Origin of the sequence: Massilia aurea (assembly GCF_040790145.1) — a bacterium.
Classification (GTDB): domain Bacteria; phylum Pseudomonadota; class Gammaproteobacteria; order Burkholderiales; family Burkholderiaceae_D; genus Telluria; species Telluria aurea_C.
Genome location: NZ_JBFMMP010000011.1, coordinates 1 through 56,863 on the forward strand (window position 1 = coordinate 1; position 56,863 = coordinate 56,863).

General features: G+C 63.7%; 53 protein-coding genes and 1 tRNA gene (1 of these 54 cut by a window edge). 31 read left to right on the forward strand and 23 right to left on the reverse strand.

The annotated features are described in order from the left end of the window. Positions 1–117: 117 nt before the first annotated feature. On the reverse strand, positions 118–2,118 hold the full coding sequence (gene acs, locus AB2N08_RS15395) for an acetate--CoA ligase (protein ID WP_367611539.1): 2,001 nt from the start codon (positions 2,116–2,118) through the stop codon (positions 118–120). A 215-nt stretch (positions 2,119–2,333) separates the two neighbouring features. Between acs and AB2N08_RS15400 the strand changes: the two genes are divergently transcribed. The 4 genes from AB2N08_RS15400 (at position 2,334) to AB2N08_RS15415 (ending at position 5,556) form a co-directional block, all read left to right on the forward strand. After that, positions 2,334–2,942 (forward strand): TIGR00645 family protein, encoded by a 609-nt coding sequence (locus AB2N08_RS15400; RefSeq protein ID WP_367611541.1) that lies wholly within the window; start codon positions 2,334–2,336, stop codon positions 2,940–2,942. 36 nt (positions 2,943–2,978) lie between these two features. Beyond that, the gene (locus tag AB2N08_RS15405) at positions 2,979–4,514 is read left to right on the forward strand and encodes a fumarate hydratase (RefSeq protein WP_367611542.1); all 1,536 of its coding nucleotides are present in this window, start codon (positions 2,979–2,981) and stop codon (positions 4,512–4,514) included. 17 nt (positions 4,515–4,531) lie between these two features. Beyond that, positions 4,532–5,407 carry a glutamate racemase gene (gene murI / locus AB2N08_RS15410; RefSeq protein WP_367611543.1) on the forward strand — a complete coding sequence of 292 codons (876 nt, stop codon included), beginning with the start codon at positions 4,532–4,534 and terminating at the stop codon, positions 5,405–5,407. Between the two features lie 73 nt (positions 5,408–5,480). Further along, positions 5,481–5,556 (forward strand) — tRNA-His (locus AB2N08_RS15415). A gap of 438 nt (positions 5,557–5,994) precedes the next feature. On the opposite strand, the gene AB2N08_RS15420 is transcribed toward AB2N08_RS15415, so the two are convergent. Continuing rightward, positions 5,995–7,782 carry a DUF262 domain-containing protein gene (locus tag AB2N08_RS15420; protein ID WP_367611544.1) on the reverse strand — a complete coding sequence of 596 codons (1,788 nt, stop codon included), beginning with the start codon at positions 7,780–7,782 and terminating at the stop codon, positions 5,995–5,997. 223 nt (positions 7,783–8,005) lie between these two features. Further along, a complete protein-coding gene (locus AB2N08_RS15425; RefSeq protein WP_367611545.1) occupies positions 8,006–10,300 on the reverse strand; it encodes an AAA family ATPase in 2,295 nt (764 codons plus the stop codon). 402 nt (positions 10,301–10,702) lie between these two features. Between AB2N08_RS15425 and AB2N08_RS15430 the strand changes: the two genes are divergently transcribed. Next, a complete protein-coding gene (locus AB2N08_RS15430; RefSeq protein ID WP_367611546.1) occupies positions 10,703–11,110 on the forward strand; it encodes a hypothetical protein in 408 nt (135 codons plus the stop codon). 75 nt (positions 11,111–11,185) lie between these two features. Here the strand turns inward: AB2N08_RS15430 and AB2N08_RS15435 are convergent, their stop codons facing one another. The 6 genes from AB2N08_RS15435 to AB2N08_RS15460 all read right to left on the reverse strand — a co-directional run bounded on the left by AB2N08_RS15435 (position 11,186) and on the right by AB2N08_RS15460 (position 20,329). Further along, positions 11,186–11,896: a hypothetical protein gene (locus tag AB2N08_RS15435; RefSeq protein ID WP_367611547.1), complete on the reverse strand. Its 711-nt coding sequence runs from the start codon at positions 11,894–11,896 to the stop codon at positions 11,186–11,188. A gap of 35 nt (positions 11,897–11,931) precedes the next feature. Beyond that, on the reverse strand, positions 11,932–13,011 hold the full coding sequence (locus AB2N08_RS15440; protein ID WP_367611548.1) for a hypothetical protein: 1,080 nt from the start codon (positions 13,009–13,011) through the stop codon (positions 11,932–11,934). Between the two features lie 127 nt (positions 13,012–13,138). Beyond that, a complete protein-coding gene (locus tag AB2N08_RS15445; protein WP_367611549.1) occupies positions 13,139–16,870 on the reverse strand; it encodes a tubulin-like doman-containing protein in 3,732 nt (1,243 codons plus the stop codon). Positions 16,871–16,897: 27 nt separating this feature from the next. Next, positions 16,898–17,332, reverse strand: coding sequence for a hypothetical protein (locus tag AB2N08_RS15450; RefSeq protein ID WP_367611550.1), 435 nt, complete (start codon positions 17,330–17,332; stop codon positions 16,898–16,900). A gap of 40 nt (positions 17,333–17,372) precedes the next feature. Beyond that, positions 17,373–18,851: a hypothetical protein gene (locus AB2N08_RS15455; RefSeq protein ID WP_367611551.1), complete on the reverse strand. Its 1,479-nt coding sequence runs from the start codon at positions 18,849–18,851 to the stop codon at positions 17,373–17,375. Further along, positions 18,848–20,329 (reverse strand): hypothetical protein, encoded by a 1,482-nt coding sequence (locus tag AB2N08_RS15460; RefSeq protein ID WP_367611552.1) that lies wholly within the window; start codon positions 20,327–20,329, stop codon positions 18,848–18,850. The genes AB2N08_RS15455 and AB2N08_RS15460 overlap by 4 nt, the downstream gene beginning before the upstream one ends. A gap of 310 nt (positions 20,330–20,639) precedes the next feature. Here AB2N08_RS15460 and AB2N08_RS15465 point away from each other — a divergent pair, with 310 nt between their 5' ends. Then, entirely contained in the window at positions 20,640–21,308 is a 669-nt protein-coding gene (locus AB2N08_RS15465) for a pentapeptide repeat-containing protein (protein ID WP_367611553.1), read from the forward strand. Between the two features lie 146 nt (positions 21,309–21,454). Next, positions 21,455–23,035, forward strand: coding sequence for a GGDEF domain-containing protein (locus tag AB2N08_RS15470; RefSeq protein ID WP_367611554.1), 1,581 nt, complete (start codon positions 21,455–21,457; stop codon positions 23,033–23,035). 32 nt (positions 23,036–23,067) lie between these two features. On the opposite strand, the gene AB2N08_RS15475 is transcribed toward AB2N08_RS15470, so the two are convergent. The 6 genes from AB2N08_RS15475 to AB2N08_RS15500 all read right to left on the reverse strand — a co-directional run bounded on the left by AB2N08_RS15475 (position 23,068) and on the right by AB2N08_RS15500 (position 29,722). Next, on the reverse strand, positions 23,068–23,502 hold the full coding sequence (locus AB2N08_RS15475; protein WP_367611555.1) for a hypothetical protein: 435 nt from the start codon (positions 23,500–23,502) through the stop codon (positions 23,068–23,070). Positions 23,503–23,739: 237 nt separating this feature from the next. Next, a complete protein-coding gene (locus tag AB2N08_RS15480; RefSeq protein ID WP_367611556.1) occupies positions 23,740–24,084 on the reverse strand; it encodes an energy transducer TonB in 345 nt (114 codons plus the stop codon). Between the two features lie 89 nt (positions 24,085–24,173). Next, positions 24,174–25,946, reverse strand: a complete 1,773-nt coding sequence (locus AB2N08_RS15485) for a methyl-accepting chemotaxis protein (protein WP_367611557.1) — start codon at positions 25,944–25,946, stop codon at positions 24,174–24,176. A gap of 357 nt (positions 25,947–26,303) precedes the next feature. Continuing rightward, positions 26,304–27,329 carry a tRNA dihydrouridine(20/20a) synthase DusA gene (gene dusA / locus AB2N08_RS15490; protein ID WP_367611558.1) on the reverse strand — a complete coding sequence of 342 codons (1,026 nt, stop codon included), beginning with the start codon at positions 27,327–27,329 and terminating at the stop codon, positions 26,304–26,306. Between the two features lie 97 nt (positions 27,330–27,426). Continuing rightward, the gene (locus tag AB2N08_RS15495) at positions 27,427–28,587 is read right to left on the reverse strand and encodes an acyltransferase family protein (RefSeq protein WP_367611559.1); all 1,161 of its coding nucleotides are present in this window, start codon (positions 28,585–28,587) and stop codon (positions 27,427–27,429) included. A 307-nt stretch (positions 28,588–28,894) separates the two neighbouring features. After that, on the reverse strand, positions 28,895–29,722 hold the full coding sequence (locus tag AB2N08_RS15500) for a hypothetical protein (RefSeq protein WP_367611560.1): 828 nt from the start codon (positions 29,720–29,722) through the stop codon (positions 28,895–28,897). Positions 29,723–30,039: 317 nt separating this feature from the next. Between AB2N08_RS15500 and AB2N08_RS15505 the strand changes: the two genes are divergently transcribed. The 3 genes from AB2N08_RS15505 to AB2N08_RS15515 all read left to right on the forward strand — a co-directional run bounded on the left by AB2N08_RS15505 (position 30,040) and on the right by AB2N08_RS15515 (position 33,875). Further along, a complete protein-coding gene (locus tag AB2N08_RS15505; protein WP_367611561.1) occupies positions 30,040–31,185 on the forward strand; it encodes a flagellin N-terminal helical domain-containing protein in 1,146 nt (381 codons plus the stop codon). A gap of 87 nt (positions 31,186–31,272) precedes the next feature. Beyond that, positions 31,273–32,115 (forward strand): hypothetical protein, encoded by an 843-nt coding sequence (locus tag AB2N08_RS15510; protein WP_367611562.1) that lies wholly within the window; start codon positions 31,273–31,275, stop codon positions 32,113–32,115. A gap of 128 nt (positions 32,116–32,243) precedes the next feature. Beyond that, positions 32,244–33,875, forward strand: coding sequence for an MFS transporter (locus AB2N08_RS15515; RefSeq protein WP_370662428.1), 1,632 nt, complete (start codon positions 32,244–32,246; stop codon positions 33,873–33,875). 138 nt (positions 33,876–34,013) lie between these two features. Here AB2N08_RS15515 and AB2N08_RS15520 read toward each other — a convergent pair whose 3' ends face one another. Genes AB2N08_RS15520 through AB2N08_RS15550 form a run of 7 tightly spaced genes read right to left on the reverse strand, consistent with a single transcriptional unit; the run spans position 34,014 to position 40,425 of the window. Next, positions 34,014–36,116: a flagellar biosynthesis protein FlhA gene (locus AB2N08_RS15520; RefSeq protein ID WP_367611564.1), complete on the reverse strand. Its 2,103-nt coding sequence runs from the start codon at positions 36,114–36,116 to the stop codon at positions 34,014–34,016. A gap of 5 nt (positions 36,117–36,121) precedes the next feature. Beyond that, complete coding sequence (locus tag AB2N08_RS15525) at positions 36,122–37,258, reverse strand: EscU/YscU/HrcU family type III secretion system export apparatus switch protein (RefSeq protein ID WP_367611565.1); 1,137 nt, start codon at positions 37,256–37,258, stop codon at positions 36,122–36,124. Then, positions 37,248–38,027 carry a flagellar biosynthetic protein FliR gene (fliR, locus tag AB2N08_RS15530; protein ID WP_367611566.1) on the reverse strand — a complete coding sequence of 260 codons (780 nt, stop codon included), beginning with the start codon at positions 38,025–38,027 and terminating at the stop codon, positions 37,248–37,250. Before fliR ends, AB2N08_RS15525 begins: the two co-directional genes overlap by 11 nt. A gap of 12 nt (positions 38,028–38,039) precedes the next feature. After that, the gene (gene fliQ, locus AB2N08_RS15535) at positions 38,040–38,309 is read right to left on the reverse strand and encodes a flagellar biosynthesis protein FliQ (protein WP_367611567.1); all 270 of its coding nucleotides are present in this window, start codon (positions 38,307–38,309) and stop codon (positions 38,040–38,042) included. Positions 38,310–38,324: 15 nt separating this feature from the next. Then, the gene (fliP, locus tag AB2N08_RS15540; protein WP_367611568.1) at positions 38,325–39,128 is read right to left on the reverse strand and encodes a flagellar type III secretion system pore protein FliP; all 804 of its coding nucleotides are present in this window, start codon (positions 39,126–39,128) and stop codon (positions 38,325–38,327) included. Beyond that, positions 39,125–39,481, reverse strand: coding sequence for a FliM/FliN family flagellar motor switch protein (locus tag AB2N08_RS15545; RefSeq protein WP_370662426.1), 357 nt, complete (start codon positions 39,479–39,481; stop codon positions 39,125–39,127). Before AB2N08_RS15545 ends, fliP begins: the two co-directional genes overlap by 4 nt. Then, positions 39,481–40,425, reverse strand: coding sequence for a FliM/FliN family flagellar motor switch protein (locus tag AB2N08_RS15550; protein ID WP_367611569.1), 945 nt, complete (start codon positions 40,423–40,425; stop codon positions 39,481–39,483). Before AB2N08_RS15550 ends, AB2N08_RS15545 begins: the two co-directional genes overlap by 1 nt. A gap of 315 nt (positions 40,426–40,740) precedes the next feature. Here AB2N08_RS15550 and AB2N08_RS15555 point away from each other — a divergent pair, with 315 nt between their 5' ends. Genes AB2N08_RS15555 through AB2N08_RS15635 form a run of 17 tightly spaced genes read left to right on the forward strand, consistent with a single transcriptional unit; the run spans position 40,741 to position 54,258 of the window. Further along, a complete protein-coding gene (locus tag AB2N08_RS15555; RefSeq protein ID WP_367611570.1) occupies positions 40,741–41,088 on the forward strand; it encodes a flagellar hook-basal body complex protein FliE in 348 nt (115 codons plus the stop codon). Positions 41,089–41,111: 23 nt separating this feature from the next. Further along, positions 41,112–42,797 carry a flagellar basal-body MS-ring/collar protein FliF gene (fliF, locus tag AB2N08_RS15560; protein WP_367611571.1) on the forward strand — a complete coding sequence of 562 codons (1,686 nt, stop codon included), beginning with the start codon at positions 41,112–41,114 and terminating at the stop codon, positions 42,795–42,797. Then, positions 42,781–43,809 (forward strand): flagellar motor switch protein FliG, encoded by a 1,029-nt coding sequence (locus AB2N08_RS15565; RefSeq protein WP_367611572.1) that lies wholly within the window; start codon positions 42,781–42,783, stop codon positions 43,807–43,809. Before fliF ends, AB2N08_RS15565 begins: the two co-directional genes overlap by 17 nt. A 5-nt stretch (positions 43,810–43,814) precedes the next feature. Then, complete coding sequence (gene fliH, locus AB2N08_RS15570; RefSeq protein ID WP_367611573.1) at positions 43,815–44,501, forward strand: flagellar assembly protein FliH; 687 nt, start codon at positions 43,815–43,817, stop codon at positions 44,499–44,501. Further along, complete coding sequence (fliI, locus tag AB2N08_RS15575) at positions 44,498–45,826, forward strand: flagellar protein export ATPase FliI (protein ID WP_367611574.1); 1,329 nt, start codon at positions 44,498–44,500, stop codon at positions 45,824–45,826. The genes fliH and fliI overlap by 4 nt, the downstream gene beginning before the upstream one ends. Next, on the forward strand, positions 45,823–46,269 hold the full coding sequence (locus AB2N08_RS15580) for a flagellar export protein FliJ (protein WP_367611575.1): 447 nt from the start codon (positions 45,823–45,825) through the stop codon (positions 46,267–46,269). The genes fliI and AB2N08_RS15580 overlap by 4 nt, the downstream gene beginning before the upstream one ends. A gap of 28 nt (positions 46,270–46,297) precedes the next feature. Continuing rightward, positions 46,298–47,689 carry a flagellar filament capping protein FliD gene (fliD, locus tag AB2N08_RS15585; protein WP_367611576.1) on the forward strand — a complete coding sequence of 464 codons (1,392 nt, stop codon included), beginning with the start codon at positions 46,298–46,300 and terminating at the stop codon, positions 47,687–47,689. Positions 47,690–47,714: 25 nt separating this feature from the next. Continuing rightward, positions 47,715–48,104 (forward strand): flagellar export chaperone FliS, encoded by a 390-nt coding sequence (gene fliS, locus AB2N08_RS15590; protein ID WP_367611577.1) that lies wholly within the window; start codon positions 47,715–47,717, stop codon positions 48,102–48,104. Then, a complete protein-coding gene (locus AB2N08_RS15595; protein ID WP_367611578.1) occupies positions 48,097–48,414 on the forward strand; it encodes a hypothetical protein in 318 nt (105 codons plus the stop codon). The genes fliS and AB2N08_RS15595 overlap by 8 nt, the downstream gene beginning before the upstream one ends. Positions 48,415–48,422: 8 nt before the next feature. Further along, a complete protein-coding gene (locus AB2N08_RS15600) occupies positions 48,423–49,658 on the forward strand; it encodes a flagellar hook-length control protein FliK (RefSeq protein WP_367611579.1) in 1,236 nt (411 codons plus the stop codon). A gap of 10 nt (positions 49,659–49,668) precedes the next feature. Further along, complete coding sequence (locus AB2N08_RS15605; protein ID WP_367611581.1) at positions 49,669–50,118, forward strand: flagellar basal body-associated FliL family protein; 450 nt, start codon at positions 49,669–49,671, stop codon at positions 50,116–50,118. A gap of 16 nt (positions 50,119–50,134) precedes the next feature. Then, positions 50,135–50,872, forward strand: coding sequence for a FliA/WhiG family RNA polymerase sigma factor (locus AB2N08_RS15610; protein WP_367611582.1), 738 nt, complete (start codon positions 50,135–50,137; stop codon positions 50,870–50,872). A 36-nt stretch (positions 50,873–50,908) separates the two neighbouring features. Beyond that, positions 50,909–51,820 (forward strand): flagellar motor stator protein MotA, encoded by a 912-nt coding sequence (gene motA, locus AB2N08_RS15615; protein ID WP_367611583.1) that lies wholly within the window; start codon positions 50,909–50,911, stop codon positions 51,818–51,820. Between the two features lie 3 nt (positions 51,821–51,823). Beyond that, positions 51,824–52,789, forward strand: a complete 966-nt coding sequence (locus AB2N08_RS15620) for a flagellar motor protein MotB (RefSeq protein ID WP_367611585.1) — start codon at positions 51,824–51,826, stop codon at positions 52,787–52,789. Positions 52,790–52,818: 29 nt separating this feature from the next. Beyond that, complete coding sequence (gene flgM, locus AB2N08_RS15625; protein ID WP_367611586.1) at positions 52,819–53,094, forward strand: flagellar biosynthesis anti-sigma factor FlgM; 276 nt, start codon at positions 52,819–52,821, stop codon at positions 53,092–53,094. 2 nt (positions 53,095–53,096) lie between these two features. Then, a complete protein-coding gene (flgN, locus tag AB2N08_RS15630; protein ID WP_367611587.1) occupies positions 53,097–53,525 on the forward strand; it encodes a flagellar export chaperone FlgN in 429 nt (142 codons plus the stop codon). Next, positions 53,512–54,258: a glycoside hydrolase family 73 protein gene (locus AB2N08_RS15635; protein WP_367611588.1), complete on the forward strand. Its 747-nt coding sequence runs from the start codon at positions 53,512–53,514 to the stop codon at positions 54,256–54,258. The genes flgN and AB2N08_RS15635 overlap by 14 nt, the downstream gene beginning before the upstream one ends. Before the next feature lie 22 nt (positions 54,259–54,280). Here AB2N08_RS15635 and flgA read toward each other — a convergent pair whose 3' ends face one another. Then, positions 54,281–54,829 carry a flagellar basal body P-ring formation chaperone FlgA gene (gene flgA, locus AB2N08_RS15640; protein WP_367611589.1) on the reverse strand — a complete coding sequence of 183 codons (549 nt, stop codon included), beginning with the start codon at positions 54,827–54,829 and terminating at the stop codon, positions 54,281–54,283. Positions 54,830–55,056: 227 nt separating this feature from the next. Between flgA and flgB the strand changes: the two genes are divergently transcribed. The 4 genes in view from flgB to AB2N08_RS15660 are tightly spaced (at most 12 nt apart) and all read left to right on the forward strand, a layout consistent with a single transcriptional unit that may run on beyond the window. Continuing rightward, on the forward strand, positions 55,057–55,416 hold the full coding sequence (gene flgB / locus AB2N08_RS15645) for a flagellar basal body rod protein FlgB (RefSeq protein ID WP_367611590.1): 360 nt from the start codon (positions 55,057–55,059) through the stop codon (positions 55,414–55,416). Between the two features lie 10 nt (positions 55,417–55,426). Next, entirely contained in the window at positions 55,427–55,831 is a 405-nt protein-coding gene (gene flgC, locus AB2N08_RS15650; protein WP_367611591.1) for a flagellar basal body rod protein FlgC, read from the forward strand. 2 nt (positions 55,832–55,833) lie between these two features. After that, positions 55,834–56,544: a flagellar hook capping FlgD N-terminal domain-containing protein gene (locus tag AB2N08_RS15655; RefSeq protein ID WP_367611592.1), complete on the forward strand. Its 711-nt coding sequence runs from the start codon at positions 55,834–55,836 to the stop codon at positions 56,542–56,544. Positions 56,545–56,556: 12 nt separating this feature from the next. Then, a protein-coding gene (locus tag AB2N08_RS15660) for a flagellar hook protein FlgE (protein ID WP_367611593.1) crosses the window boundary here: on the forward strand, positions 56,557–56,863 show its 5' portion. Its footprint extends 884 nt past the window's final position; 307 of the gene's 1,191 nt are visible here — the first part of the coding sequence; the start codon lies at positions 56,557–56,559; its stop codon lies beyond the right edge, outside the window.

Below are 56,863 nucleotides of genomic sequence, written 5' to 3' on the forward strand. Positions count from 1 at the left end.
GATCAAAAATCAGGGATGTCTATTCTGATGCGACAGTCAACAAGATTATTCCGGACAGCAGTGCGCCTGCGCGGGAATGACGGTTTTGAGGGTGGTGGCTAGCGTCGATTTTGCGGCTTACGCCGACTCTTTCAATTGCTCCAGAATCGCTGGATTTTCCAGCGTCGACACATCCTGCGTAATGTTCTCGCCCTTGGCCAGCACACGCAGCAAACGGCGCATGATCTTGCCCGAGCGGGTTTTCGGCAGGTTGTCGCCGAAGCGGATTTCTTTCGGCTTGGCGATCGGACCGATTTCCTTGCCCACCCACGCACGCAGCTCGTTCGCGATCTTTTTGGCTTCTTCACCCGTTGGCCGCGCGCCCTTGAGCACGACGAAGGCGCAGATCGATTCACCCGTGGTGTCATCCGGCCGCCCTACCACCGCCGCTTCGGCCACCAGCGAATTGGCCACCAGCGCCGATTCGATTTCCATCGTGCCCATGCGGTGGCCCGACACGTTCAGCACGTCGTCGATGCGGCCCGTGATCGTGAAGTTGCCGGTGTCCTTGTTGCGGATCGCGCCATCGCCCGCCAGGTAATATTTGCCGCCCAGCTCATCCGGGAAGTAACTGGTGCGGAAACGGTCCGGGTTGTTCCAGATGGTGCGGATCATCGACGGCCATGGGCGCTTGACGACCAGGATGCCGCCCTGCCCGTTCGGCACATCCGCGCCGGCTTCATCGACAATGGCAGCCATGATGCCCGGCAGCGGCAGCGTGCACGAACCCGGCACCATGGGCGTGGCGCCCGGCAGCGGCGTGATCATGTGGCCGCCCGTTTCGGTCTGCCAGAAGGTGTCGACGATCGGGCAGCGTTCGCCGCCCACGTTCTTGTAGTACCACATCCAGGCTTCCGGATTGATCGGCTCGCCGACTGAACCCAGCAGGCGCAGGCTCGACAGATCCGAATTTTTCGGATGGACTTTCTCGTCCACGTCCGACGCCTTGATCAGCGAGCGGATCGCTGTCGGTGCGGTATAGAAAATGCTGACCTTGTGCTTCTCGATCGTCTTCCAGAAACGGCCAGCGTTCGGGAAGGTGGGCACGCCCTCGAACACGATCTGCGTGCCGCCGACGGCCAGCGGGCCATAAGCGATATACGTGTGGCCGGTGATCCAGCCGATATCGGCGGTGCACCAGAAGACGTCGTCCGGCTTCAGGTCGAACGTCCACTTCATGGTCAGCGCGGCCCACAGCAAATAGCCGCCGGTGGAATGCTGCACGCCTTTCGGGGTGCCGGTCGAGCCGGACGTGTAGAGGATGAACAGCGGGTGCTCGGCGTCCACCCATTCCGGTTCGCATTCGGCCGACTGGCCTTCGACCAGCTCGTGCAGCCACAGGTCGCGGCCCTCTTTGAAGGCGACGTCGCCGCCGGTGCGCTTGTAGACGATGACGTCCTTCACGGTATCGCAGCCGCCCAGGCCAAGCGCTTCGTCGACGATGGCTTTCAGGGGCAGCGATTTGCCGCCGCGCTGCTGCTCGTCGGCCGTGATGACCGCGACCGCGCCGGCGTCTATGATGCGCTCTTGCAGCGACTTGGCCGAAAAGCCGCCGAACACCACCGAGTGGGTGGCGCCGATGCGCGCGCAGGCCTGCATGGCGCTCACGCCTTCGACCGACATCGACATGTAGATGATGACGCGGTCGCCCTTCTTGATGCCACGCGATTTGAGCGCGTTGGCGAATTTGCAGACGCGCTCGTGCAGCTCGCGGTAGGTCACCCGGTTGACGGCGCCGTCGTCGGCTTCGAAGATGATCGCGGTCTTGTCGGCGTTGCCGTTGGTCAGATTGCGGTCAAGGCAGTTGTACGATGCATTGAGCTGGCCGTCGCCGAACCATTTGTAGAATGGCGCGTCGGACTCGTCGAGCGTGCTGGTAAATGGCTTGTGCCAGTCGAGGTTCTCGCGCGCCAGGCGCGCCCAGAAACCTTCGTAGTCGCTGGCGGCTTCGGCGCACAGCTTGTCGTAGGCGGCCATGCCGCTGATCGCCGCTTTGTCGGTGAATTCGCGCGGCGGCTGGAATACGCGGTGTTCTTGCCGGCCTTGGGATTGATCTTGCGTCGTCTCGTTTTCGGACATGCTGGTCTCCATTTTAGTTAGGTTATGCCGATACCATAGGGGCGCACGCTTACGACGCCCTTACATGGCAACCCTGCGGCATGGCATCGCCGCCCGACTCATTCTAACGCCGTCCGTTGTAAAGCGTGCAAGTGCGCGCCGTACGACACCGCAACGCTGGCGCCGGTGTAAAATGCCGTGCTGAATTTTCTCGCACCTCCTGGAGTTGTATCCCGATGTCGTCTCTGCCCCCGAACCAGCCGTTTCGCAAGCTGTCGCCCCTCAATTCCCTGATTTTCTCGAGCCGCTGGCTGCAACTGCCGCTGTACCTTGGCCTGATTCTGGCCCAGTGCGTCTACGTCTTCCACTTCTGGGTCGAACTCGTCGACCTGATCGGCGCCGCCATGGGCAATGCCGACTCGCTCAAACACATCATCGATGCCGTCAGCGTCCCGGGCGCCGTACGCCCGACGCGGCTCAATGAAACCATCATCATGCTGGTCGTGCTCGGCCTGATCGATGTGGTGATGATCTCGAACCTGCTGATCATGGTGATCATCGGGGGTTATGAGACGTTCGTGTCGCGCATGCACCTGGATGGTCACCCGGACCAGCCAGAGTGGCTGTCGCACGTGAACGCGTCGGTCCTCAAGACCAAGCTGGCAATGGCGATTATCGGCATTTCGTCGATTCATCTGCTCAAGACCTTCATCAACGCGTCGTCGTACGACGTGAAGACGCTGTTCTTCCAAACCCTGATCCACTTCGCGTTCCTGCTTTCGGCCATGGCGATCGCCTATACCGACCGCATCGTGATGAGCACGCACAACGACAAGCACGCCTAAAACCAAAACATTCCTGGTACTCCTGAAAGAGCGAACATGGCAACCGTGATTACCCAAGACGACCTGATCGAATCGGTCGCGGCAGCACTGCAGTACATCAGCTACTACCACCCTGCGGATTACATCCAGCACCTGGCGCGCGCCTACGAGGCCGAGCAGAGCCCGGCCGCCAAGGATGCGATCGCCCAGATCCTGACGAACTCGCGCATGTGCGCCGAGGGCAAGCGCCCGATCTGCCAGGACACCGGCATCGTCAACGTGTTCCTGAAAATCGGCATGGGCGTGCGCTTCGAGGGCATCACGGGCACCGTCACCGATGCCGTCAACGAAGGCGTGCGCCGCGCCTACAACTTCGCCGACAACAAGCTGCGCGCCTCGATCGTGGCCGACCCGCACTTCGAGCGCAAGAACACCAAGGACAACACCCCGGCCGTGGTCCATATGGAACTGGTGGAGGGCGAGACCGTCGACGTGAAAGTGGCGGCCAAGGGCGGCGGCTCCGAGAACAAGACCAAGTTCGTCATGCTCAACCCGTCCGACTCGCTGGTCGACTGGGTGCTGAAAACCGTGCCGCTGATGGGCGCGGGCTGGTGCCCGCCGGGCATGCTCGGCATCGGCATCGGCGGCACCGCTGAAAAGGCGATGCTGATGGCCAAAGAGTCGCTGATGGAAGACATCGACATGTACGAGCTGCGCCAGCGCGGCCCGAACAACAAGCTCGAAGAGCTGCGCATCGAACTGTGCGACAAGATCAATGCGCTGGGCATCGGCGCGCAGGGCCTGGGCGGCCTGACCACGGTGCTGGACGTGAAGATCAATATGTACCCGACCCACGCGGCCTCGAAGCCGGTGGCGATGATCCCGAACTGCGCCGCCACGCGCCACGCGCACTTCGTGCTCGATGGCTCGGGCCCGGTGTACATCGAACCGCCTGCGCTGTCGAGCTGGCCTGATGTGAACTGGACGCCGGACACCCAGAAATCGAAACGCGTCGACCTGAACACGCTGACGAAAGAAGAAGTCGCTTCGTGGCAGCCGGGCCAGACCCTGCTGCTCAACGGCAAGATGCTCACCGGCCGCGACGCCGCGCACAAGCGCATCCAGGACATGCTGGCCAAGGGCGAATCGCTGCCGGTGGACTTCACCAACCGCGTGATCTATTACGTCGGCCCGGTCGATCCGGTGGGCAGCGAAGTGGTCGGCCCGGCTGGCCCGACGACCGCGACGCGCATGGACAAGTTTACCGACATGATGCTCGAGCAGACCGGCCTGATCTCGATGATCGGCAAGGCCGAGCGCGGCCCGGTGGCGATCGAATCGATCAAGAAGCACCAGTCGGCGTACCTGATGGCGGTGGGCGGCTCGGCGTATCTGGTCTCGAAGGCGATCAAGTCGGCCACCGTCGTCGGCTTTGCCGATCTGGGCATGGAAGCGATCTACGAGTTCGACGTGACCGACATGCCGGTGACCGTCGCCGTCGATTCGACCGGCACCTCGGTCCACAACACCGGGCCGAAGGAATGGTCGGCCAAGATTGAATCGCTGCGCGGTGTGCCGATCAACGTCGCATAAACACACTCCTTACTTGCATGGTTCCTGCCACGCTTCCCCACGACGCCCCGGTCGGCATCTTTGATTCGGGCGTCGGCGGTCTTTCGGTGCTGCGCCACATCCAGGCGCAGCTGCCGCATGAACACCTGCTGTATGTTGCCGACACCGGCTATGCCCCATATGGCGACAAGCCGGAAGCGCTGGTCATCGCGCGCGTGCTGGCGATTGCCGATTTTTTGATTGCACAAGGCGCGAAGGCGATCGTGGTGGCGTGCAATACGGCCACCGTGGCGGCCGTGCGCGTGCTGCGCGAGGCACATCCGGGCATGCCGATTGTCGGGGTGGAGCCAGGACTGAAACCCGCTGCTGCCCTCACGCGCAGCAAAAAGGTCGGCGTGCTGGCGACCGAGCGCACGCTGCGCGGGGCCAAGTTCCTGCAACTGCGCGACCAGATCCATCGCGATACCGGCGTCGAATTTCTACTGCAGCCGTGCGTGGGGCTGGTCGATCAGATCGAGTTCGGTGAACTGGCGTCGCATGCCACGACATCGATGCTGGAGCGCTTCATCGCCCCGCTGCTGGCCCAGGATGCCGATACGCTGGTGCTGGGCTGCACGCACTATCCGCTGGTGCGTGGCGCGATCGAGCGCCTGCTGCTGGACGCCGGGCGTGGCGACGTGGCGCTGGTCGATACCGGTGACGCGGTGGCGCGGCAGTTGGCGCGCTTGCTTGCCGCGAGTGGGCTTCTTCGCGTTACCGATGCGGGTTCGATTCCTGCCGCGCTGACTGGCTATACAACGGCCAGTGCGACGGTGTTCGGGGCCGCTTTTCGCAGCTTGCTGGGGATCGATCCTCCCGTCTGCGCGGTGGATATTGCTGAGCCACAACCGTTGCCAGACGCGCCATACAATTAAATTTGCAAGCATGGCCTAAAGTTTATATAATCTTGTTCTGTCGCGGAAACAACGAGACAGATGTAGTTCAGTGGTGGCTGTAGCTCAGTTGGTAGAGTCCAGGATTGTGATTCCTGTTGTCGTGGGTTCGAGCCCCATCAGCCACCCCACAGAATTCGTAGGAAAAAAAGGGTTACATGCTTCGGCGTGTGACCCTTTTTTCATTACAACCTTCCGTCAATTTTGCAGCTGGCGCTTGTAGCGCTACTTGTAATTCCTAACTGATCGGCACTTCGCCACTAGACTAGCCCCTGCATTCGCGAAACTGTAGAAATATAGCGAAGAAAAAAGTGCGCCCCCTAAACCGCCATCGCAAACATAAGGCGTCACCCATCAGCAGACGCTAACTTAAGGCTAAAAGATTACGGCATTGCCTCCACTCTCAGGCCTAGGCTTCCTTATAAATGGCGCACCCAGATGTGTGCGCCGTTGCATAATAGCAACTTAGCTCGCTGACCAGCAAACATACCGCGTAGAGCAACCAGTCGCCCTCCCCCCAGGAAGCTGAGATTGCCGCCTCCTGTTAAGGCGAATTCAAACACGACTAATTAAACCCTCCACAGCATCACGGCCTGCTTGGCAAAAGCCTTGGAACGATCCTCTACCTGTCTGAATTTAAAATGGGGAAGGCTAACAAGATCCTTGGTGAGCTGAATGTTGGACTGAGCGTACTCCTTGCGCTTAGCCAAAAACGGGTTGTTCGATGCCACCACGTTCAGTTCATCGGCCAGCAAGGTCATGTTGCCGATGCGATGCAACATCTTGGTATGCTTGGCCTTCCAGCCTTCGCCCAAGTAACTTGGCCAGTCGCCGAATTCCTTCTTGGTGGTGGCCTTGTCAGCGGCCTTCGGGATAATGTGCTCAAGCTCCAGCTCGTCAGGTTCGGCAAGGTAGTATTCGTTCTTGTGCCCGATGGCTTGGTACTCGAACATTTCCAGCGCATAGCGGGCACGGTTGATCACTGCAGGGACGAACGGGAACGAAGCGAAGGCGGACTCGAACTCGTCATCGTCTGGCGTATGATCCCTCAGTATCTCTAGGACTGCTTTCTCGTAGCCCTCTTCGGCAATGCCCGTCAGACCTGCGAAGATGGTCTCTAACTCGTTGGAGCGCTTCTCGCAGATATGCCGACGCATCATGAAGGCCTCTAATGCCCGCAGCAATCGAACCTGGGCCTTCTCGTCCAGGCTCTGACGTCCGAACATGTCTAGCAGCCAAGTGAATGCCTGAAACGCCTTGATACGCCACAGGTTTGCGATATGCCGGTTCACCTTGGCAGATGTGGTCTGGTGCCATAGCAATTCAGCGTACAGTTCGGCCGAACGCCGCAGCGCCTTGGCAAACATCGTGAGCTTGATCTTCTTGATCTTGACGGGTGTTTCGGTGGTTTCGTCCGGCTCATAGGTGATAGCCACATCCTCGGACTCGTCCTCGTCCTCGTCGTCCTTGATGGTGGACGATATGAACTCGGCCATGCTCTCGGCTTCCTGCACATGGCGCAGGTAGTATGCTTTGAAGTCGGCCACGAGTTTGGTCTTGGTGACCTTTCGGTGTAATTTACCCCCCAGCCATTGGCGAAAGAAGTCATCACTGTCCAGCCCATCCAGCAAGACAGTCAACTTGCGCCAGTCGTCTTTCACCTTGTCCAATGTGCCGGCAGGCAGCGACGATGCGTGCCCGAGCAGGAAGTTCTTGATAATGTCCGTTGGCTTCAGTCGTAACCCACGATTGTTGATCGTCTCGAACAGCTTGTATGCATCCTTGGCTGCCCCTACATCCAACCGAATGATCGACGCACTGTTCATGAGCTTGTGGAAGAATGCATTAAGGTCATCCACGGACAACTGTCCCACCCAAAGGGTAAAGTTCTGGTAAGCACCAGACAGGTAACCGTTTTGAGTCTCCGAGATATCGCCGCCGTCCATGATACGCACATAGTCACTATGGTCGAGGTCGCCGAGCTGAAGCTTCGGCATCACTTGCTCATCCACGCCCTCACACTGCAGCAGCTCCGCGATCTTCTGCGCGGTCTTTTCCTTCTTCTCATGCTCAAATCGACGCGCCAGTACGCGCATCAGGATCGTGATGGTTGTGACACGTTGCTGGCCATCCACTAGTTCAAGTTGGTTAATTCCAGGCCTGTGGGTTTCCGAGAGGAAGAGCACCGTGCCCAATAGGTGGGTGTCGCCTGACGCAAGCAGGCGAAGGTCGTCGAACAATTCACGCTGCTGGCGTTGACCCCATGCATAGCGGCGTTGGTATGGCGGAATCAGGAACTGCTCGTTGCCGACTGAGAAGAACTGTTGGAGTGTGAGCGTCGTTGGAGTTATCTTCATAAAGGTCGTGGCTAATTAAATATGCGTTCTAGGTTTGTTTAATGCCTTCAATAATAGCGAGGCCTCGGGTACACGTTAGGTTCAAATTCGAATCTTGGAGGGTCTGAACTGGACAATCATGAGCTACGGGCTTTGGCACCTTGCTGATGGTTAACGCATTTTATCTCCATGCGCTCTCAGAAAAATAGCCTACTGGGGGCTGGGCAGATCTAATCGATTAACTCTATGCTCTCGCCTGCCCGCTGTACGCAAGATGGAGAGCACGTTCACAATGCGCGCGAAGCTCCTCTGCTATTACAGGTACGCCGTCTGCATTTCCTTGGTTCGTGTCGTGGTGGAATTGGCTGGCATAAGCATTTAACTCGCTCAACTCGTCAACCAGAGCGTGCGCGAATGCTAACGGGCTTGGTGATTGGGCCGCCTTAATGATTCCAATTGCGCTGCCAAACATAACCTCTTCCGGAACCAATAACGGGAAGCGTCGATGGATATACCCTTCCAAGAATGGCCGCAACGCCATGGCCACATTTCGTTCCTCCTGGCGGGTGCCAGAACAAAATTCTTTAAGCATACGGTGGTTTCGATAATATTTTGATTCACATGCTTGACTCACATCGAATTTACTTATTTTGGTATAACCGTTTTCGGCGTGACATAATTGCAGAATCTGTACCTGAGATTGCCCATCTTTCGACAACAACTCGTCACGCAGGTCTCGAATAAAGAATGGGTCATGAGCTAGAAGAATAAGCTGGTCAGCTTTGGCATGCAGCGAACGCAGGACGGTCTTAGTATGATGCTTTCGATTTGCGTCAAGACTGCACATAGGGTCGTCGATGACGATAATCCTACTTTGAATCTTCGGGTCTGCTGCGCTTGATGCAACAAAAAAAGCAAATGCCAAGGTCCGTTTATCACCATCACTAAGAGCGGTCGCAAATCGTGGTACACCGCCGTCTAAAACCACTGACTTCCCACGCATCTTGATTCCATAATCTGTGCGCGGCGCGCCACCCCTAAAGTTAGCGTCCATCTTCTCAATCCGAAACGTAGCGCCAAACTTCTGCAACAGGACGTTTATCGATTTTTCGTATACGCCTAACGTAGTTGACATAATCGCATCAAGTTCTTCACGTGCTTTTTTCTTCGCTGCTTGACATGTCGCCTCTGTGACCTTGCTTGCCTTTAAGCTCGTGAGTAATGCAACAACTACCGGCTCAGCCCGGCGCTTGGCTGCGATCAGCGTATTTATTTTCACCTGAACGCTAGCTGGCTGTTCCTGTGCAAGGCCCTTTTTGAACAGTTCAATAGCTGATCCACACCGCCGTATCTGTTCATTTGTGCTCTCCATCAAGCACACGAGTGCCGCCCAAAGCTGCTCCGTTTGAAAGATATCACCTGCTTCGCCGACCTTGGATGTCGGATCAACTTCTTTAGCCTGTATAAGTTTGGTTAGTAGATGATTAAGCGCAGTTAAAAGATCCTCGGCAGTAGCCTTATCAAATTCAGGTAGAACCAAATCAATATCCTGCACCCAGGTTTCCCGCTGTGCGACCACGGTATCAAGGCGATCAATAAAGGTTGCTATGATTTGCGGGCCTAAACGCACCTCAAGCCCGCGATTCAGTTGAGCAACCTTAGACTTCAAGCTGGAATATGCCGTATTGAAATGTGTTTTATATGCGTGCAGGAGTCCTAAGCCCGTTGTGTTCTGTGCGCAGTAGGGACAATTTCTACCGTCATCGAAAATCTGGCCGGAACTGATCCATCCTTCGATACCTAGAATTGGAACGGATGCAATATGATTCCGAACAAGCAGCTCGGCATCGTTCTGGATGTCCTCAAGCGTCGTCTGGAGAATGCCAAACAATGCGTTGGAATCAAATCGTGGCAATTCGATTTCTCGTGGGATCGGGCGTTTCAATACCTCAGCGGCCCCGGTTGCCACGGCTAAGCGTTTTTGAAGTGCTGCGATTTGCGCATCCGCATCTGCAGGTAAAACCAGCTTTTCAAAGGCCGAAAGCGCCAATGAACCATGGTATCCCGCAAGCTGAGCTGTGACCTGCCTACACGCCTCGGTCGCTTTCACAGTTTCGGCAGTGGCATGCTCTTCTTTTTTTCTCGCATCAACCGCTGCCGCTCCAAGTGCGAACTGCAGAAGGTTCTTTCTGTGGCCAGGGCCAACCGCCCCGCCAGAGCAAACATTTTCTTCAATGAATCCGCCATCGAAGATGAGCACCTCGGGGCACGCTTTGGTCCACTTCTTGGTCGCATACTCTGCTTTAACGCCGTTGGAAAAGTCCAATAACACGCTTGGTGGCAACGTCCCATCGACTGTCCGTCGCTCCTCGATTGGCTCTGGCAAGCCCGTTGAGGCTGACCTCAATATTGCCGCTAACGTTGACTTCCCGCGGCCATTGTCTGCATAGATGAGAGTAGCTTTTTGAAGCTGATGTGGCTTCGCATTTACATCATGCAACAATCCGATTCCTTGGACTCGCTGGATTCGTTCTAGCATTAATTTTCCTCGCACATTTTTGTAGCTACCACGAAAAATCGCTATCGCTTTTTGTGCTTAATTTTCTGCTAATTCATGCGTAATAGCAATGGTCAAAAGGCACTCAGAGAATTGCTGTTTTGGAGATGTAATGCATACATAAGAAAAGCCACCGTTTCGCTGCGGGCGATACACAAAAACTCGCTGTAGCAGGTACGGACTACACAAGCCTTTTAGCTACAGGGATCCGGGCGGTAGCTCATTTTTTAGGAGGTACAAGATCATCATCGTGGCTGGCTCATCTTTGAACCACCTGACGAGTCAAGTCAGTCCGGTCCCACACGCTCACAAGACGTACGCTGACCCTGACGCTGAACCATGACAGGCTAACATCAGCTCCTTTTGCCTCAAGCGTCCTGTCCAATGAAAGTACTGATCTTCGATAGTGATATGCTCGCCCGGCACGACCTGAAACAAGTCTTCTACCTTCACGCCATACCCGCCGTGTGCACTGGCGACCAGCGTCGCGCCCTGTCGATGATCAGTAGCGGCGACTACAGTCTTGTCGTTGCTGGCGTCAGCCAGTACGCGGAAGACATCTCATCGTTTGTGGAGGCACTACGAACTGCACCGCAGCGCCCTCCAGTGATCGTCGGGGTGGCCTATCAAGCCGAAACGATGCACCTTAGAACAGTGTCCGCCTACGTCGACTTTCCGATCTCACCGCGCGACCTCAACCGGATCGTCGAGGCGGCGATCACCAACGACTCGACGCGCGCCGTCATGCTTGCTGCGCCACCTCCGGGCCTGGTTGACCGTCGACGGGCCTGACGTTCATGCGGGGCCGCTCGGGCGCCCGTCGACACGTCAGCCGCCACTGGAGTCATGCAGTGACCCGTCAACCGATCAGCGGCTCGCCACCAGCACCAGCACGGGCGCCACGCCATTCCACACCAACTGCGTATTCAAATCCCGCGAGGCCGACAGCTTCCCATTGACGTACAAATTAGTCTGCATTGCATACCTGCCCTGCGACGCATCCTTCGGCAATGTGATTTCAAACGAATTCTCGAAGCGACCGCCTGAGCTGTTCACCAGTGGCTTGGACCCCGATTTAAACCGCTTGCCATCCTGATCGAACACCACCAGTTCTTCACGCACTTCCCGCACAGGCGTCGCTGCGCCATTCACCAGTTCGACGGTCGACGTCACCACCACCGGCTTGCCGCGCTGTACCGTGCTGTTGGTCAGGCGTGGCTGATACGACACCACTTGCGGCTCTGCCGGCAGGCGGCCGCGCGTGCGGATGAAATCGCCGTCGACCTGGGCCGCGCTGCGCGTCTGGCGCGATTGCGAGTTGATCGCCACGCAGCCGAGTGCCGCCACGATGCCACCGGCGGCAGCGCCGCGCGCCGCGCCGCGTTTGCCATCGATCAGCGCGCCGAGCAGTGCGCCGGCGGCGGCGCCCATCAGTGCCGACGAACCGACTGCGCAAGGATCTTGCTCGGCGGCGACGCCGCCCTGCGGGTACTGCGTTTGCGTCATGCCGCTCTGGCCCGTGGTGGCGCAGCCTGCAACCAGGCTGGTCAGCAAGGTCAGCGCAACGATCTTGTTCATTGGCGTTTTCATGTTATTTCCCGATAAGACGGACATTATCTGATGGTCGTTTCTTCTTGCAGCATCTGGCGCTCACGGTCGCGGATCTGCTGCATCAAGCTGTCAAGGCGCGGGTTGTCGGGGTCGACCCGGCGCGCGCTTTCCACGTAGGTTTTGGCGGCATCGAACTTGCGCTGCGACAGCGCCTGCTCGGCATCGCGCAGGAACGTCGATGCCATCGCAGTGCGCTGGGCTGCGCCAGTATCCGGCGCACGCGTTGCAGCACGCTCCACATCCCGCGCTAACGGGCGCTGGACCGGCGCGGCGCCGGGCATGAAGACCTCGGCGGGCTGCACCGGTTGTGCTGCTGGAGCAATGGCAGCCGCCAGTGCATCGATCTCGCCCTTGAGCTGCCCCAGGTTCGGCTCATCGCGGTTCAGGCCGGAGAGCTTGGCCAGCGCGGCCCTGGCTTGCGCCGGGTCGCGCGCACCGAGCGCAGTGCGCACCTCGGCCAGCGCCGCCTGCACGGCTTCTTGCGTCGCTTCCAATCGATTGCGCAGTGCTTCGGCTTCCGGCTTGTTTGAACATGCTGCCGTCAATTCGTTCAGGCCCGCGCGCGCACGACCGGGGCGGCTGTCCTGCATCAAGCCGTCGATCGTGCGGAAATTGCGCAGGCACGCGTTGTCGGTCTTTTCTGCCGCCGCAATCGCACGTTGCAAGGTGTCGGTCTTGGCGCGGCCACTGTCGCCGCATTCGGCGCTGGCCCGCAGAGCGTGCGTGCGCGCGGCTGTCAGGTCGCCGGCCGTGACGGCTTTCGTTCCCAAATCAAACGCTGTTTCGCACGCGTTTTCCTCGACCAGCGGTTTATCTCCGGAGCTCATGTTATAGAACACGACTAACAGCAGCACGAGCCCGCCGGCAATCCACTTGCCCTTCCCGCCCTTTTTGTTCGCGGGCGGTGGCGGTGCGCGGTCGGCGACGGGAACAGGCCGCGCGGGCGTTGGGGGCGTGGCCGGCCGTGGCGCCGCTGGCGGGATAATGGCCGCCGGCGCCGAAGCGGGCGGCGGTGTCACGATCGTCGCGGCAGGTGCAGGTACGCTTGGCGGCGCCTGAAGCGGCACTGCCGGCGCAGTCATGGCAGCAGCCCTGCCCTGCTTCGCCGTGCGCGCCGCTGCGTCGGTCCCTTCGCCACAGAAGGGGCAGTAAGCGACCTCACCCTGCAGCGTTGCGCTGCAGACAGAACACTGTTTCAAAGTTTCATCCTTAGAGCAACGGTGGTGGCGCTGGCGGCGCGGCCGGTGGTGCGAACAACATCGTCAATTCCGGCAACTGCGCCAGCTCGCCCCAGGCGGCAAGGCCAGCGCGCCACACCTTCGTGCCGGCGACCACGACCTGCCCCGCCTGCACCATCTGCACGATCTGCTGCGCGGTGTACGGCCCGAACTGCTGCCCGCCAATGCCCAGGTGATATTGATGCTCGACGAGCGGTGGCGGCATGCCGCCCAATGGCGGTGGCGTCGCGCCCAGTGGCGGCGGCATGCCCGGCGCGCCGGCCGGGAACGTGGCAATGGGCGCAGTTGCCTGCGGCGCCAGCAAGCCATCGAGCTTGCCGGCATTGAAGGCATCCGGCTTGACGACGTACTTCAGACGCAGATGTCCATCCTCGCCCGGCTCGCGCACCTCCCAGTCGTAGGCGTCCTCATCCGAATCCGGCACGACACTCGCCCACTCGCTCAGTACCTCAAGCAATTGCTCGTCGGCGCGGTCGATGTCGCGCTGGCTCATGCCCTTGCGGCGGGCCTTCTCGGCCAGCTCGCGCCTGGCCTCGCCGGCAATTGCGCTGGCAAAGCCCTTGCGGTCGTCCTGCGCGCCGGTTGCGTCTTCCACCAGTTTCGGCGTGTACACGGCCGTCTCGTAATAGCTGGCCAGCGCAGCCAGCGCGACGGTCTGGCTCGCATCGAGCTCGGCCAGGCGCTCCTGCACGCGTTCGACAATGGCGTCGCGGTAGGTGGCCGGCAGACCGTTCTGGCGGATGGCGCGTTCGTTGCCGATGCGACGCACATCGCCACGCGCGACGGCGAACTGATACTGGCCGCGCGGAATCACGCGCTGGGTCGAGCGGGTGAGCAGGCCCAGCATCACGGCCAGCAGGTACTGCTTGAAGTCCTCCGCCAGCCGGTTGATCTCATCGGTCGTCGGCGCCATCGGGTGGCTGAACTGGGTCGAGTCGATGTGCGTGTGGGTCGGGTTCTTTTCCGCTTCCTTGCGGTAGCTGGTGCGCCATCCTTCCATGCCGCGCAGCACCGTCATCGGAATGCCGGACAGTTCGCAGTAGCACACCGCGCGGCCCGGCACGCCGGTCTCGACAATGGACAACTGGGCCGCCGTGATGTTGGCGTGCGTCGGGATGCAGGTGTTGAGCTCGGCGCCGAACAGGCGCTTGAAGCGGTCAGCGTTGGCCACGCCCACGAAGCACTTGAACTGGTCGGCCTTGACCGTGAAGTCGCCCGACAGGTTCGCGTCGATCCATGGCATGGCGCACGCCAGCAGCTTGCGGAAACGGTCCATGCGTTCAGCCGGATTCATCTGCTCGAGCGCTTCGATCAAGGGATCGTTGTCGACGCTTTCTGCATCGCCCGCCCCCGCCAGCGACAACTGCCGCTCGGCCATGCGTTTGACTTTGTTGAGGATGTCGCTGCGCTGGGCGCTGTCGCCCAGCATCGGGAACAGCACCTTCGAGCCGCCCAGGTCCTTGAACGCTTCGTCGGCCCATTCCCGCAACTGCAGCGCGCTTGGCATCGGCACATTGCGCTCGGCCACTGGCACCGTGATCAATGTGGCGTGGTCTTTATTCAGGTCTTGCTGGATGATGGCGTTGGCGTGCTGCAGCTGGCCGAGCATGGCCAGCACGGATTCGCGGCCGGCCTGGAATTCGCCGACCAGGCCGTTCCAGATGGCGCGGCCCTGGGCATCGACGCCATTCTTCTTGCCGAGCCACGCGGACAGGTCGGCCATCAGGATCGCGGCCTCGTCGGCGGCCTTGGCGCGCAGGTGGAACTTGAGCGCGTTGGCAATTTCGATGCGCAGGTGGTCCAGCACCGTGACGGCCTGCTTCTCGTTGTTGCCGATGCCCAGGAAGCCGCCCCTGGTCTGTTCAAGATTGGCCAGCAGGCGCTCGTATTCGCGCGTACGCACCGCTTCCTTGATTTCGCGGTAACGCTCGCTGTTGAGTTTCAGCGCGCTAATCAGGCCGGTGCCCGGCGCCTCCAGCCGGTCCTTGATCTGCTCGACCAGCGACAGCACGTATTCGAGGCCGCCGAAATCCTTGTTGTCGAGGTAGGCGTAGAGCTGGTCGCGAATCGCGAGCTTGATGCGTTCGAGCACTTCGCGGCGGCGTTTCACCACGCGGTCTTCGGTGGTGTCGGCGGTGGAATCCTGGTCGCGCACCGAGTCGCGTTCGAGCTGCTGGACCGTCTCGCGCACCTGCGTCGGCCACTCGGCGCGGTCAAAGCCGGTACGGATGCTGTCGATGCGCCCATTGACGCGCTGCTCGACGCCGGCCAGCAGCAGGCCGTGCTTGTCTTGCAGCAGGTCGTCGACGAGGGCGTAATCGAGGAACTCGCCGCTCGATCGCTTCAGCTCGACGTTGCGGTCGGAGAAGGTCGGGAAGTCGCTGAACGGCGCGGCGCGCAGCGCCATCTGGGCCGCCATGAATTCGTCGCGCTGCTTGTCGGTGGCGCGGTTGGCGCCCGTGTCGACACCGCCCACGCCGAAGAAGGCCTTGAGCATGGCGCCGGCCCAGCGGTGCGCGCGCTCGTCGCGGCGCGCCTCTTGCCGCGAGTCGAGCACGGCCTGGCCGAACGAAGAAAAACGCTTCGAGTACGACAGGCGCATGTCGGCGAAACGGTTCTTAGGCACCAGCGCATCGTGCAGGAAGTTCTTGTGCTGCGCCTGGTTCACGGCCACCGAGCGCTTGCGGCGCGCGAAGTCGCCCGACGCGAAGTCTTCGAACAGCGTGTCGGCCACCATGTGGTAGACATCCTTGACGTCATTCGTATGCTGCTGGGCCAGGTTGCCGGAGTCGATCAGATAGACTTCGCTGTACGGCTCGCGCGGCAGTTCGGGCTGGTCGTAGGCATCCCAGCGGCCCACGTAGCCCTTGTTGCCGAGCATGGCCGATTCGAGTTCCATCAGCGCGGCGTAGCCGTTCGCTTCGGTGCGCTCCTTGTTGGCGCCGGCATAACCGGTGGGCAGGAAGAGCATCAGTTCGACGTCGGCATTGCCCACCTCGGACTTGGCCAGCCAGCGCGCCAGCAAGCCCATGTCGAGGAACGCGCCCGAGCCCGTGCCGCCCGCCACCGAGCCCACGATGACGATGCGGAACTTCTCGGTTTCCATGCGCAGGCCCAGGCGCGCCAGTTGCTGCTCGTGCGACAGGCCGGCCTTGAGCGTCTTGAGCTTCAGGCGAATCTTGTCGCGGATCTTGGTGTACTTGTCGAACAGGTACAGGCGCGAGACGGCGCGGATCTGGCCCGCACCCTTCGATGGATCGATGCCCAGTTCGCGGATTTTCTTCGGCGTCAGCGACAGCCATTCCTTGATGTGCGGATATTTCTCAAGCGCATCGTCGTCACGGCTGTACTTGTCCATGTCGAAGGCCTCGACGATCTTTTCCTCGTCGGTGAACTTGACCTGGTCAAATTGCAGGTCTTCGGCCTGTGCCCGGCCGCTGTCGATGACGGCGCCGGTATCCAGGTCGAACTGGATGAACTGCGCGACCGGGAACTCGGCCAGGCTCTCCACGCGGGTGCGCGCGCCGTTGCCACCCCACAGCGTATTGAGGATGCGGCGGCGTACGCGCATCAGCACTTCCATACCGGTGCCGCCAATGCCGATGAACAGCGTCGGCCGCAGGTCGATGCTCTGCTCCTGCTTGCGCTCGCCAATGCCGATACCGAAATCGGCGCCGATCGTTTGGTTCAGATTATCTGCCATGTCGCGTGGTTCCTGGTCTAGGGCTTGTTATTTGCGGGAGGACAGCAGCATCAGCACCAGCGCAATCAGGCCGATCAGCGTCAGCGGCCCGATGATCAACGGCGCCATGAACTTTGGCGCATTGATCGCGGCCAGCACCACGCCGGTCGACAGGCTGGCCAGGAAAATGAACAGCCACCAGCCCGACGCGTTAGCCTTGCCCGGCGGCACGCGCTTGCTAACCAACATGTTCGCGTACGCATTTTTGGCAAAGAAGAACGCAATGAACAGCACCAGCAGCACGCCCCCGCCGATCAGCGCATCGCGCGACGACGTATCGACCTCGGCGCCCGTCGTCGCCGGCAGCGATTCGACGGTCTCGGCCGTGCCCATGGCCGGGGTTGCCGGCGCGGCTGGCGCCTGCTCGCCTTCGACCGGGGCCGGCAGGGTAAAGCCTGCGTTATCTTTTGCTTGCTGCGTCATGCCACGTTCTCCTGATTGATGTAGGGACTACTTGAATTGATTACGATGCGATCGTCAATGTCTGGCCCGACTCGACCTTGACCACCGCGGGCCGGCCGAGACCGCGCCGGATTTCGCCGACCGCCACGCCGTCGTCGGACTGGATCGCCAGCGACTTGAACGGCTTGAGCACCACGTTGCGGCGCACGCCATTGACGACGATCGGATAGCGCGTGCTCTTCATGGCGAGCAGGCCGAATGCCGCCAGCGCCAGCAGCAAGGCCAGCACACCGCCTACCATCACCAGCACGGGCGTCAATGGATATTGCACGCGCACGATCAGCGGCACCTGCGCCGTGGACGAGCGCACACTGTCCGGCGGCACGAAGACGTCCGACAGCGGGTCGCCCGGAAACAGATCCTGCATCTCGGTCTTGAACGATGCCGGCAAGGCCAGCCGTTGATTGCTCAGGCCAAGGCCCACCGACATCGGCATGATGACTTGCTTGCCCATCGCCGCGATCGCCTGGCGCGACCAGGCCGAAGGCACTTCTTCGAGCGGCAGCTTGAAGCTGACGTCGATCGACTGGCTGGCGCCCGGCGCCAGATTGGTCACCGCCGTCGGCGCCACGGTCAGCGGCGTCGTGCCGGCGCGCGTGCGCAATTGCCCATCGACGCTGGCCCCGGCGATCAGGTAGGGATAGAACAGGTTCTGCAAGGAAGCCTTCAAACGGATGTGCGGCACCAGCTTGTCGGCGTCCACGTCGAGCACGACGGTGCGCTTGTCGGCGCCCATCGAAGCGGTGACATTCGGCGTATTCAGCACGGCCTCGGGCACGATGCGCACGCCATCCTGGTCGACCGGTTTCAGGCGCGCCGGGGGCTTGGTGAGAATCTTCGCCAGCCGGCCTTCGGCCACCATGCGGCCCAGTTCGTCGCCAGCTTCCTTGCCATAGGCCAGCCCGTAGACCATCAAACCCTTGGCGGCAAAGAACTTGCCTTGCACTGGCATGCGCAGCGGGAACACCACGGTGCGCGTGATCGACGGCTCCAGGTGCAGCAAGCGGTAGAATTCCAGGTTGCGCGTTGCCGTGGCGGGATCGTTGCCGGGGCTATTCTTGTTGTTGGTAAAAATCCAGATGATGCCAGGGCGCGACTTGAAGGTTTCGCCGATGGTCCTGGTCACCGCTTCGCGGAAATCGGTGTCGGCCAGTGCGGTGCCGCTCTTGCGCGCAGGCTCGAGCGGCGCCAGCCAGCCGGCGACCGCGGCGGCGCCATTGCCTTCGCCCAGCAGGCGTGGCGAGACATTGCTGCCGCTGGACTGGCTGAACGCAAGCACCATGACCTTGTCGCCCGGGCGCGCCGCGGCATTGGCCACGGCGGCGATCAAGGGTTTGAACTGCGATTGCGGATCGGCATAGAACGGCTCCATCCAGCCGGAATTCTGCACCAGGAACGCCTGCTGGACAGCCGCGGCGGGCCCGGCAAACAGATACAGCACGACGCCAGCGAGCGCCGCAAACCAGGCAGTCGGCATCATTGCTGGACATCCCAGCCGAGGATGCGCTGCATGCCGGGGTGGTATGCCCACAGATAATGGTTGTGCAAGAACAGCCGGAGTTCCCACGGCTTGCTGACGGCGATGGTGTGGAACACGATGTCGTTGTTTTCGTCATCGTAGACCAGTTGGGCGCGCATGCGCTCGGTCGAATTGAGCAACGTGCCCAGGCCGGCCTTGCTGTCGATGCGCAGGGCCAGGACGGCGCTGCGTTCGCCCAGTTCGAGCAGCGGCACGACCACCGTATTGACCGCGCCGTCGTCGCCGTGTTCAGGCTCGATCCACGGATCGGTTTTCAGCTTGGTGGCAAAGCGGTAATTGATGGTGCCCGAGCAGATGCGCGGATTGAGCGCGGCGATTTGTTCGTGCTCGTTCACGCCGAGGCGCACGTACACGTAGCTGTCGAGCTTGCTGTCGAAGCACAACTGCCACAGCGAACCCGAGCGCGCCATATGCACGCTGCCGAACTCGAAATGCGGCTTGACGCCTTCTGGCCAGGCCAGGTAGGTGGCCGCAACACTGCCATCGGTCATTTTCTGCAAGCGCAACTGCCCCGTCTCGCACGGCCACACCGCGAGCCGGCCATAGGCGCATGGCGCGCCCATGGTGCCCAGCGCCCAGCGGCCGTCCACGCGCAGCGGCGGGCCGGCTACGCCGTTGGCGTCGGCAAAGACGAACTGCACCACGCCATCGTCATGCTGGATCGGCGCCCATACCTGGTGATCGAACGCCACCGGGGCGCCCACGACCGGCGCGTTGCCCACGTAATCGATCTTGAACTGGAGGGCCGCGAAATCGGGCACCAGCATGGCCAGGCCGTGTTCGGTGGGGATGTAGATGCGGCTATTGAACGTTGCGGCCATCTCGGCGCGCCAGGCATGCACGGGCAAGGTCGATTCGGACAGCAGGCGCGCGCCGACGCCGACGAGCGGCTGCCACTTTTTCGACGCCGGCAACCAGCCGAACAGCGTGCCCTTGCCGGTATCGAGGGCCAGCAGAACGGCATCGACCGTGCCGAACGTGCTCGAGAAAAATTCGTACTCGCCTGGGGGCGGCAGCGGCAGCTCCATGTCGGCCAGGCTGTCGGCGTCATGCCGGCGCAGGCGATCGACCGGCACGCTGTGGCGCGTACGCTTGAGTCCGACGGCTTCGGGTATCCCGGCATCGACGATGGACGACGCCCCGCTCGGGGCGACCCAGCTGGCGCCGCTCGCGCTGCTTGCACTGTTCGGCGCCAGTTGGGCGCCGTCGCTCGGCGAAAAATTGAATTCGGGAGGGTACAGCGTCGATGCACCGTTGGCACGGCGCATGTTCATGATCGCGGCAATGTCGGCGGAACTCAATGAGGCGGCGACGGCATTGCCCATCACCGTGCGATTGAGGCGAATCTCGCCATCGTTGGCCGCAACCGTCCAGCTACCGGAAGCGAGTTCCCAGTCAGCCGTTTTTTTATGATCCATCTTGTGATTCCGAATTTCTCAAACACGATTACCCTTCAACTATTTTCAATAAGCATAACCAACAATAAGCGCTTATCAAAAACATAAAGGGAGCCGCCCTATCTTACCTTTTTTTTGTTCAACTTGAAACTCAGCATTTGCGCTGCCATCATGTGTGCAACAGCCTGCGCCGCCTGTGACAGACGATACTATTCGCGCTGCAATGGGGCCAGCAAAATGGGGCACTGGCGATTTCAAGTAGACTATGTTTCGCCCTATAAGAACTTAAATAGCGGCACCAGCTTTGACAAGAGATTTCCGGAACAATTAGATGCATACATTTAATCACTCACCAAGCCGCGATGAAATCGAAGCGGCACTGGCCAATGGCAGCGTGACCTTTCAGGAATGCATGCTCGATGATGCCGACCTGGCGCGGCTCGATCTGCGCGGCAGCCATTTCATCAACTGCAGCATCGCCGAGACCTCGTTCTACGCGGCCAAGCTGGCCCAGACCACCTGGCAGCGGTGCCGCGGCCGGCAAGCCGATTTTGAAGCGGCCGACCTCACCGATGCGCAGTTCCAGAGCTGCGACCTGAACAACAGCAGCTGGCGCCGCGCCCGGCTGGCGTCCCTGACCTTCCGGGGGTGCAAGCTGACCGGCGCCAATTTCGAGGAAGCGGCGCACCTTGGTCTCACCTTTGAAGAATGCCTCTTGATCGGCGCCGACCTGCGCCGCATGTCGTTTCGCAAATCGACCTTGAAAGGGCTCGATTTTGCCGACGCAGACCTGGCCGCCTGCGACTTTCGCGATACCGTGTTCGAAGGCGGCAGCCTGCGCAACGCCAGCCTGAAGCAGGCGCGCTTCGACAATGCCGATCTGCGCGAAGCCGATCTGTCGGGCCTCACGCTGGCCGACGTCAAGCTGTTCCAGGGCGCCTGGATCACACCGCGCCAGGCGGCTGAACTGGTCAGTGAGTTGGGCCTGCGGGTGGCCTGAGCCACGCCGCTTTGTAAAAAGGGGATGACAATTCCGGCAAATCGGCAATGCTGTGCGACAATTCCTTGGTTTTCTACAAGTAATTAGAGTCCCTGCTTCGGACCGCCCTGGGCGTTTGCAACAGTGACGGCTCTCCGTCCACCGCCATGCCAGACAAAATCGCCACCCCCGAAATCACCCGCCTGACCGCTGAAAAACGCCCCGCCGTGCGCAATGCCGTGCTGTTCGTTGTGTCGCTGTGCGTGCTGCTGCTGGCGATCCAGACTTCGGACAGCTGGCGTGCGCGCAAGGAACGCCTGGCCGAGGTGGCGGTGGCGACTGCCAATATGTCGCACGCCCTCGCGGCGCAAGGCGAGAGCGCCGTGCGCGTGGTCGATACCGTGCTCGCCGGCGTTGTCGAGCGCGTGGAAACCGATGGCGTCGATGGCGGCGCGGCGCGCGCCCGGCTGCAGCTGCACTTGAGAAATATGGTGTCGCAGGTCGAGGAACTGCACGGCTTGTTCGTGTTCGGCGCCGATGGACGCTGGCTGATGACGTCGCAGGACCGCACGCCGCTCTACAACAACGCGGATCGCGACTATTTCCAGTATCACCGCAAGAACGCGGATCGCGGCGTGCATGTCGGCAAGCCAGTGCGCAGCCGATCGACTGGCGACTGGATCTTGCCGATCTCGCGCCGGCTCGATCGTTCCGACGGCACATTTGCCGGCGTTGCCCTGGGCACTATCCGCATCGAATATTTCTCGAAGCTGTACGAAAGCTTCGACGTCGGCAGCGCCGGGGTGATCATGCTCACCATCGACGACGGCACGATGATCTACCGTCTGCCACACACCGAATCGCTGATCGGCGCCGACGTGAGCAACGGGCCGGTGCACCAGATGTTCATGCGCCAGGGACCGAAGGGCAGCGCCATGCTGCGCTCGAAAATCGACGGCATCGAGCGGCTCTACAGCTATCGCCACCTCGACACCTATCCGCTGATCGTCGCCACCGCGCAATCGAAACAGGAAATCCTCGAGAAGTGGTTGCAATCGATGCTGACCCAGGCGGCGATCACGTTTGTCGCCATCTTGCTGCTGCTGGGCTTTGGCTGGCGCCTGGTCCGCCAGATCATCATTCGCGACCACCTGCAGCACGAGCTGGTACAGGCGCGCGAGCAACTGCAGGAACATAACCGTGCGCTCACCGTGCTGGCCGACCATGACAGCCTGACCGGCATCGCCAACCGGCGCCGCTTCGAGGAGGCGATGGGGCTGGAAAACGCGCGCGCGGCCCGCAGCGGCGCGCCGCTGTCGGTCGTGATGATCGACGTCGATTATTTCAAGCGCTACAACGATACATACGGCCACGTGGCGGGCGACGCCTGCCTGCGCCAGGTGGCGCTGGCGCTCGAGGGCAGCCTGGTGCGGCCTGCCGACCTGGCGGCGCGCTATGGTGGGGAAGAATTCGTGGCACTGCTGCCGGACACCGATCCGGCCGGGGCCAGGATGGTTGCCGAGCGCATCCGCAGCGCCGTGATGGCCCTGCAGATCCCGCATGCGGGCAATGGCGCCGGGATCGTGACGATCAGCGCCGGCGTGTACACGTCGAACGCGGCCAGCACGACCGAAGAAGGCGTGGCGCTTGCCGCCACCGCGCTGGTCGAACGGGCCGACGCCCTGCTCTATCAAGCCAAGCAATCGGGCCGCAACCAGGTCTGCGGCGGCGACTTCACGGCGCCGTGAAAGCTGCCGTATAGTCGCCGCCGCATCACGCATCAATAACGGTTCGGGTTGTTCGGGCGATCGTCATGGCGGTTCGGGACGCCATCGCGATCGCGGTCGCCGCGCGGACCGTTGTCACGGCCACCGCGCACATCCTGGCGCCAGCCGCCACGATCGAGGTGCCAGCCATTACGGTCCTGGCGCCACTGTGCGCGCTGATAGGCATAACCCGGACGCACTTTCTCCCAGTGACCGGCAACCCATTCATGGCGGTCGCGGCGGCCGTTCCAGTTCCAGTAGCCCGGCACCCAGTCGAAACCACGGCGTGCGTTAGGCACCGCCTCGCGACGCAGCGCTGGCGGCGCTTTCTTGATGATGATGACGTCGGCGCGTTCATGACGCGGCTGGGCTTGCACAGGTGCGAAGGCCGAGGTACCGATCAGGAGCGCGGCGGCAGCAGCGGTGGCGGTGGAGAGGAAGGTTTTCATGGTGTGCTCCGTTTCTGTTTCTGTTTGTATGACCCCAATATAGCGGGCGCATGCGTCAAAAAACGGGATTGAACCAAGTCTTTACAGTAGTAACATATGGCAACAATCTTGTAACAAGCATGATTGTTTTTTTGATGGGATGAGGCGCGCAAGGCATGTACTGCGGGGGGGTGCTGCGGAGGTGCTGCAAAAACGCAGCCGGCACGTGGTGCCGGCTGCGCAAATTGGGGGCGTGGATCAGTCCAGCTTGAAGGCGTAGTCGACCTTGGTCCAGGTCTGCGCTGGTGCGCCATCCTTGGTGCCCGGCTTGAACTTGCACGAGGTCAAGCCCTTGACCAGTGCGCGGTCCAGGTTCTTGAAGCCGCTCGACTTGTCGATCTTCGACTCCGTCACGGTACCGTCCGCGGTCACCAGGAACGACGCGGTGGTCGTGCCCTGCTCTTCATTCATCAGCGACGCCTTCGGGTATTCGATGCTGCATTTCTTTGGATCGAACTGGGCAGCGGTTTCAGCGGCGAAGCTCGCGCCGGCAGCGGCGGTCAGGGTCAGTGCAACGAACAGCTTGGCGGACAGAGTTTTCATGGTTTCCCCAAATAAGGTTTTTGAATTGAACGGCAATGGTCTTGGTACGCGCCGCACGGCTGGCCGGCGCTGGTCGACTACTTAAAAAATCAGAATTCTTCCCACTCGTCGGCGCCGGCAGTGGCGGCGGCGACCTTCTTCGGCTTCGGCGCTGCAACTGCCTCTTCCGATTTCTTCGCCGGGGCGCGGGCGGCGACCGGCTTTTTCAATGCCGGCGGCGCCGGGCGCTTGACGACCGGACGGGCCACCACCGCAGTGGTGGTCACGACCGGCGCCGGCGGCGCGATGTGCTCTTCGCCCTCTTCCAGCTTGAAGATGCTGACCACGCGGGCCAGTTCACCTGCCTGGTCCTGCAGGCTCTGGGCGGCGGCGGCGGCTTCTTCCACCAGCGCAGCGTTCTGTTGCGTCATGCTGTCCATCTCGATGATCGAGGTGTTGACTTGGGCGATGCCGGCGCTCTGCTCGGCGCTGGCGTTGGCGATCTCGCTCATGATGTCGGTCACGCGCTTGACGCTCGAGACCACTTCATCCATCGTCACGCCGGCCTGGCCGACCAGCTTGCTGCCGCGCTCGACCTTCTCGACCGAATCGCCGATCAGGGTCTTGATTTCTTTCGCTGCCGCTGCCGAACGCTGGGCCAGGTTGCGCACTTCGGATGCCACGACCGCGAAACCACGGCCCTGTTCGCCGGCACGGGCCGCTTCGACTGCCGCGTTCAGCGCCAGGATATTGGTCTGGAAAGCGATGCCGTCGATGACGCTGATGATGTCGGCGATCTTATTGGCCGAGCTATTGATCTCACCCATCGTGCCAACCACCTGCGATACCACATCGCCACCCTTGCGGGCCACGTCCGATGCAGTCGCCGCCAGCGCATTGGCTTCACGGGCATTGTCGGCGTTCTGTTTCACGGTCGAGGTCAGCTGTTCCATCGCCGACGCGGTTTTTTCCAGCGAGCTTGCTTGCAGTTCGGTACGCGACGACAGGTCGATATTGCCGGCGGCGATTTCACGCGAGGCGGTGCCGATGGTTTCCGTACCACGACGCACTTGCTCGACGATACCGACCAGGCTGTTGCGCATTTCCTTCATCTCGACCAGCAGGCTGCCGCGGTCCGACGCCTTCGTGTCGATGGCAATCGACAGGTCGCCATTGGCAATGCTGCCAGCGATTTTCGCGGTGTAGGCTGGCTCGCCGCCGAGCTGCTTGAGCAGGCTGCGGGTAATGGCAACAGCAGCGACGACACCCATCACGACGGCCAGTGCCAGCAGCACCAGCATGAAGTTACGTGCATTGGCGAACGCCGCTTCGGCGTCGGCCTTGCTTTGTGCATTCTGTTTGTCTTCCAGTGCCGACAGCGCGTTCAGGGCGTCGGTCCACTTGCGCTGCACCGGACGCACTTCGCGGATCATCACGCGGGTGGCGTCCATCGCATTCGCAGCCAGGTACAGTTCGGTTGCACGGGCGATGGCGGGCATCGCGGCGGCTTCGTGTTCCTTGATCTGGTTCAGCAGGGTTTTTTCCTGGGCGTTGGCGTGCGCCGTGAACAACGTGGCCAGCTTGGCTTGCGCTGCGTCGTACTTGGCGGTTTGTTCCTTGAACTTGACGATTTCCGGTTCCATGTCGGCCGGGTCGGTCATCAGGGTCAGCACGCGCAGGGAAGCGAGACGGTCGCTGACGTTGTTGCGCATTTCGATCACGAGACCGGTCGACACATTACTGACACTGACCACGTGGTCGAGGCGATCCTGGATCTGCGCCATGCGCAAGATGCCGACCACGGCGACTGCGACCAGCAGTACCAGAACCAGTGCAAAACCGAGGGCCAGACGGGTGCCGACCTTCATGCTGTTCAAATTCATTCGTGTTTTCCCTGTAACTTATTGATCGAAACTCGCCCGGTTGAGATCGCGTCCCGCGATACCCCGTACGATGCGCAAGTGCTATTTTTGTTGCTTATAGCTTTCAGCTATTTCCTACAGGATAAATCAAGATTTCACCAACGAGCGAGAAAATCTCTTGCCCAATTGAATTGTTTCAGCGCAACAACAGCGTTGATATAACTCAAGACAGGGACAGCTGGGCATTATGGAACTGAGGTTGCTACTCGGCAAGAAAATTTGGGCAGGCGTGATAGTTTCGGCAAGGAAATGTCTCGATTTGTCGACAGACGAAAAAAAAGCGTGCCCGGGCACGCTTTTTTGGTATGTAAATTGTGCCTATCCAATACTTGGCATCTTCGCCGCGGCGGCCAGCAGCAACTGTGCATCGCCCAACGCCAGCTGCTTGGAGTCCGACAGCGTCTGGCGGAATGCGCGCGCGCCAGGCAACCCCTGCATCAGACCCAGCATGTGACGCGTGATGCTGTTCAGTTTCAAGCCCAGCGGGCCGTACTGGCGTAGCTGCCCCTCGATGTACGGAATCATTGCCGCGAGCACATCGACCCGCGTCCGCGGCGCGCCGGGCGCATCGTAGAAACGGGCGTCCCATTCGGCCATGGTCCACGGGTTGTGATAGGCCTCGCGGCCCAGCATCACGCCGTCGACATGTTGCAGGTGCAGCGCGATCTCGTCGTCAGTCTTGATGCCGCCGTTGATGATGATCTCGAGGTCCGGAAACTCGCGCTTGAGTTCATACGCCACAGCGTAGCGCAGCGGCGGGATCTCGCGGTTTTCTTTCGGCGACAGGCCTTTCAGGATCGCGTTGCGGGCGTGCACGATGAACGTGGTGCAGCCGGCGTCGGCGACGGTCCCGATGAAGTCGCGCACGAAGCCGTATTCTTCATTGTGATCGATGCCGATGCGGTGCTTGACGGTGACGTCGATCGACACCGCATCGCGCATCGCCTTGACGCAATCGGCCACCAGTTGCGGCTCGTTCATCAAACAGGCGCCAAAGGAACCTTTCTGCACGCGCTCGGACGGGCAGCCGCAGTTCAGGTTGACCTCGTCATAGCCCCACTGCTCGCCCAGTTTGGCGCTCTTGGCCAGGTCAAGCGGGTCGCTGCCACCCAGTTGCAGGGCGATCGGGTGCTCGATGTCGTCGAAACGCAGGTGACGCTCGGCATCGCCGTAGACCAGCGCGCCGGTATTGACCATCTCGGTGTAGAGCCACGTGTGGCGCGTGATCTGCCGGTGGAAGACGCGGCAGTGGCGGTCGGTCCAGTCCATCATGGGGGCGACCGAGAGACGGCGCGATGGGAGGATGGGCGCGGCGGCGGCCGAAATCGTTGGAGTTGAGCTCATGCAGAAGGGCTGGTCGCCAAGGATAGAGGCGATACATGCTTTAGGGAACCCGCCATCATAAACCAAACCTGCCTGTGCTGCATTGTTGCTGCCGGCCTTAACTCGCGTGGGCTGCTGGCTGACCTCTCTTGTAAACAGGGAAAAACAATGCCCGGGTTATCTTGAACCGCTTGCAAACCTGCCAAATTACCAGTGGGACCACCACTGCGCAGAGCAAGGCAGTCGCTTCGACAGCGGATTTCAAAGGAGGAATCCGAGCCAGAATCGCTGGGAAGTTATACAAAATTGGCATGTGAAACAGCAGGATAAAAAGCGAGCCACGGCCGATAAAGATCAAACCTCTCTCAGCCCACGCCATTTTTCCCAGCAAGCCACTCAAGCCCAACATCAAATAAATTCCAGAAAAGGCCAAGGCCGTGGTACCCAACAAATCGTCATATCGGCGGTGATTCAAGTTCATCGAATCATTAAAAGAAAACCAGACGACAATGACAGCACCCAGAGCCACTCCCAGGTGCAATAAGCTGAACTTGAAGCTCTTGACTGTTGCTGACATGAATACACCTAGGATGAAAAATACTGACGTAATCAGCAAAAAATCTGCGCTCATCGGCAGACCGCAATTAAACAGTGCGGTGCTGAATTCTGTCATTTTAAAACAGGCAGTGTCTTCATAAGGATTGTTGAATACACCGAGAAAGGCGTATCCCAGCACCAACAACAAGACTAGTGACGCCACGCGCCGGATGCCTGTGGAAAATAGATAATTGCCGTACATAAACAGCGCACTACAGGACACGTATAATAGCCACAAATGCGGCAGAAACCACACTGCTCGCGGTGACAATGTGAAGCCAGTACCGTAGGCTAGTGCCAGCAACAATCCTTCGAGCGTTCCCGTCCCACGCAAAATATTCAAACATCCAAACAGTGTGACCACGACCACGAAAGGCTTCAGCCACGCATCTGCCCGCATGATTGCGATGTCAGTGAGGCTGCGCCGCCCCAGCGAAAAAGTCACACCTGAGATAAAGAAAAAGAACGGCATTCGAATGCCACCCAGGAAGTCGGAAAACTGCGGGAAATTTCGATCAAATCCCGCATCATGCCCCAAGACAATCAACAGGATGCCGATTCCCTTGGCAATATCAATCGTCGTTAATCGGGCTTTGACTGGTGAGGTGTCTGGCGGCGTTACGTGAGTCGCAACTTCTTGGTGTGACGAATTGCTCAACTCGCGTGCAGATTTATCGTTCATTTTACCTCGCGCAAAATTGAACATTCAGTCGTAGACAGATTGGCTGCGTGCATACCACTACGCTGTGCACGCACAACTGATCCCGTAAGCCTGTCTGTGGGTCAATCTGACGTGTGTGATGTTGCGCAGCGATAGCAAGTCTAGCTGATGTCAGACGCTGGGCGCGCCGGCTTCACCATGGCTGACCGCTCTGTCACGGCCCATAGGACCATCTCTCCGGGACGAGCTCGGCTTTCAGGCGCTGGCTAGCTTGAAGCCTTGAACACCGCAATATATTGTTATAGCAGATGAACAATTGTTTATAAAATTAATGACGCACAGCAGCCATGACGGCATGCGGCAGATGATACGTTGGCTGACTTGCCGCTTGCTTCAGATTTAAGGAACGCTTCGTCAGCGAATAGGCATACCATCCGAATATACTGACTGCAAGCATCTCTCCGCCGTCCTCGATCAGGCCAAACATTTGGCTGATGATTTGATTTTCCCTGAACACCGTATGCATCATGTCGACGCCGACGCCAAAGAAAATCAACAAACTCAGGATCAGGGCCAGATGATGAAAAATCTTTCTGAGCGCAGGGCCTGCGAAGTAGTAAGCCATCAGCAATGAAGGCAGAATAATCAATCCGGCACCGGCTACCACGATCAGTTCGCCGACATCCTGCATGCGCAGGCCGAAGGGCGCCGTCATCGTGCTTCGCTCTGCTATGACGAAGCCCAGGCGTTCATGCAAGCGCAAGGCATCGTCCGCCAGAAAATACGTGAACAACAGCGCCCATGGAAGAAGGGTCCAGATGGCGTTTTTAATGCAGAGATAACAGAGCACCAGGACAATAGCGGCGAACTTGAGGTGCTGATAGTTTTCGGCATACCCATTATCCGTTTCGATATTAAACAACGGATTGGAAAAGTACATTGTTACTTGATGGAGCGATTCAATATCGACGTATTGAAAAATACCCGCGAAACCGCCAGCCATGTCTACCGTGCGAAGATATTCCACAACGCGTCGCATCAGTTTGGGGAACAGGTGAAGGATCACAAAAAACAAATCGCCCAAAACCAATACAGCAAGCGAAAGCGGAAGCATCAATAGACGCCGGCTTTGACCTTCCATTGCACTGTTTTCCATGTCACCGTCCGTCATGAGATAACTATATATGATGGTTTGTATCCTATCTTTTCCCGTGTCATAAATGCAATGATTTTTGATGAAATTTGCATAAGTACAGACTGGGCGTGGCAAAAGAATCACACTGTGGGCTCGTGTCACAATCCGACGATTCGAACGGTGCGAAGTGGTAGCGCGCCGGGATCAAAGCACGTCGCGCCAAAATAATTTCTAAAAAGAATTTAATGCCTAGCGGAAATTTGTCGCCCTGTACTCATGAGAGCGAATGACGCACTCGATCTACCGAATTCTCCCCTACCCTACTTCAGGAGTTCAACATGCTGAGCCTTCACACCAACAACGCTGCCCTGTCCGCACAAAACGCGATCTCCCGTAACCAGAGTTCGTTGTCGACCTCGATGACCCGCCTGTCGACCGGCTATCGCATCAATTCGGCCATGGACGACGCTGCCGGCTTGCAGATCGCGACCCGCCTGAAAGCACAGACCAGTGGTATGGCGATGGCCATGCGTAACACCCAGAACGGCATCTCGATGATGCAAACCGCCGAAGGCGCGCTGGGCGAGTCCAGCAACATCCTGGTGCGCATGAAGGATCTGGCAACCCAGGCTGCCGATGCCGCCTCGACCGCCAAGGACAAGAGCGCCATGCAGTCGGAATACGACGCACTGGCCAAGGAACTGAGCAATATCGTCGGCAACACCAGCTTCGGTGGCACCAAGCTGCTGAACAAGAAAGCCGATGCGGCCGAAATGGGCACCGCAGTCCTGGGCGCAGCAACTGCCGCCAGCACGCTGGCAACTGCCCAGGAAACCCATGATGACGGCGCCGAAGCCGACTACACCACCGCACTGGCCACTCTCGATGCGGACGACCCGGCCACCGTGGTCGCACTGGAAACCGCCACGCAAGCCCGCAACGCCTCGCTGAAAAACCTGGCGGCCCTGACCTCGGCCAGCACCGCAGCGGCCGCCTACAGCGCCGCCGCAACGGCGTCGTCGGCAGGCACCGACGGCACGATGGTCGGTTCGCTCGACTTCCAGATCGGCGCCTCGACCGCCGAGAAAATGAACCTGGACATGACGGCCACCGTGACCGCCCTGCACTCCGCCCTGCGCGGCACCAGCACCAACTACAACTCGTTCGGCGCATCGCTGGCCAACGTCGGCACCGAGCTGACCGACAATGCATCGGCCACCATCGACAAGCTGCAGAGCGCCATCGACGCCGTCGGCGAAGTGCGCTCGACCCTGGGCGCCGCATCGAACCGCCTGGAACACGTCTCGACCAACCTGGCCAACGTCAGCGCCAACACCCAGTCGGCCAGCGGCCGCATCATGGACGTCGACTTCGCCACCGAAAGCGCCAACATGACGTCGAACCAGATGCTGCTGCAAGCCGGCACCGCCATGCTCAAGCAGTCGAACAGCCTGTCGTCGATGGTCATGTCGCTGCTGCAATAATGACCCCAACCCGGGCCTCACCCCGGGTATAGTCATCAAGGCCAGCCTCACGGCTGGCTTTTTTTTTGTTCATGACAGGCGAATCCGATGGCCAATATGTTCCCCGTTGCCGCACTGCCCCTTCCCACCCCGGTCCCGTTGCAGGTCGGCGCCGTGGTGGCCCCTGCCGCCGTGCTGGCCGGCGCCGCCGATGCGCCGCCATTGCCTTTTTCGACGCCGCTGCCGGTCGACACCGCCGCACCCGGCGTGGCCAACGCCGGCGCCGACGGCGCGGCCATGCGGCCCGACCAGGTGCTGATGGCGCGCCAGCTGGCCTACCAGCAGCAGGATGGCGCGGGACTGGCACGGGCCTGGCGCAGCCAGGTGCGCAATCACGGCAGCGCCTTGAGCAGCCGCGCGCTGGCCGACAGCAGCGGCCAGTTGTCGCCGGCCTTGATGGTGGCGGCGCAGCAAGGCCAGGTCGTGCGCCAGACGGACGGATTCGCCGCCCACCATGACGCCTGGCGCTTCACGGTGCGCGGCGGCGGCGATACGCCGCAGCACCTGTCGGTGCTGGCCGACGATGCCGACCGGCCGCCCGGCCGCCGGCGCCGCTCGCGCGCCGCATTGCGCCTCGAGCTCGAACTGGCCGACGGCAGCGCGGTCGTGATCCAGGTCACGCCCACGCCGCAGGGCCTCGCCATCGAACTGTGCGCGCCGGATGCGCGCGCGCTCACGCGCCTGCGCTGGCTGCAGCCCGAACTGGACGCGGCGCTGGCGCGGGCCGGACTGACCGTGCTGCGCTGGCGTTTTTCCGACACGCTGCCGCCGGGACGCAGCCACGCGATGGTTGCCAATGCCGAAGAAGCGGCGCAAGCCCTGACGCCGGCCGTGTTTCGCGCGGTGGCCGAACTGGCGCTGCTGCTGCCGGCCCAGCCGCCCCAGGGCTGACCGGCGCGCCGCGCCCGGCCCGGTGCCGACTACAATGGCGCTTGTTTCCACGCATTCGCCTCTCCAATGACACGCTGCACACGTACCTGCGCAACCGCGCTGTTTCCGCTGGCCCCTGCTGCATGACGATGTCCAGGCCGCCTGCAGCTGCTACCTCCCCCGCGCCATCGGCGAACGACGCCGCCCCGCCGCCGTCGGCGTTCGGGCCGATGCGCGAGCCGGTGTTCCGCATGCTGTGGCTGACCTGGCTCATCGCCAATACCTGCATGTGGATGAACGACGTCGCCGCCGCGTGGATGATGACGTCCCTGACCACGGCCCCGATCTGGGTCGCGCTGGTGCAGACGGCGTCGATGCTGCCGGTGTTTTTGCTGGGCCTGCCCAGCGGCGCGCTGGCCGACATCCTCGACCGGCGCCGCTACTTCATCGTCACGCAGTTCTGGGTCGCGGCCGTCGCCACATTGCTGTGCGCGGTGATTCTCGCCGACGCCATCACGCCGCCGGTGCTGCTGGCGCTCACCTTCGCCAATGGCATCGGCCTGGCCATGCGCTGGCCCGTGTTCTCGGCGATCGTGCCCGAACTGGTCTCGCGCGCGCAGCTGCCGGCAGCGCTGGCCCTGAACGGCGTGGCGATGAACGCGTCGCGCATCGCCGGGCCCCTGGCGGCCGGGGCCATCATCGCCAGCCTGGGCAGCGCGTACGTGTTCGTGCTCAATGCGGTGCTGTCGGTGATTTCGGGCTTCGTGATCATGCGCTGGCGCCGCACGCACGTGCCAAGTCCGTTGGGGCGCGAGCGGATCGGCGGCGCGATGCGCGTCGGCCTGCAGTTTGCCCGACACTCCAATCGCGTGAAGGCCGTGCTGGCGCGGGTGTCGGTGTCGTTCTTCCACTCCACCGCCCTGATGGCGCTGCTGCCGCTGGTGGCGCGCGCACAAGGCGGTGGCGGCGCCGCTGTCTTTACCTTGCTGTTGGCCTGCATGGGCGGCGGCGCGATCAGCGCCGTGTTCTTCCTGCCACGCATGCGCCAGGCGTTCAGCCGCGATACGCTCGTCATGGGCAGCACCGTGCTGTCGGCGTCGACGATCGTGGTGGCGGCCATCAGCACCAACGTGATCCTGACCTCGTGCGCGATGTGGTTGTCGGGGATGGCCTTCATCGTGTCGGCCAATTCGCTGAGCGTGTCGATGCAGATGGCCCTGCCCGACTGGGTGCGGGCGCGTGGCATGTCGATCTACCAGATGGCGCTGATGGGCGCGAGCGCCACCGGCGCCGCGGTCTGGGGCCAGGTGGCGACGCTCGACTCGGTGCAACACAGCCTGTTGTATGCGGCGGGCAGCAGCGTCGTGGTCATGGCGCTCGTGCTGCGCCTTATCCAGGACCGCGAACTGCTCGAAGACATGACGCCGTCGTCGGCGTTGAAAGCGCTGGCGCCGTCCGTCTCGCCGTTGCAGGACGGCGGGCGCGTCGTGCTGACGGTCGAATACCGGATCGATCCGGCCCGCACCGAAGCCTTCATGGCCTTGATGGAACTGAGCCGGCGCGCGCGCCTGCGCCAGGGCGCGCTAAGCTGGACCTTGCTGCGCGACGTCAGCGATCCCGGGCTGTTCACCGAGCAGATCATCGACCCGTCATGGACCGAGCACCTGCGCCGCTTCGACCGCGCCACGGCCGGTGATGCAGCGCTGCGCGAGCGCAAGCTGGCGTTTCACCTGGGGCCGGATGGGCCGATCATCACGCGGCGACTGGTGGCGCGGTCTTGAAGGCGCGAGTGCAGCGCCGGAGCGGAAAGTACCGTTTGCCGATGAGCCGTCGTTCCCGCGCTCGCCGGGCGCCTTCGCGGGAACGACGAGGTGCGGGCTGCGAGCCAGGCGGTGGCGGTGCTGCGTAGCCCCGCCACCTCACCCCACCGTGCCCACGATCGACACATCCCGGTTCTCGGGAATCTCGTTATACGACAGCACATGCAGCCCCGGTGCGAACAGCCGCGCGTAGCGCGCCAGCAGCGGGCGCACCTGCGGCAGCACCAGCAGCAGCGGCGGCGTGTGCTGGCCCTTCATCTGCTCGCGCGCCACCGGCATGTTGATCTGGAGTTGCGACAGCAGTTGCGGGTCGATCGGGTAGTTGTCCAGCGCGACCTTGCCGCCGCCGTTCTGGCGCGCCTGGTTGAGGGACCCGAGCAGCATGTTTTCCAGTTCGGCCGACAGGTTAAAGGCCGGCATCTCCTTTTTCTTGCCGAACAGCGTCGAGACGATCTGGCGCCGCAGCGCGCAGCGCACCTCGGCCGCCAGCAGGATCGGGTCCTTGGTCGTCTCCGAACTATCCAGCAGCGTGGTGGCGATCACCACGATGTCCTTCAGCGATACGCCCTCGGTCAGCAGCACGCGGAACACGCGCAGCAGCTGGGTGTGGGTCAGCGCCTTGTCCAGCGCCGCGGACAGCCTGGGCGACAGCGCCGTCAGGCGCTCCAGGATCGCCGGCACGTCTTCGTGGCGAAACAGCTCGTGCAGGTAGTCGCGCACCACCTTCGACACGTGCGTGGCGATCGCGCTCGGCACCTCGATCACCTGGTAGCCCAGGCCCAGCGCATGCGCTTTCTGTTCGGGCAGGATCCACGTGATCGCCATCCCGTACGCCGGCTCGATGCCGGGAATGCCATCGAGCTCGCCGTACACGTTCGGCGACGGAATCGCCAGCAGATGATCGGGCATCACTTCGGCCTCGGCCACGACGGTGCCCGACAGGCTGATCGCGTACTGCGCCGGGCGCAGCGCCAGGTCGTCGCGTACCGCGATTGCCGGTAGCAGCATCCCCATCTGCTCCGACAGGCTCTGGCGCACGCCCTTGATGCGCCTGGCCAGCGGCTCGGCCTGGGCGCGGTCGATCATGCCCACCAGCTTGTAGCCCACCGCCACCGTGACCGCCTGCACAACCGGCAGCGCCTGCCAGTCGAGCTCGGGCACGCGGTCGTCGCGCAGCGCGGCCTCGATCTTCGCCATTTTCTCCAGCCCCGCGACATCGGGCGCGGCGATGCGCTTGGCCATCGTCCAGCCGACCCAGGCCAGCACGCCGGAAGCCACCGTGAAGAACCACCACGGCATGCCCGGCACGACGGCCATGATCAGCATCACGCCGGCGGCCGAGTACAGCACGCCCGGTTGTGCCAGCAATTGCTGGCCGACCTGCTGTTCGAGGTCGCCCGACTCGCCGATACGCGTGACCAGGATGGCCGCGGCGGCCGATAGCAGCAGCGCCGGAATCTGGGCCACCAGGCCGTCGCCGATCGTGAGCAGCGCGTACACGCGGAACGCATCGGCCAGCGCCAGGTCGTGCATCAGGGCGCCGATCGCGATACCGCCGATCAAATTGATGATCAGGATGAGGATCGAGGCGATGGCGTCGCCGCGCACGAATTTCGAGGCGCCGTCCATCGCGCCGTAGAAGTCCGCCTCGGCCGCGACGTCCTTGCGCCGCGTGGTCGCCTGTTCCTGGTTGACCAGGCCGGCATTGAGGTCGGCGTCGATTGCCATCTGCTTGCCCGGCAGCGCATCGAGCGTGAAGCGCGCCGAGACTTCCGAGATGCGCTCGGCGCCCTTGGTCACGACGATGAAGTTGATGATCATCAGGATCACGAACACCACCAGGCCGACGACGAAATTGCCGCCGATGACGACATTGCCGAACGATTCGATGACCTGGCCGGCCGCGTGCGTGCCTTCGTGGCCGTGCAGCAGGACCACGCGCGTGGACGCCACGTTCAGTGCCAGGCGCATCAGGGTGGTGCCCAGGATGACCGTCGGGAACACCGAGAAATCGAGCGGCCGCCTGGCCGTCACCGCCACCAGGATCACGATCAGCGCCAGCACGATATTGAACGTGAACAGCACGTCGAGCAGGATCGGCGGCAGTGGCAGGATGATCATGCCGAGCAGCGCGATCAGGAACACGGGCGCGGCGAACTTGTGGCGGCGCAGCTCCTTCACGAAGCCGTTAAAGGTAGTCATCAGATTCATGCTCGAGCCTCACTCAGGTGCGGTGGTACGACCACCTCGTTGGGGAACCGCGGCGGCGCCTGGCGCCTGCCTGCACGGAACGCATTCAGTTGCAGTACGTAGTTCAGTACCTGGGACACCGCCTGGTACAACGGCGCGGGAATCTGCTGCTGCACCTGGCTGGTGTGATAGATCGCGCGCGCCAGCGGCGGCAGTTCCAGTGTTTCGATCCTGTTTTCCATGGCCACGCGGCGGATGAACAAGGCCATCTCGTCGACGCCCTTGGCCACCACGAACGGCGCCTCGGCGCGGTCGATGTCGTACTTGAGCGCCACCGCGTAGTGCTCGGGATTGACGATCACGACATCGGCGGTCGGCACCGACTTGCGCACGCTGCGCTGGGCCAGCTGGTTCTGCAGCTGGCGGATGCGCTGCTTGATCTCGGGCCGGCCTTCGCTGCTCTTGTGTTCTTCCTTGATGTCCTGCTTGCTCATGCGCTGGTTGCGCATGAACAGGAAACTCTGCACCGGCACGTCGATCAGCGCGAACGCCACGAACACCGCCACCAGGGCCATCAGCGCGTCGAACACCAGCGCGCCGCCGTGCACCAGCGCATCGTTGAGCGGCATGCGCTGCAGCTCGAGATAGCCCTTCATGCCGGCGCGCGAGACATGCCACAGCACGATGCCCAGCACAATGGCTTTCGCGCTCGATGTCAGGAACCCCACCCAGTGCTTTTGCTTGAACAGGTTGCCGAGGTTGGTCAGCGGATTGAGACGGTCCATCTTCGGCGCCAGGTTCTTGCCGCTGGCGATCAGGCCGCCCGGCACGGCGCCGGCGATGACGATCGCCAGCGGCACGAACAGCAGCGGCAGCACCATGTGCACCAGCAGCAGCAGCGCGGCCGAGAACACGGTGGACATCGCGTTTTCGAGGTCGCCCGCCTCGCCGAGCGGCACGAACACGAGCCGGAACAGGTGGCGCATGTCTTCCAGGTAGCCCGGCATCATCAGCATGAAGACCTTCAGGCTGACCAGGATGCCCACCGCCGTGCCCAGGTCGCGCGAGCGCACCACCTGGCCTTCGTCGCGCGCCTTCTTCAGCTTCTGGGCCGAGGGCTTTTCGGTCTTGTCGCCAGTGCTGCTATCGGCCATGGGCCAGCCTCATTTGTCCGGTCAGCATTTCCAGCACCTGGTTGGTCATCGCGATGTAGTGCTCCGGGATGAAGCGCACCAGTTGGATCAGCATCATCAGGCCGAAGATCGTCACCAGCGTGAAGCCCAGCGAAAACAGGTTCAGGCTGGGTGCGACGCGATTCAGAAAACCAAAGCCGATCTGCACCACGACAGTGGAAAACACGATCGGCAGCGCCAGCAGGATCGCGGCCGAGAACACCCAGCCAAGGTTCAGCGCCACCGCTTCGAGCAGCATCGGCTGCAAGCCGCCGCCCACCGGCCACGCAAGAAAACTCTGGCCCAGCACCGCCACCAGCACCAGGTGTGCGTCGATGGCGAAGAAGACCAGCATGGCCACCAGCGCCATCAGGCTTGAAATCACATCCGATGCCTGGCCGTTGATGGGATCGTTCATCGTCGCCATCGAAAAGCCGATCTGGCTCGACGCCAGGAAGCCCAGCATGCTGATCGCGGCCATCGCGAACTGCAGCGCCAGGCCGATGACGGCGCCGATCACGCCCTGCTCCAGCATCGCCAGCACGCCAGCGAGCGAAAACGGATCGGGCATCGCGCCCTTGGTGGTCAAGGGCAGCATCAGAAACGACAACACCACCGCCAGCAGCGCGCGCACGGCCACCGGCACCGAGCCGTCACCCAGCACCGGCGCCGTGGCCATCATCGCCATGATGCGGCAGAACGGCCACCACAAGGCGCCGATCAGGGGTAGCAGGAAGCCGAACAGCTCCATCGACGCGCGCCCCTAGCCGACGAGCGTCGCCGCTCGCTGGAACACCGAGACGCAGTAGTCCATCAGCGTGGTCGTCATCCAGTGACCGGCCAGGATCACCGCCAGCAGCGTCACCAGAAGGCGCGGCAGGAAGCTCAGGGTTTGCTCGTTGATCTGCGTGGCCGCCTGCACCAGCGCGACCAGCAGGCCCACCAGCAGGCCCGGAATGACCAGCACCATCACCAGCAGCATGACGATCTGCAGGGCCTCGACCACGAGGTCGACGGCGATATCGGGACTCATCGCAATCCTCCTGCGCTAGTAGGCATGGATGCTGCCGACCAGCGTGCTCACCGTGAGCGTCCAGCCGTCGACCAGCACGAACAGCAGCAGCTTGAAGGGCAACGAGATGACCAGCGGCGAGAGCATCATCATGCCCATCGCCATCAGCACCGACGAGACCACCAGGTCGATGATCAGAAACGGAATGAACAGCATGGCGCCGATCTGGAACGCGGTCTTCAGTTCGGACAGCACGAACGCGGCCAGCTTGACGGGAAAGCTGTGCTGCTGCGGCGGCTGGGCCGTCGATTCGCCGGCCAGGCGCGCGACCTGCTCGAGCGAAGCCTTGCTGGTCTGAGCCAGCATGAAACGCGAGACCGGCACTTCGGCCGTGCGCAACGCCTGTTCGAGCCCGATCTTGTCCTGGTCGTACGGCAGGAACGCCTGGGTCCAGACCTGCTCGCCCACGGGCCGCATGACGAGGATGGTGAGGATCAGGGCGATGCCGGTGATGATGCGGGTGGGCAGGCCCTGCTGCAGGCCGAGCGCCTGGCGCAGCAGCGACAGCACGATCACGAAGCGGGTGAAGCAGGTCATCATCATGACCATCACGGGCAGCAGCCCGAGCAGCGTCATGAGCACCAGGATCTGCGACTTGACGCTCATCCCGGCGCTGGTGGACGTGGCGCCGGGCAGCACGCCGGCCAGCAGGTCCTGGTTCTGGGCCGCGGCCGGATGGGCATACAGCAGGCCGGCCAGCAGACAGGCCGGCGCCAGCGCAGGCAGCAGCGCAGACAGCGCGGGGGCACGGGCTCGCCCGCCCCCGGAACACCACGTCATGGCGCGAGGATATCCAGGTTCAGGCCATCGAGGTCGATCACTTTGAGGCCGTACTGCTCGCCCGCGACAACCACTTCGGCGCGGCCGATCGGGGTGCCATTGACCTTGATGACGAGCGGCTCGCCAGCCAGCGAATCGAGCGGCAGCACCGACGCCGGCCCGATGTCCATCAGGTCTTGCAGCGAAATGCGCACCGAGCCGACTTCGAGGGTCAGCGTGACGGGAATGCGACGCATCATCTGCGGCAGCTGACGTGCCACGCCGCGTCCGGCAGATGCGCGCGGCGCTTCCTGATCGTCCGGATCATCGATGATCACGTCGCCACCCAGTTGCTCGTTGAGGTTCATGTCCATTATTCGGCGTCTTCAAATGAGGTTAAACACAGCTTGCCCTTGTGTTCGGCCACCGAGGCCGTAAACAGTCGGGAATCGTCCAGCAGCACGTCGGCGCGTCCGACCGCCACCGGGATCACGTCGCCAACCTGCAGGCCGAACAGCGCGGCGAGCGTGACTTCCTTGCTCACCAGGCGCCCTTCGAGCTTGACTTCCAGGCGCGACGCCAGCGGTTCGCGCGTCATGCGCGCCCCGCCCGCCGCCCGTACCGCGCCGCGTTCGGCCTTCAGGCCCTGCAATATGCAAGCCATCAAGGCGTGATCGAGGCTGATCCAGATCTGCCCTTCCAGCGCGGCGCCGGCCGGCTCGCCGATCTCGTCATCGGCGCGACGCCCGTACTGGGCGCGCAGCACGGCGCGGATCACCCAGCCGGTCTTGCCCGGCGCGCTCGCCGGCACGATCGCCGGCGTGGCCACGGCGCCGGCCTTGGCCAGCACCGGCCGCTGCGCTGCACCGTCGAGCCGGGCCAGGCCCTCGGCCACGCGACCGTCGAGCAGGCTCGCCAGTTGCTGGGCCAGCGCGGCGGCCAGGCGCTCTTCGGTGGCCGTCACGCGTTCGAGTATCGGGCTTTGCTGCACCGCAGCAGGAACGCCCGGCTGGCGGCGCGCGTAGCGTCCTTCGAGCAGCCCTAACAGCAGCGTACGCTCGAAAGCCACGGCCGCCACGCCAAAGGGGCCGGCCACCCCAAGCCAGCGCAACGCCGGCGCCTCGGGCGCACGTTCGAATGCCAGCTGTTCCAGGCGATACGCGCCCCAGTAGCGGCGCCCTGCCGGCGATGCCATTTCGCCACCGATCGCCTCGGCCAGACGGGCGGCAAAGCCCGGCAACAAGTGCACCGGGCGCCCCAGCAGGCAGGGATCGAGCACCGAATGGCCGCGCGGTCGATCGGATTGATTTATCGGCATCTGTATTTACTGGAAGTTAAAGGCAATCGGGTTTGATTCCATAAAGCAATAATTATACAGCCAGTTTAATCGCAGCAACTTTGACATTTCGCTTTGATTTAGCACTTGCCCTACGGTAATATTCGTCCGTTGCATCGCAGCATCACCACTCTGGCAGCCACTGCCGATGAACAGGGCGCCAGCCTGGTGATGACGATGAGACATCCGGTCTGCGACCGTGACTGTCGCAATGCGTTTAACAAATTCTGCCAACAGACCCGAGAGATTGTGATTCTTTGTCGCTGGTGAACAACAATACATTTCTAAGGAACCACGATGGCAACTGAACTTGCCGGTTTGATCCGGGCTGACCTGGCGCAACTGACCAACGATGCAAACCGACTGGCAGTCGCCCCCGCAACCGCCTCGTTCGCCGAGCTTGGCGGCGCCAGTGGCGATGGTGCGTTTTCGTTCACCCAGGCCATGAAAAGCGCCATCGCCGGTGTCGACGCCCAGGACCAGGCCGCCGGTGCCCGGGTGGCGGCTGTCGAAGCCGGCAAGAGCGACGACCTGGTCGGCGCGATGCTGGCCAGCCAGGAAGCCAGCCTGTCGTTCTCGATGCTGATGCAGGTCCGTAACAAGGTCATGGGCGCAGTCGACGAACTGCTCAAGCTTCCGGTCTGAATCTTTCGATAAGCGACACTCACGTGCTCTCCTCCCTCAAGTCCGCCTTCGGTGGCAAGCTGACGCCGCCAGCGCTGCCGCCGCTGCTGCGCAACAATCTGCCGCTGATGATCGGCCTGGCCGTGGCGGTCACGGCCGCCGTCATGATGTTCATGTGGCAAGACCAAGCGAGCTACAAGCCGGTCTACGGCGCGCGCGAAAAAGTCGTCGCCGCCGACATGATGACGGTGCTCGACGCCGAGCAGATTCCCTACCGTGTCCATCCCGACAGCGGCCAGGTGCTGGTGCCGTCGGCGCAGCTGGGCAAGGTGCGCATGCTGCTGGCGGCCAAGGGCGTGACCGCCCAGCTGCCGGCGGGCCTCGAACTGATGGACCGCAACGACCCGCTCGGCGTGTCGCAATTCGTGCAGGACGTGCGCTTCCGGCGCGGCCTGGAAGGCGAACTGGCGCAGAGCATCCTGACGATGGATTCGATCGCCAGCGCGCGCGTGCACCTGGCGATCGCCAAGACCAGCTCGTTCGTGACGGGCAATGCCGACGGCAACTCGGCGTCGGTCGTGGTCGCCGTCAAGCCGGGTCGCAGCCTGGGCAACGAGCAGATTGCCGCCATCGTCAACCTGGTCTCCGGCAGCGTGGCAGGCTTGAAGCCGCAGCGCGTGTCGCTGGTGGACCAGGCCGGCAACTACCTGTCGTCGCGGGTCGACCTGGCCGAAGGGTTCGACGGCGCGGCGCAGGGCGACACCGCCGCCAAGCGCCATGCCGACCTGGTGCGCGCGAACGTCAACGACCTGCTGGCGCCGATCCTGGGCGTGGCCAACTACAAGGTCAGCGTCACCGCCGCGGTGGACAACGACCGCATCGAAGAGACGCAGGAAAAATACGGCGAAGCGCCGAAGGTCACCAGCGAGGCGATGCGCGAAGAGATGGAAAAGAGCCGCATGGCGATGGGCGTGCCGGGCACGCTGTCGAACCGGCCGCCGGCGCTGGCCACGGCCCCGCCCGCGGAAGGCGGCGCCGCGCCGGAGAATGCCGACGACGGCAGCGCGCGCAAGAATGCCACCACGCGCCAGTACGCCTACGACCGCGCCATCACGCAGATCAAGCGCGAACGTGGCCGCCTGAAGAAACTGTCGGTGGCGGTGGTGCTGAGCAACGCCAGCGCCGCCAACGGCCAGGCCTGGGCCCCGGCCGAGCTGGCGAATATCGAAAAAATCCTGGCCGGCGGCCTGGGCATCGACGCCACGCGCGGCGACGTGCTGGCCGTGTCCGCCATGAAATTCCCGGCCCCGCCCGTGGAACAGGCCTGGTGGCAAGAACGCGACAACGTCGTCGACATGACGAGCTGGGCCCTGTGGGCGGTGGGGGCGCTGCTCGCCTACTTCTTGCTGGCCCGTCCATTGCTGCGCGCGGCGACGACGCGCCTGGCGCCGCCGCCGCTCCTGCCGGCCACGCCTGCCTTGGCGGGCGCCGCCATGGCGCCGGCCAGCGCCCTGCCCGCCGGCGTGCCGGCGCTGGACGCACCGGCTGCCCCTGGCGCAGGCGGGCCGGGCACCGTGATTCCGCTGCTCGAGAACTACGACTTGCCACCGTCCGGCTCGCCGGTCGATGTCATGGTCGATCACCTCAAGGTGCTTGCCGCCAAAGAGCCCGAGCGCGTCGCCGAAGTCGTCAAACAATGGGTACAGAAAAAACATGGCCGAGCTGAATAACATCGATGACAGCGACGGCGACGTCGCCCTCACCCCGGTCGAACAGGCCGCCATCGTGCTGCTGTCGATCGGCGAAGAGCAGGCCGCGGCCGTGCTGCGCTGCCTCGAGCGCGACGAATTGATGGCGCTGACCCAGGTCATGTCGCGCATGAGCGGCATCAAGGTCGACACCGTCAAATCGGCGCTGCAGACTTTCTTCGACGACTACCGCCAGCAAAGCGGCCTGCACGGCGCCTCGCGCAGCTACCTCAAGCGCTCGCTTGACCTGGCGCTGGGCAGCGACATCGCCAACAGCGTGCTCAACTCGATCTATGGCGATGCGATCCGCCCGAAGATGGCGCGCCTGCAGTACGCGTCGCCCAAGTGGCTGGCCGAATTCGTCTCGAGCGAGCACGTGCAGATGCAGGCCGTGTTCCTCGCCTTTTTACCGCCGGCGCTGGCGTCGCAGATCCTGGAAGCGCTGCCGCTGGAAGGTCGGGAACTGGTGTTGCTGAACATGGCGCGCCTGGACGAGATCGACCGCGACGTGCTGCATGAGCTCGAAGAGCTGGTGAGCCGCTGCCTGGCCGCGCTCGACACGCAGAGCGCCAGCGTCGAAGGCGTGCGCCAGGTCGCCGACATCCTCAACCGCCTGCAGGACAACCGCGCCGGCATGGTCGAGCTGCTGCGGGCCCACGATCCCGACGTCGTCTCGCAGATCGAGATGTCGATGTACGACTTCTTCATCCTGTCGCGCCAGACCGAACAGGTCATCTCGCGCCTGCTCGACGACGTGCCGCTGGAGCAGTGGGCGATCGCGCTCAAGGGCGCCGAGCCGCCGCTGCGCGACGCCATCCTGGCCGCCATGCCGCGCCGCCAGGCGCAGAGCTTCGAGGACCTGATGCGCCGTTCCGGTCCGGTGCCGATGTCGCGCATCGAGCAGACCCGCCGCGAGATCATGGCCACCGTCAAGGAACTGGCCGACGCCGGCGAGATCGACATCCAGCTGTTTGCCGAGGCGACCGCCGAATGACGGCCATGAAACCATTTCGCGCCTATCACTTCCCGCCGCTGCACCAGTTCAGCGCGGCGCGTCCGTCCGGCGCGGCCGGTGCGCAGGCGGGCGGCAACGGTGCCGAAGAGTGGCAAAGCGCGCTGGCCGACGGCTACCGCCAGGGCCAGCGCGAAGGCTATGAGGTGGGCCTGGAACAGGGGCGCGCCGACGGCATCGCGCAAGGGCAGGCCGAGGGCCTGCAGCGCGGCGTCGATGAAGGCCGCGCCATGGCGCTCGAGAGCTTCGAGCAGCTGTCCAAGCCGGTCGATGCAATGCTCAAGAGCCTGAAAAAACTCAAGACCGACCTGCGCGCCGCGCAGCGCACCGAGGTGGTCGACCTGGTGGGCAAGATCGCGCGCCAGGTGATCCGCGCCGAACTGGCGCTGCAGCCGGTGCAGCTGCTCTCGCTGGTCGAAGAGGCGCTGGCCGTGATGCCGCCATCGCGCGATCAGGTCGAGGTATTCATGAATCCGGAAGAACTGCGCCGGGTGCTGGAACTCGATCCGAAGCGCGCCAAAAAGTGGACGATCCTGCCGGATCCGGCCCTTGACGCGGGCGAATGCCGGGTGCGTTCGGGCGACCATGAAGTCGATGCCGGTTGCCAGGGCCGCCTGGCGGCGGTGATGGAGCAGGTCCACGACCAGTTGCAGAGCGAAGGCGTCCAGCGATGACCGGCTCGATCCACTCCCTGGCCGACTCGCTGCGCGCCGTCGACATCGGCGCCGTGCCGGTCGCCACGCCCACCGGCCGCCTCGTCGGCGCCCAGGGCCTGCTGCTCGAAGCGAGCGGCTGCCGCCTGCACACGGGCCAGCGCTGCCGCATCGAGACGGTCGACGGCGAGTGGCTCGATGCGCAGGTGGTCGGCTTTCGCGACAAGGTCTCTTACCTGATGCCGTTCAAGAAGGCGAGCGGCCTGGCCACCGGCGCGCGCGTGCTGCCGGGCGCCGACAAGGCCGACCTGATGATCGGCCCCAGCTGGATGGGCCGCATGGTCAACGGCCTGGGCGAACCGATCGACGGACTGGGACGCCTGGGCGGCGACCAGCCACTGGCGGCGATGCCACCGCGCGTCAATCCGCTCAGGAAGACGCCGGTCGACGAACCGCTCGACGTCGGCGTGCGCGCCATCAACGCGATGCTCACCATCGGCAAGGGCCAGCGCGTGGGCCTGATGGCCGGTTCGGGCGTGGGCAAGTCGGTGCTGCTCGGCCTGATCACACGCCAGACCGTGGCCGACGTGATCGTGGTCGGCCTGATCGGCGAGCGCAATCGCGAAGTGCGCGAATTCGCCGAACGCTCGCTCGGGCCCGAAGGCCTCAAGCGTGCTGTGCTGGTCGTGGCGCCGGCCGACGACAGCCCGTTGATGCGCGTGATGGCCACCGAACTGTGCCATTCGGTGGCGGCGCATTTCCGCGACCGTGGCCAGAACGTGCTGCTGCTGTGCGATTCGCTGACCCGCTACGCGATGGCGCTGCGCGAAGTGGCGCTGTCGCTGGGCGAGCCGCCGGCCACGCGCGGCTATCCGCCGTCGGTGTTCTCGAACATGCCGCAGCTGGTCGAGTCGGCCGGCAACGGTGAAAACCCGCAGGGCAGCATGAGCGCGATCTATACGGTGCTGGCCGAAGGCGACGACCAGCAGGATCCGGTGGTCGATGCCGCGCGCGCGATCCTGGATGGCCACATCGTGCTCACGCGCGAACTGGCCGAGCGGGGTCACTACCCGGCCATCGACGTGGCCCAGTCGATCTCGCGCTGCATGGCGCAGGTGGTCGGGCCCGAACACGCACTGGCGGCGCGGCGCATGAAAGCGACCCTGGCGCGCCATGCGCGCGTGCGCGACCTGATCCCGCTGGGCGCGTACGTGGCGGGCGCCGATCCCGAAACCGACCGCGCCGTGCAGCTGCAACCGCACATCGAGGCCTTCCTGTGCCAGGGCACGCGCGAAGGCGCGCCCCTGGCCGGCTGCATCGACGCCTTGAAAACGATCATGGCATGACGCGCGCAACGACGATCCGCAGCCTGGGCACCCTGGTGCAGGTACGTTCGAGCCAGGTCGAACGCCTCGAGGCCGAGCTGGCCGGCCAGGAAGCCACGCGCGTGCGCTACCGGAACAACCTGGAGCGCCTGACGGCGCTGGCGCACGGCAGCGGCGCCTCCGGTGCGGCGCTGGTGCGCAACCCTGCCCTGGCGCTCAATTGCGGCGCCTACAAGCAGAACGTGATGGCGCTGGCCGACAGCCACCGGGTGGACCTGTCGCTGCACGAGGCGAATATGGCGGTCTCCCAGGAGCGCCTGAAGGATGCGTGGGTCGGCCGCGAGCTGCTGGGCAAGGTGCTGGCGCGCGAACAGGGCGCGCAGGCGGCCGATACCGAACGCGCCATCAAGAAACGCGAAGACGAGATTGCCACCCAATCGTGGATGGCAGGACGGGCGGCATGAGCTGCAACGAGCACATCAGGAGAACAGCATGGCATCAGTGATTACCGCACCGACCTACGATCCCGTCACCACGGCCACTGCGCTGGCCGAGAAGTACGTCGCCGCGCGCCGCGACCAGCTATCGTCGCAGACGCTGCAGGCCAACGCCACGGCACGCGCCCTGACCGAACTGGGCTCGACCATCTCGGCATTCCAGGCCAGCCTGGCCGCGCTCACGGGCACCGGCAAGACGCTGTACGCGCAGTCAGCGAAGTTCAGCGACACCGCCATCGGCACCGGCAGCGCCAGCGCCGATGCGCCGGCTGGCGCCTATGCGTTCTTTGTCAAGCAGCTGGCCACGGCCAGCCAGGTCTCGTTCGCCGGCCTGACGGGCGATACCGGCGTCGGCGGCGAACTCGCCGTGCGCATGGGCGGCGCCGAAGCATTCAAGATCGACCTGGCCAAGGCCGACAGCGATGGCGACGGCACCCTGTCCACGCGCGAGCTGGCGGCGGCCATCAATGCCGCCCCCGCCAACAAGGGCAAGCTCACCGCGTCGGTGATCATCACCGGCACCACGTCGGAACTGGTCCTGAGCAGCAAGGAAACCGGCGCCAATACCGCCATCACGCTCGACACCACGGGCGTTACCGGCCCGTCCAGCCTGACCACGGCCAATGCGCCCGGGGCCATGCGCACCTTGACGCTGGCGCAAAATGCGATTGTCCATGTCGGCGCCGAAAGCGGCACGCCGATCGAGCAGGCCAGCAACACGTTCACGAATATCGACGGCGTGACGATGACCTTCGTGAAGGCGCAGGCCGCCGGCGCGGCGCCGGTGACGCTCACCGTCGGCGCCGACCTGGCGACGGCCACGGGCAATGTCCAGGCCTTCGTCACCGCCTACAACGCACTCAAGACGAGCCTGGCCAAGCTGGTCAGCCCCGGCGACCCGAACACCGGCGTCGCGGCCGGCACGTTTTCCAGCGACGGCGGCGTGCGCGCGCTGCATGACCGCCTGGTGAGCATCCTGCGCCCGGCCGGCAGCGCCAGCCTGGCCTCGTTCGGCATCATCGCGACCAGGGACGGCACGCTCGAGCTGCGCGCCGACCGCCTGACCGCCCAGCTGGCGCTCACCCCCAACGCGCTCGACGCGCTGGTGGGCAGCACGTCCACCGCCGACCCGAGCGGCATCGCCAATGAACTCGACAAATACCTGCAGAGCTGGAACGACGCGTCGTCGGGCCAGATCGGCAAGCGCAAGTCGGCGACCCAGGAACTGCAATCGACGCTGACCGAACGCGAGGCGCTGATCGACGAGCAGTACAACAACGCCTACCAGCGCTACCTGGCGCAATTCACGCAGCTGCAGACCATGCAGGCCGTGATGAACAATAACGTGTCCCTGTTCGATGCCCTGTTCGGCAACGACAGCGACTGATCCCTACCAGCCAATCAAGATCGCCATGTCCTATCAAGAAGCCTACGGCGGCTACCACGCCGTCAACCTGGACACGCAGACTTCGCGTGCCTCGCCGGTCGAACTGGTGCTGCTGCTCACCGACGGCCTGCTCGACGAGCTGGCGCGCGCCCGCGCCCACATCGTGGCCCGCCGCTATGAGCAGAAAGCAGCCAGCATCGACAAGTGCATCGAGATCATCAACGGCCTGTCGAGCTCGCTCGACTTCGAGGGCGGCGGCGAGACCGTGACCAACCTGGCGCGCATCTATGACTTTTGCGCGGCCCACCTGCACGGCGCCGGCATCAAGCTCGATCCCGACATGGTCGATGAAGTCACGCGCGTCCTGACCACCATCCGCTCGGGCTGGAAAGGCATCCAGGACCGCAATGGATAGGATCCGCGCCATCGAGCGCCTCACGGCGCGCCTGCACGGCGCCAGCGTTGCCGCCGACTGGGACGCGCTCGGGCGCGCCGCGGGCGAGCTCGCGCCGGGGTTGACGGCCCTGGCGGCGAGGGGCGCCTGGACTGCACCGGAGCGAACCGCGCTGGCGCGGCTGCGCGCGGCCCACGACGGCGCGGCGCAGGCCTGTGCCCGCGCCATCGGCGACGTGCGGACGCGGCTCGACGAGATGAGCAACAACAAGGAAGGCTGGATGGCCTATGCCCTCACGGGCGAACCCGAACCAGGCGAGGTGATGCGATGAACCCGGCGATGAGCAGCACCATGAATAACGCCAACTACGGCGCCGGCAACACGCTCGGCAAACCGGCGGGCGTGACCGGCAATCCCGGCGCGCCTGCGCCGGATGCGCCGGTATCCGCAGCGGGATCCGCAGCGAAAACAGCAGCGAAAACTGTAGCGAGCCCCGGGGCGACATCCGGGCCGACACCCGGGGCGAGTTCCACAGCGGCCGATGGCGCAGCGCCGGTCGAGGCCCTGCCCTTCGGTTACTGGATCGCGCTCGACGGCGCACTGCCGCAAGCGCCGCTGCCCGGCAGTGCGGCGGCCGCGCCGCAGGACGACACCGCCGTGGCGCCCGGCGCCACGCCGGGCGAGGCCGCCGAAGTCCTGGACGACACCACCGCCACCGCCACCGACATCGTGCTGGCCGCGATGGCGCCGCCGGTGGCGCCCGTGACCATGCCGGCCATGATGCTGGCGATGCCGGGCTTCAGGCCGGATCCGGCGGCCGATGCCGCCGAAGCGCCGGCGGCGGGCGATGCGCCGGCCGCCCTCGCCCAGGTCGCCGCTACGCGGGGCCCGCCGCCGCTGGCGGCTGCCGTGCCGGCCACGGCGCCGGTCGCAGCGCCGGTCGCAGCGCCTGCTGCGCCGTCGGCCCAGGCCACCGGACAGGTCATCGCCAACGCTGCAGCGCCTGTCGCGGCCACCGCAGCGAACAGCGAACACACCGCGCCGGATGCCGGCGCCGGCGCCGACGCCGTTACGGCGGGCGCCGGCGTGAGCGCCGCCGTCAGTCCGGGCGCCAGCGCGCGCGGCGCCGACAGCATCGTGCTGGCCGGCCCGCCTGCCGCCTGGCGCCAGAACCTGCACGAAGCGCTGGGCGAACGCCTGCAATTGCAGCTTGGCCGCAACATCGAGCAGGCGACGATCCGGCTCGAGCCGCCGATGCTGGGCCGGATCGAGATCGCGATCCGCCACAACGGCGGCAACCTCGAGGTGCATATCGCTGCCTCGAACACCGAGGTGCTGCGCCAGTTGAACACCGTCAGCGACACCCTGCGCAACGACCTCGCGGGCCGCCAGTACAGCAGCGTCTCGGTCAACGTGACCGAGGTGCCACGCGCCCAGGCCGGCAGCCAGGCATTCAGCCATGGCGGCGCCGATGGCCAGGGCCGGCCGCGCCAGGAGCAGAGCCAGGACCGGACGCCGGGCCAGGCGCTGCGCGATGCCGACGACGCCGGCTCACCCTTTTTCTCGATGACTTGACGCGAACACCATGAAAGCCAAACTGATCATTGCATTTGCCGGCGTCGCCATCGCGGCGGCCGCCGCCGCGGGCGGCGCCATGTGGTACCTGAGTCCGGCCCCGGCGGGCGGCGTTGCGGCCCGGCCGGCGCCCGAAGTCAAGCAGACCAAGTACGTCACGCTGGACAAGGTGATCGTCATGCTGCGCCGCGCGCCGACCGAGCAGGCGGCCCATTACCTGTCGGTCGACCTGGTACTGGCGACGACGGCGGACGACGAGAAAGCGGCCAAGGAACACCTGCCGCTGCTGCGCAGCATCGCGGTATCGGCGTTGTCGGCACGCACCATGGCCGAAGCCTCCGCCATGACGGTGGACGGGTACGCGAGCGAGCTGAACAAGGTCTTCGACGCCAACTATGCCAAGGAAAACCATATCAAGCCGTTTTCCGAAGTCATGGTCGGCAAGCTGATCATCGAGTGATGCGCCTGGAGAGCCCGTGGCCTACGTGACCGATTACGCCGATGCCGCCGCCGCCGAATATGGCGACGTGGTGGCCAGTGCGGGCTTGTCGCCGCAGGACGAATCGCGCCACCTGCTCGCCTACGCACCGCTGGTCAAGCGCATCGTGCGCCAGCTGGGCAGCCAGGTATCGGGGGCCCTGGGCCGCGAGGACATGGAACAGATCGGCCTGATGGGCCTGCTCGAAGCGCTGCGCCGCTACGGCGCGCCGGACACGGGGTTTTCAAGCTACGCCGCACTGCGCGTGCGCGGCGCGATCCTCGATGAACTGCGCCGCCAGGACTGGCGCCCGCGCGCGGTGCGCCAGGACAGCCACCGCCAGCGCGACGCGCTGCGCGCGCTCACACGCAGCCTGGGGCGCGAGCCGAACGAGCAGGAAGCGGCCGCCGCGCTGGGCTTGAACGGCGACGGGTACCAGCAGTATCTGCTGGCCGAGAGCGCCGAAGAGATGCTCAGCTTCGATGAAATCCTGCAAGAAGCGGTCGGCGCCGAGCACCACACGCCCGGCCCCGAAGACGGCTACCTGGTGCGGCGCAGCCTGGAACAGGCGCTGGGCAAACTGAACGAAAAGGAGCAGCGCGTGATCCAGATGATCTACGAGTTCGAACTGAGCTACAAGGAAATCGCCGCCGTGCTCGACCTGTCCGACGCCCGCGTCTGCCAGCTCAACAAGAGCGCGCTGGCCAAGATGAAAACCGCGCTGCAGCGCGACTGAACCGACAACAGAAAACCGCCAGAAAGGCACCACGTCATGCAGCAATTACTCGGTATCGCCATCGTGCTCGGCGCCGTCTTCGGGGGCTTCACCCTGATGGGCGGCACGTTTTCCGCGATCTTCCACCCGGTGGAAATCCTGATCATCGGCGGCGCCGCCTTCGGCGCACTGGTGCTGGGCAACCCGCGCCACGTGCTGGGCGAAATGGGCCACCAGCTCAAGAAGGTCGCGGCGCGCAAGAAGCACGATTCCGAATTCCAGCGCCAGTTGCTGCTGCTCATGTACGAATTGCTGCAAACGGCCGCCGGTGGCCTGAAGGCGCTCGACGCCCACGTCGAAGCGCCCGCCGAAAGCCCGCTGTTCCAGCGCTACCCGCGCATCCTGGACGAGCCGAAGCTGCTCGCCTTTATCGTCGACAATTTCCGCCTGATGGCGATGGGCAAGATCAACGCGCACGAGCTCGAAGGCGTGCTCGAGCAAGAGCTGGGCGCCATCCACGAAGAACTGACGCAGCCGTCGAAGTCGCTGCAAAAAATCGCCGAAGCGATGCCCGGCTTCGGCATCCTGGCCGCCGTGCTGGGCATCGTGATGGCGATGTTCTCGGTCTCGGGCGGCGCCGATTCGGGCGAGATCGCCGAGAAGGTCGGCGCGGCGATGGTCGGCACCTTCATCGGCATCTTCTTTTGCTACGGCGTGCTCGAGCCGCTGGCCAACTTGATGAAGCAGACCGTCAATTCGGAAGCGTCGACCATGGAAACCGTGAAGGTCGTGCTGTGCACGCACGTGGCCGGCAAGCCGGCCCTGCTGGCGATCGATGCCGGGCGCCGCCTGATCCAGCTGAATACCAAGCCCAGCTTCGCGCAACTCGAAGGGTGGATCAACGCCATGGGCGGCGAGGACGAATCGCAGAACAAGCGGCGCCGTACCAACGACCGCATGACGGGGTAACACGTGTCAAAGCCGAACGACAAGCACGAATCGACGATCGTCAAGCGCAGCGCCGCCAAGCACCAGCACGACGAGCACGGCGGCGCCTGGAAAGTCGCGTTCGCCGACTTTTGCCTGGCGCTGATGGCGCTGTTCCTCGTGCTGTGGCTGATCGCCGCGCGCGAACAGCAGAACCTGAAGGCGATCGTGCGCGACGCCACCGACAGTGGCATGCTCGAAGGCCAGGGCAACAAGCCGGCCATCGCGACCGCGCCCAGCGGCAGCCTGATCGAACGTTTCGAGGTGCCGCGCACCGGCAACGCCGGCACCAGCAATCCGGGCAGCCCCAGCGCGCCGCGCACCGCCTACGAGTCGCCGGCCGACCTGACGGCGCTGTCGACCGCGCTGACCGAATTGTCCGCCAGCGCCGGCCTGGCCGCCAACCTGGCCACGGTGGTCACGCCGTACGGCCTGCGCGTGATGCTGCACGACACCGACAAGCAAGGCATGTTCATGCGCGGCAGCGCGCTGCCGACCGGACGCTTCGCGCGCCTGCTGCAAAAGATGGGGCCGCTGTTCGGCCAGATGCGCAACCAGATGCTGATCATCGGCCACACCGACGCCAGCCGCTATGCCGGCGCCGACCGGGGCGCGTACTCGAACTGGGCGTTGTCGACCGACCGTGCCCTGTCGGCGCGCGCCCAGTTGCTCACCGGCGGCATGCGCACCGACACCGTGCTGCAGGTGGTGGGCATGGCCGATCGCGGCCCGCTGCACCCGGAAGCGCCCCTTGACGGCATGAACCGCCGCATCGAGCTGCTGATCCTGACCAGCGCCCAGTCGCGCGCGGTGGCAGGCATGTTCGGCGCGCCGGCGGCCGGCGCCGCGGCTACTGCGGCCAGTTCGCCACTGGGCGCGGGCGCCACCGTGACCCTGCCCGACGCGGCCGCACTCGACGCCCTGCGCGGCCAGTTGCCGACATCGCCATGACGATACACACCAAATCCCGAGGACACCGCATGAAAATTACCGGCTCACCTTCCGGCGCCATTTCCACCGTGACGCCGGGCGCAGGCGCGGCGCCGGCGCCCGTCCAGGCCGACGCTGCGGGCGCCGCGCAGTCCACCGCGCTGCAGTCGGCAGTCTTGCAGCCGGCCGCCGAAGCGCTCGCGGCGCTTCCCGACTTCGATGCGGCGCGCGTGGCCGAATTACGCGATGCGCTGGCGCGCGGCGAGCTGCCGTTCGACGCGGGCCGCCTGGCCGGCCTGATCCAGAAGTTTCACGCGGGACGCTGAGCATGGCCACCCTCACCCGCAGCCAGGCCAATGCGCTGCTTGCCGACGGCGTCACGCTCGACGTGCGCGAGACCGCCACGATACTGATGCTGCTCGAACGCCAGTTCGATGCCGCCGTGCGCCACCGCAGCGCAGAGCTGACCGCGCTGGCCGACGAACTGGGACCGCTCCTCGAAGCGATGGAAGCGCGCCGGCAGCAGCGGGTGCAACTGGTGCGCGCCCTGCTCGGCGCGCAAGGCACGATGGCGCAGTACATCGCCACGCTGGCCCCGGGCCCGCGCGACGCGTTCGAGGCTGCCTGGCACGCGCTGGAACAGACCGTGCGCGCCTGCCAGGACGCTACTTTCCGCAACGGCCAGCTGCTGGCCGACCAGCACAGCGTGATGCAGCGCGTGCTGCACGGCGAGGACCAGTTGTATGCGCCACGCTGACATCGGCACCCGCGCCACGGCGCCCACCGCCGCCACGCTCGCGACAGTGCCAACCCGGCCAACCGCGGCGACCGGCGGCGGCGCCGGCTTCGGCGCTGTCTTCAACGACGGGACGAGCAGCGTGGCACATGAGGTAGCCGCCTACATCCAGCACGGCGACAGCGCCCTGCCGGCCCTGCACGGCGCGAGCACCCTCAGTGCCGAAGGCGCGCTGCTGCGCGCACGCGCCAGCGGCTCGATCATGCACGCGACCGACAGCGCGCAGCCGCCCACGCAGCAAGCCTTCCTGGACAGCATCGCCCCCTGGGCCCGCCAGGCGGCGGCGCAGCTCGGCGTGGCGCCCGAACTGGTGCAGGCCCACGCCGCGCTGGAGTCGGGCTGGGGCCAGCGTCCGCTGCGCGTCGAGAGCGGCGCGAGCAGCCACAACCTGTTCGGGATCAAGGCCGGCGCGCGCTGGGACGGCGCGACGGGCGCGTCGGCCACCACCGAATACGTGGGCGGCGCGGCAGTCTCCACGCGCGAGACATTCCGCGCCTATCCGGATGCGGCCAGCGCGTTCCAGGATTACGCCCGCGTGTTGCTGGACAACCCGCGCTACCGCGGCGCCCTGAACACGGGTAGCGACGCCAGGGCCTTCGCCCAGGGCCTGGCGCGCGGCGGCTACGCCACCGATCCCGGCTACGCTGCCAAGCTGGCGCGCATCGCCACCAAACTGCAGGGTGCGGCCGAGTGAGCGCCGGTCGTCATGCGCTGACTTATTCGTCCAGCGGCAAGTCGAGCGGCTGGACCGCGCCGGCGCCGATCACGCGCATGCGCACGACCTGGCCGCTGGCGCTGTTCCGGACCCGGACGATGGCGCCGCGCGCGCCGGCATCGAGCGCTTCGCCAGCCATGCTGACCTCGATGCCATCGCGGTTCGCCACCATCATCACGCCGTCGCCACGTTTTACCGCAATGGGCGCGGCCAGCGCGCCTGCCCGCAGCACGTCGCCCGCGCGCAGGCTGCGCCGGCTCGACTGGCCGATGACGTCCTCCAGCACGCCGACCGGATCGGCGATGGTCGTGATGTCGCGCCGCTCGAGCGCCACGTCGGCCTCGCCCAGCACCGCGTTGGCCGCAACCGGCGCGGCGGCCACCGCCACCATGGCCGACATGCGGGCCCGTACGACGAATTCATGCCGCCAGCCGCGCCCGTCAGGGCAGCGCGCCACGAAGCGCATGCGCGCCGCCTGGCGCGTGTCGAGCGCCTCGATGGCGGGGGCCACGCTGCAGGCCGGGGCTGGCCGGCTGCTGACCACGGTCACGTCGAACTCGGGCTCGCTCAGCCTGGTCGCGGCAGCGAACTTTTCCAGCTCGCCCCGTGCCGCTTTTTGTATCTCTGTGGAAAGAGTTTGCGCTGACCATGCGGCAGCGCACAAAAGAGAGGTTACAATGCTAAATGTTGCCTTAAGGAAATCCATTTTTGGACAATGTTGGTCAGGCGGAAATATCCATTCTAACCAATCCCACAGCACTTCACCGGAGAATCGCCATGCCGATTAATTTCAAGGAGGCGCTGGGCGTGCATGCCGATGCGCTCCAGCTGCGCGCCGAGCGCACCCGCGTCCTGGCCGCCAACATCGCCAACGAAAGCACGCCTGGCTACACGGCGCGCGACATCGATTTCGCCAGTGCGCTGCAAGACCAGCTCGATGCCGGCGATGGCTTGCCGACGCTGTCCGGCGATGGCCCCCTGTACCGCGTGCCCTACCACCCGAGCGCCGACGGCAACACCGTCGAGATCGGCGTCGAGCAGGCGGCCTTTTCGCAGAACGCCTCGGACTTCCAGACCAGCCTGACCTTCATCAACATGAAGCTGCGCGGTCTGAACAAAGTCATCACCGGTCAATAAGGAGCGCCGCATGGGTTTCAAGGATATTTCACAGATCGCCGGTTCGGCCATGGCGGCCCAGACCGTGCGCATGAACACGATCGCCAGCAACCTGGCCAACGCCAACGCGGTCTCGAGCACCGAAGCGGACGGCTACCGCGCGCGCAAACCCGTCTTCGCGGCGATGCTGGGCGATGCCGGCGTGGCCAAGGTGCAGGTGCTCGACGTGGTCGAGTCGAGCGCACCGCTGCGCCGCATGCACGAGCCCGACAATCCGCTGGCCGACGCCGACGGCATGGTGTTCTACGCCAACGTCAACGAAGTGGCCGAGATGGCCGACATGATGGCCGCCTCGCGCGCCTTCGAAACCAATGTCGAGGTCATGGGCCGCATCAAGTCGATGCAGCAATCGCTGATCCGCATGGGAGAGAGCTGATCATGGCGACCACCACCTCGACCGCATTCGGCTTCAACGGCAGCACGACCGGCGCCGCCACCAGCGCCGTCGCGCCTGCCGCCAGCACGGTCAGCGCCAACAAGGACATGTTCACCAAGCTGCTTGTCGCGCAGATCCGCAACCAGGATCCGCTGGCGCCGTCCGATCCGGCCACGTTCGTGAACCAGCTCTCGCAGCTGTCGCAGACCGAGGCGATGGAAAACATGACCCAGACCACCGCCGCCAGCGCCACCATGCTGCAAAGCCTGCAAGTGCTGGCGATGGGCGGCCAGGTCGGCAACCAGGTCTCGGTGGAAACGAGCCGGGTACAGCTGGACGATACCCCGTTGCAGGGCAGCGTCCAGCTGGGCGGCGCCAGCACCCTTACCCACCTGGTGCTCACGAACGTCACCGGCACGCAGACGCGGATCGAACTACCGCCGCACGCCGCCGGCGCGCAAGGCTTCACGATCGATCCGGTCAAGCTCGGCCTGCCGGCCGGCAAATACAGCATCGCCGCCGAAGCGTCCGACGGCACCATGCCGGCGGTGGAGATCGACGGGCGCCTGACCAGCGTGCGCCTGTCGGCGACCGGCGGCATCCTGATGCAGGTGGCAGGCGTCGGCGACGTCGAGCCGGGCTGGATCACGGGTTTCAACGGCAAGCCGAACGGCAATACCTCCGGCGCCGATGCGCTGGCCACGACCAACTAACAAGGATACGCCATGAGCTTCAATATCGCCCTGTCGGGCATCCAGGCCATCAACGAACAGCTCAACACGCTGTCGAACAATATCGCCAACGCGGACACCTACGGTTTCAAGAGCAGCCGCGCCAATTTCGCGTCGGTGTATGCGGGCGAGCAGGCCAATGGCGTGCAAGTGCAGTCGCTGACCCAGAACATCGGCCAGAACGGCAGCCTGGCGACCACCGGCCGCGGCATGGACGCCGCGATCCAGGGGCGCGGCTTCTTCACCAGCCGCGACGACCAGGGCATCGTGTCGTACTCGCGCGTGGGCATCTTCTCGACCA

Excerpts from the sequence above, each read along its gene's own strand:
- AB2N08_RS15485 (WP_367611557.1), bottom strand. The coding sequence starts at position 25,946 with ATGAATTTGAACAGCATGAAGGTCGGCACCCGTCTGGCCCTCGGTTTT.
- fliR (WP_367611566.1), bottom strand. The coding sequence starts at position 38,027 with ATGGAGCTGTTCGGCTTCCTGCTACCCCTGATCGGCGCCTTGTGGTGG.
- AB2N08_RS15430 (WP_367611546.1), top strand. The coding sequence starts at position 10,703 with ATGAAAGTACTGATCTTCGATAGTGATATGCTCGCCCGGCACGACCTG.
- AB2N08_RS15435 (WP_367611547.1), bottom strand. The coding sequence starts at position 11,896 with ATGAACAAGATCGTTGCGCTGACCTTGCTGACCAGCCTGGTTGCAGGC.
- AB2N08_RS15550 (WP_367611569.1), bottom strand. The coding sequence starts at position 40,425 with ATGCCGATAAATCAATCCGATCGACCGCGCGGCCATTCGGTGCTCGAT.
- AB2N08_RS15455 (WP_367611551.1), bottom strand. The coding sequence starts at position 18,851 with ATGATGCCGACTGCCTGGTTTGCGGCGCTCGCTGGCGTCGTGCTGTAT.
- AB2N08_RS15460 (WP_367611552.1), bottom strand. The coding sequence starts at position 20,329 with ATGGATCATAAAAAAACGGCTGACTGGGAACTCGCTTCCGGTAGCTGG.
- acs (WP_367611539.1), bottom strand. The coding sequence starts at position 2,118 with ATGTCCGAAAACGAGACGACGCAAGATCAATCCCAAGGCCGGCAAGAA.
- AB2N08_RS15400 (WP_367611541.1), top strand. The coding sequence starts at position 2,334 with ATGTCGTCTCTGCCCCCGAACCAGCCGTTTCGCAAGCTGTCGCCCCTC.
- AB2N08_RS15520 (WP_367611564.1), bottom strand. The coding sequence starts at position 36,116 with ATGACTACCTTTAACGGCTTCGTGAAGGAGCTGCGCCGCCACAAGTTC.
- flgN (WP_367611587.1), top strand. The coding sequence starts at position 53,097 with ATGGCCACCCTCACCCGCAGCCAGGCCAATGCGCTGCTTGCCGACGGC.
- AB2N08_RS15505 (WP_367611561.1), top strand. The coding sequence starts at position 30,040 with ATGCTGAGCCTTCACACCAACAACGCTGCCCTGTCCGCACAAAACGCG.
- fliH (WP_367611573.1), top strand. The coding sequence starts at position 43,815 with ATGAAACCATTTCGCGCCTATCACTTCCCGCCGCTGCACCAGTTCAGC.
- murI (WP_367611543.1), top strand. The coding sequence starts at position 4,532 with ATGGTTCCTGCCACGCTTCCCCACGACGCCCCGGTCGGCATCTTTGAT.
- AB2N08_RS15525 (WP_367611565.1), bottom strand. The coding sequence starts at position 37,258 with ATGGCCGATAGCAGCACTGGCGACAAGACCGAAAAGCCCTCGGCCCAG.
- AB2N08_RS15635 (WP_367611588.1), top strand. The coding sequence starts at position 53,512 with ATGCGCCACGCTGACATCGGCACCCGCGCCACGGCGCCCACCGCCGCC.
- AB2N08_RS15655 (WP_367611592.1), top strand. The coding sequence starts at position 55,834 with ATGGCGACCACCACCTCGACCGCATTCGGCTTCAACGGCAGCACGACC.
- fliD (WP_367611576.1), top strand. The coding sequence starts at position 46,298 with ATGGCATCAGTGATTACCGCACCGACCTACGATCCCGTCACCACGGCC.
- AB2N08_RS15595 (WP_367611578.1), top strand. The coding sequence starts at position 48,097 with ATGGATAGGATCCGCGCCATCGAGCGCCTCACGGCGCGCCTGCACGGC.
- fliQ (WP_367611567.1), bottom strand. The coding sequence starts at position 38,309 with ATGAGTCCCGATATCGCCGTCGACCTCGTGGTCGAGGCCCTGCAGATC.
- flgB (WP_367611590.1), top strand. The coding sequence starts at position 55,057 with ATGCCGATTAATTTCAAGGAGGCGCTGGGCGTGCATGCCGATGCGCTC.
- AB2N08_RS15440 (WP_367611548.1), bottom strand. The coding sequence starts at position 13,011 with ATGACTGCGCCGGCAGTGCCGCTTCAGGCGCCGCCAAGCGTACCTGCA.
- flgM (WP_367611586.1), top strand. The coding sequence starts at position 52,819 with ATGAAAATTACCGGCTCACCTTCCGGCGCCATTTCCACCGTGACGCCG.
- AB2N08_RS15465 (WP_367611553.1), top strand. The coding sequence starts at position 20,640 with ATGCATACATTTAATCACTCACCAAGCCGCGATGAAATCGAAGCGGCA.
- fliP (WP_367611568.1), bottom strand. The coding sequence starts at position 39,128 with ATGACGTGGTGTTCCGGGGGCGGGCGAGCCCGTGCCCCCGCGCTGTCT.
- AB2N08_RS15600 (WP_367611579.1), top strand. The coding sequence starts at position 48,423 with ATGAGCAGCACCATGAATAACGCCAACTACGGCGCCGGCAACACGCTC.
- AB2N08_RS15495 (WP_367611559.1), bottom strand. The coding sequence starts at position 28,587 with ATGAACGATAAATCTGCACGCGAGTTGAGCAATTCGTCACACCAAGAA.
- fliI (WP_367611574.1), top strand. The coding sequence starts at position 44,498 with ATGACCGGCTCGATCCACTCCCTGGCCGACTCGCTGCGCGCCGTCGAC.
- flgC (WP_367611591.1), top strand. The coding sequence starts at position 55,427 with ATGGGTTTCAAGGATATTTCACAGATCGCCGGTTCGGCCATGGCGGCC.
- AB2N08_RS15480 (WP_367611556.1), bottom strand. The coding sequence starts at position 24,084 with ATGAAAACTCTGTCCGCCAAGCTGTTCGTTGCACTGACCCTGACCGCC.
- AB2N08_RS15425 (WP_367611545.1), bottom strand. The coding sequence starts at position 10,300 with ATGCTAGAACGAATCCAGCGAGTCCAAGGAATCGGATTGTTGCATGAT.
- AB2N08_RS15450 (WP_367611550.1), bottom strand. The coding sequence starts at position 17,332 with ATGACGCAGCAAGCAAAAGATAACGCAGGCTTTACCCTGCCGGCCCCG.
- AB2N08_RS15545 (WP_370662426.1), bottom strand. The coding sequence starts at position 39,481 with ATGGACATGAACCTCAACGAGCAACTGGGTGGCGACGTGATCATCGAT.
- AB2N08_RS15500 (WP_367611560.1), bottom strand. The coding sequence starts at position 29,722 with ATGGAAAACAGTGCAATGGAAGGTCAAAGCCGGCGTCTATTGATGCTT.
- AB2N08_RS15580 (WP_367611575.1), top strand. The coding sequence starts at position 45,823 with ATGACGCGCGCAACGACGATCCGCAGCCTGGGCACCCTGGTGCAGGTA.
- AB2N08_RS15470 (WP_367611554.1), top strand. The coding sequence starts at position 21,455 with ATGCCAGACAAAATCGCCACCCCCGAAATCACCCGCCTGACCGCTGAA.
- fliS (WP_367611577.1), top strand. The coding sequence starts at position 47,715 with ATGTCCTATCAAGAAGCCTACGGCGGCTACCACGCCGTCAACCTGGAC.
- dusA (WP_367611558.1), bottom strand. The coding sequence starts at position 27,329 with ATGAGCTCAACTCCAACGATTTCGGCCGCCGCCGCGCCCATCCTCCCA.
- AB2N08_RS15555 (WP_367611570.1), top strand. The coding sequence starts at position 40,741 with ATGGCAACTGAACTTGCCGGTTTGATCCGGGCTGACCTGGCGCAACTG.
- AB2N08_RS15475 (WP_367611555.1), bottom strand. The coding sequence starts at position 23,502 with ATGAAAACCTTCCTCTCCACCGCCACCGCTGCTGCCGCCGCGCTCCTG.
- AB2N08_RS15605 (WP_367611581.1), top strand. The coding sequence starts at position 49,669 with ATGAAAGCCAAACTGATCATTGCATTTGCCGGCGTCGCCATCGCGGCG.
- AB2N08_RS15405 (WP_367611542.1), top strand. The coding sequence starts at position 2,979 with ATGGCAACCGTGATTACCCAAGACGACCTGATCGAATCGGTCGCGGCA.
- AB2N08_RS15565 (WP_367611572.1), top strand. The coding sequence starts at position 42,781 with ATGGCCGAGCTGAATAACATCGATGACAGCGACGGCGACGTCGCCCTC.
- AB2N08_RS15510 (WP_367611562.1), top strand. The coding sequence starts at position 31,273 with ATGGCCAATATGTTCCCCGTTGCCGCACTGCCCCTTCCCACCCCGGTC.
- motA (WP_367611583.1), top strand. The coding sequence starts at position 50,909 with ATGCAGCAATTACTCGGTATCGCCATCGTGCTCGGCGCCGTCTTCGGG.
- AB2N08_RS15445 (WP_367611549.1), bottom strand. The coding sequence starts at position 16,870 with ATGGCAGATAATCTGAACCAAACGATCGGCGCCGATTTCGGTATCGGC.
- AB2N08_RS15420 (WP_367611544.1), bottom strand. The coding sequence starts at position 7,782 with ATGAAGATAACTCCAACGACGCTCACACTCCAACAGTTCTTCTCAGTC.
- AB2N08_RS15515 (WP_370662428.1), top strand. The coding sequence starts at position 32,244 with ATGTCCAGGCCGCCTGCAGCTGCTACCTCCCCCGCGCCATCGGCGAAC.